The sequence below is a fragment of the Vibrio sp. RM-41-2B genome, from assembly GCF_024744415.1.
GTDB classification, from domain to species: Bacteria; Pseudomonadota; Gammaproteobacteria; order Enterobacterales; family Vibrionaceae; genus Vibrio; species Vibrio diabolicus.
Genome location: NZ_JAMQWD010000053.1, coordinates 57,672 through 100,194, shown reverse-complemented (window position 1 = coordinate 100,194; position 42,523 = coordinate 57,672). Strand labels below are relative to the sequence as shown.

Annotated in this window: 45 protein-coding genes and 1 tRNA gene (1 of these 46 running past the window's edge); 24 read left to right on the top strand and 22 right to left on the bottom strand. The window is 44.8% G+C overall.

Annotated elements, in window-relative coordinates; genetic code table 11:
- Positions 1-373: 373 nt before the first annotated feature.
- From NB463_RS22080 to NB463_RS22050, 7 genes are all read right to left on the bottom strand, one after another.
- Positions 374-1,627 (bottom strand): HD-GYP domain-containing protein, encoded by a 1,254-nt coding sequence (locus tag NB463_RS22080; RefSeq protein ID WP_053809399.1) that lies wholly within the window; start codon positions 1,625-1,627, stop codon positions 374-376.
- A gap of 128 nt (positions 1,628-1,755) precedes the next feature.
- Positions 1,756-2,754, bottom strand: a complete 999-nt coding sequence (locus NB463_RS22075) for a LacI family DNA-binding transcriptional regulator (protein WP_258432473.1) — start codon at positions 2,752-2,754, stop codon at positions 1,756-1,758.
- Between the two features lie 105 nt (positions 2,755-2,859).
- Positions 2,860-3,615, bottom strand: coding sequence for a chitin disaccharide deacetylase (gene chbG / locus NB463_RS22070; protein ID WP_006742368.1), 756 nt, complete (start codon positions 3,613-3,615; stop codon positions 2,860-2,862).
- Positions 3,616-3,633: 18 nt separating this feature from the next.
- Entirely contained in the window at positions 3,634-4,956 is a 1,323-nt protein-coding gene (locus NB463_RS22065) for a 6-phospho-beta-glucosidase (RefSeq protein WP_258432472.1), read from the bottom strand.
- Positions 4,957-4,966: 10 nt separating this feature from the next.
- Positions 4,967-5,278 (bottom strand): PTS lactose/cellobiose transporter subunit IIA, encoded by a 312-nt coding sequence (locus NB463_RS22060; RefSeq protein ID WP_031780628.1) that lies wholly within the window; start codon positions 5,276-5,278, stop codon positions 4,967-4,969.
- 51 nt (positions 5,279-5,329) lie between these two features.
- Positions 5,330-6,664 (bottom strand): PTS sugar transporter subunit IIC, encoded by a 1,335-nt coding sequence (locus NB463_RS22055; protein ID WP_005397441.1) that lies wholly within the window; start codon positions 6,662-6,664, stop codon positions 5,330-5,332.
- 88 nt (positions 6,665-6,752) lie between these two features.
- On the bottom strand, positions 6,753-7,058 hold the full coding sequence (locus tag NB463_RS22050; protein ID WP_025767645.1) for a PTS sugar transporter subunit IIB: 306 nt from the start codon (positions 7,056-7,058) through the stop codon (positions 6,753-6,755).
- Positions 7,059-7,305: 247 nt separating this feature from the next.
- Between NB463_RS22050 and NB463_RS22045 the strand changes: the two genes are divergently transcribed.
- Positions 7,306-8,589 (top strand): carbohydrate-binding protein, encoded by a 1,284-nt coding sequence (locus NB463_RS22045; protein WP_053809395.1) that lies wholly within the window; start codon positions 7,306-7,308, stop codon positions 8,587-8,589.
- 199 nt (positions 8,590-8,788) lie between these two features.
- Here NB463_RS22045 and NB463_RS22040 read toward each other — a convergent pair.
- Both NB463_RS22040 and NB463_RS22035 read right to left on the bottom strand, forming a co-directional pair.
- A tRNA-Leu gene (locus tag NB463_RS22040) sits at positions 8,789-8,873 on the bottom strand.
- A gap of 191 nt (positions 8,874-9,064) precedes the next feature.
- Entirely contained in the window at positions 9,065-9,730 is a 666-nt protein-coding gene (locus NB463_RS22035) for an SDR family NAD(P)-dependent oxidoreductase (RefSeq protein WP_258432471.1), read from the bottom strand.
- A gap of 227 nt (positions 9,731-9,957) precedes the next feature.
- Between NB463_RS22035 and NB463_RS22030 the strand changes: the two genes are divergently transcribed.
- Together NB463_RS22030 and NB463_RS22025 are read left to right on the top strand one after the other, a co-directional pair.
- Positions 9,958-11,226: a DUF2254 domain-containing protein gene (locus tag NB463_RS22030; RefSeq protein ID WP_053809378.1), complete on the top strand. Its 1,269-nt coding sequence runs from the start codon at positions 9,958-9,960 to the stop codon at positions 11,224-11,226.
- A 184-nt stretch (positions 11,227-11,410) separates the two neighbouring features.
- On the top strand, positions 11,411-11,890 hold the full coding sequence (locus NB463_RS22025; RefSeq protein ID WP_005397453.1) for an RDD family protein: 480 nt from the start codon (positions 11,411-11,413) through the stop codon (positions 11,888-11,890).
- An 87-nt stretch (positions 11,891-11,977) separates the two neighbouring features.
- Here the strand turns inward: NB463_RS22025 and lptG are convergent, their stop codons facing one another.
- Positions 11,978-13,048: an LPS export ABC transporter permease LptG gene (gene lptG / locus NB463_RS22020; RefSeq protein ID WP_005397455.1), complete on the bottom strand. Its 1,071-nt coding sequence runs from the start codon at positions 13,046-13,048 to the stop codon at positions 11,978-11,980.
- Between the two features lie 3 nt (positions 13,049-13,051).
- Positions 13,052-14,152 carry an LPS export ABC transporter permease LptF gene (lptF, locus tag NB463_RS22015; protein ID WP_006742363.1) on the bottom strand — a complete coding sequence of 367 codons (1,101 nt, stop codon included), beginning with the start codon at positions 14,150-14,152 and terminating at the stop codon, positions 13,052-13,054.
- 200 nt (positions 14,153-14,352) lie between these two features.
- On the opposite strand from lptF, the gene pepA reads away from it, so the two are divergent.
- The 5 genes from pepA (at position 14,353) to NB463_RS21990 (ending at position 21,009) form a co-directional block, all read left to right on the top strand.
- Positions 14,353-15,861 carry a leucyl aminopeptidase gene (pepA, locus tag NB463_RS22010; protein ID WP_005397459.1) on the top strand — a complete coding sequence of 503 codons (1,509 nt, stop codon included), beginning with the start codon at positions 14,353-14,355 and terminating at the stop codon, positions 15,859-15,861.
- Positions 15,862-15,976: 115 nt separating this feature from the next.
- Positions 15,977-16,426: a DNA polymerase III subunit chi gene (locus tag NB463_RS22005; RefSeq protein ID WP_046873623.1), complete on the top strand. Its 450-nt coding sequence runs from the start codon at positions 15,977-15,979 to the stop codon at positions 16,424-16,426.
- 96 nt (positions 16,427-16,522) lie between these two features.
- Entirely contained in the window at positions 16,523-19,381 is a 2,859-nt protein-coding gene (locus tag NB463_RS22000; protein ID WP_046873613.1) for a valine--tRNA ligase, read from the top strand.
- A gap of 202 nt (positions 19,382-19,583) precedes the next feature.
- The gene (locus tag NB463_RS21995; RefSeq protein WP_005397464.1) at positions 19,584-19,988 is read left to right on the top strand and encodes a DUF2061 domain-containing protein; all 405 of its coding nucleotides are present in this window, start codon (positions 19,584-19,586) and stop codon (positions 19,986-19,988) included.
- A 115-nt stretch (positions 19,989-20,103) separates the two neighbouring features.
- Positions 20,104-21,009 (top strand): bifunctional helix-turn-helix transcriptional regulator/GNAT family N-acetyltransferase, encoded by a 906-nt coding sequence (locus NB463_RS21990; protein WP_257082905.1) that lies wholly within the window; start codon positions 20,104-20,106, stop codon positions 21,007-21,009.
- Positions 21,010-21,028: 19 nt separating this feature from the next.
- On the opposite strand, the gene NB463_RS21985 is transcribed toward NB463_RS21990, so the two are convergent.
- Both NB463_RS21985 and rraB read right to left on the bottom strand, forming a co-directional pair.
- Positions 21,029-21,829 (bottom strand): glycosyl hydrolase 2 galactose-binding domain-containing protein, encoded by an 801-nt coding sequence (locus NB463_RS21985; protein ID WP_006742360.1) that lies wholly within the window; start codon positions 21,827-21,829, stop codon positions 21,029-21,031.
- A gap of 166 nt (positions 21,830-21,995) precedes the next feature.
- Complete coding sequence (rraB, locus tag NB463_RS21980) at positions 21,996-22,409, bottom strand: ribonuclease E inhibitor RraB (RefSeq protein ID WP_005381081.1); 414 nt, start codon at positions 22,407-22,409, stop codon at positions 21,996-21,998.
- Between the two features lie 582 nt (positions 22,410-22,991).
- Between rraB and arcA the strand changes: the two genes are divergently transcribed.
- The 5 genes from arcA (at position 22,992) to NB463_RS21955 (ending at position 27,581) form a co-directional block, all read left to right on the top strand.
- Complete coding sequence (gene arcA / locus NB463_RS21975) at positions 22,992-24,212, top strand: arginine deiminase (RefSeq protein WP_053809367.1); 1,221 nt, start codon at positions 22,992-22,994, stop codon at positions 24,210-24,212.
- A gap of 156 nt (positions 24,213-24,368) precedes the next feature.
- On the top strand, positions 24,369-25,373 hold the full coding sequence (locus NB463_RS21970; RefSeq protein WP_012841385.1) for an ornithine carbamoyltransferase: 1,005 nt from the start codon (positions 24,369-24,371) through the stop codon (positions 25,371-25,373).
- Between the two features lie 282 nt (positions 25,374-25,655).
- A complete protein-coding gene (gene pyrB / locus NB463_RS21965) occupies positions 25,656-26,585 on the top strand; it encodes an aspartate carbamoyltransferase (RefSeq protein ID WP_005397473.1) in 930 nt (309 codons plus the stop codon).
- A 15-nt stretch (positions 26,586-26,600) separates the two neighbouring features.
- The gene (gene pyrI / locus NB463_RS21960; RefSeq protein ID WP_005381086.1) at positions 26,601-27,062 is read left to right on the top strand and encodes an aspartate carbamoyltransferase regulatory subunit; all 462 of its coding nucleotides are present in this window, start codon (positions 26,601-26,603) and stop codon (positions 27,060-27,062) included.
- Positions 27,063-27,191: 129 nt separating this feature from the next.
- The gene (locus tag NB463_RS21955) at positions 27,192-27,581 is read left to right on the top strand and encodes a RidA family protein (protein ID WP_005381087.1); all 390 of its coding nucleotides are present in this window, start codon (positions 27,192-27,194) and stop codon (positions 27,579-27,581) included.
- A gap of 85 nt (positions 27,582-27,666) precedes the next feature.
- Here NB463_RS21955 and NB463_RS21950 read toward each other — a convergent pair whose 3' ends face one another.
- From NB463_RS21950 to mlaF, 8 genes are all read right to left on the bottom strand, one after another.
- Positions 27,667-28,392 carry a 1-acylglycerol-3-phosphate O-acyltransferase gene (locus tag NB463_RS21950; RefSeq protein ID WP_005381088.1) on the bottom strand — a complete coding sequence of 242 codons (726 nt, stop codon included), beginning with the start codon at positions 28,390-28,392 and terminating at the stop codon, positions 27,667-27,669.
- A gap of 146 nt (positions 28,393-28,538) precedes the next feature.
- Positions 28,539-29,804, bottom strand: coding sequence for a UDP-N-acetylglucosamine 1-carboxyvinyltransferase (gene murA / locus NB463_RS21945; RefSeq protein WP_005396229.1), 1,266 nt, complete (start codon positions 29,802-29,804; stop codon positions 28,539-28,541).
- A 9-nt stretch (positions 29,805-29,813) separates the two neighbouring features.
- The gene (gene ibaG, locus NB463_RS21940) at positions 29,814-30,068 is read right to left on the bottom strand and encodes a BolA family iron metabolism protein IbaG (protein ID WP_005396230.1); all 255 of its coding nucleotides are present in this window, start codon (positions 30,066-30,068) and stop codon (positions 29,814-29,816) included.
- 3 nt (positions 30,069-30,071) lie between these two features.
- Positions 30,072-30,392, bottom strand: coding sequence for an STAS domain-containing protein (locus tag NB463_RS21935; RefSeq protein WP_065646879.1), 321 nt, complete (start codon positions 30,390-30,392; stop codon positions 30,072-30,074).
- Positions 30,392-31,030 (bottom strand): phospholipid-binding protein MlaC, encoded by a 639-nt coding sequence (mlaC, locus tag NB463_RS21930; RefSeq protein ID WP_046873609.1) that lies wholly within the window; start codon positions 31,028-31,030, stop codon positions 30,392-30,394. The genes NB463_RS21935 and mlaC overlap by 1 nt, the downstream gene beginning before the upstream one ends.
- A gap of 2 nt (positions 31,031-31,032) precedes the next feature.
- Positions 31,033-31,521 (bottom strand): outer membrane lipid asymmetry maintenance protein MlaD, encoded by a 489-nt coding sequence (gene mlaD, locus NB463_RS21925; protein ID WP_012841383.1) that lies wholly within the window; start codon positions 31,519-31,521, stop codon positions 31,033-31,035.
- Positions 31,522-31,523: 2 nt separating this feature from the next.
- Positions 31,524-32,315 carry a lipid asymmetry maintenance ABC transporter permease subunit MlaE gene (gene mlaE / locus NB463_RS21920; RefSeq protein WP_005396234.1) on the bottom strand — a complete coding sequence of 264 codons (792 nt, stop codon included), beginning with the start codon at positions 32,313-32,315 and terminating at the stop codon, positions 31,524-31,526.
- Positions 32,305-33,108 (bottom strand): phospholipid ABC transporter ATP-binding protein MlaF, encoded by an 804-nt coding sequence (gene mlaF, locus NB463_RS21915; protein WP_258432470.1) that lies wholly within the window; start codon positions 33,106-33,108, stop codon positions 32,305-32,307. Before mlaF ends, mlaE begins: the two co-directional genes overlap by 11 nt.
- 374 nt (positions 33,109-33,482) lie before the next feature.
- On the opposite strand from mlaF, the gene NB463_RS21910 reads away from it, so the two are divergent.
- From NB463_RS21910 to mgtE, 11 genes are all read left to right on the top strand, one after another.
- Positions 33,483-34,448, top strand: a complete 966-nt coding sequence (locus NB463_RS21910; protein WP_005396236.1) for a calcium/sodium antiporter — start codon at positions 33,483-33,485, stop codon at positions 34,446-34,448.
- 29 nt (positions 34,449-34,477) lie between these two features.
- A complete protein-coding gene (gene kdsD, locus NB463_RS21905; protein ID WP_047009142.1) occupies positions 34,478-35,449 on the top strand; it encodes an arabinose-5-phosphate isomerase KdsD in 972 nt (323 codons plus the stop codon).
- 86 nt (positions 35,450-35,535) lie between these two features.
- Entirely contained in the window at positions 35,536-36,099 is a 564-nt protein-coding gene (gene lptC / locus NB463_RS21900) for an LPS export ABC transporter periplasmic protein LptC (RefSeq protein WP_005396238.1), read from the top strand.
- Complete coding sequence (gene lptA / locus NB463_RS21895) at positions 36,080-36,574, top strand: lipopolysaccharide transport periplasmic protein LptA (protein WP_005396239.1); 495 nt, start codon at positions 36,080-36,082, stop codon at positions 36,572-36,574. The genes lptC and lptA overlap by 20 nt, the downstream gene beginning before the upstream one ends.
- A 1-nt stretch (position 36,575) precedes the next feature.
- Positions 36,576-37,301, top strand: a complete 726-nt coding sequence (lptB, locus tag NB463_RS21890; protein ID WP_005396240.1) for an LPS export ABC transporter ATP-binding protein — start codon at positions 36,576-36,578, stop codon at positions 37,299-37,301.
- Positions 37,302-37,351: 50 nt separating this feature from the next.
- Entirely contained in the window at positions 37,352-38,821 is a 1,470-nt protein-coding gene (locus NB463_RS21885) for an RNA polymerase factor sigma-54 (RefSeq protein ID WP_005396241.1), read from the top strand.
- A 24-nt stretch (positions 38,822-38,845) separates the two neighbouring features.
- Positions 38,846-39,133: a ribosome hibernation promoting factor gene (gene hpf, locus NB463_RS21880; RefSeq protein ID WP_005381114.1), complete on the top strand. Its 288-nt coding sequence runs from the start codon at positions 38,846-38,848 to the stop codon at positions 39,131-39,133.
- 2 nt (positions 39,134-39,135) lie between these two features.
- On the top strand, positions 39,136-39,582 hold the full coding sequence (gene ptsN / locus NB463_RS21875) for a PTS IIA-like nitrogen regulatory protein PtsN (protein WP_005381116.1): 447 nt from the start codon (positions 39,136-39,138) through the stop codon (positions 39,580-39,582).
- Between the two features lie 14 nt (positions 39,583-39,596).
- The gene (gene rapZ, locus NB463_RS21870) at positions 39,597-40,460 is read left to right on the top strand and encodes an RNase adapter RapZ (protein WP_006742353.1); all 864 of its coding nucleotides are present in this window, start codon (positions 39,597-39,599) and stop codon (positions 40,458-40,460) included.
- A 2-nt stretch (positions 40,461-40,462) separates the two neighbouring features.
- Positions 40,463-40,738, top strand: a complete 276-nt coding sequence (locus NB463_RS21865) for an HPr family phosphocarrier protein (protein ID WP_005396244.1) — start codon at positions 40,463-40,465, stop codon at positions 40,736-40,738.
- Positions 40,739-40,886: 148 nt separating this feature from the next.
- Positions 40,887-42,245 (top strand): magnesium transporter, encoded by a 1,359-nt coding sequence (mgtE, locus tag NB463_RS21860; RefSeq protein WP_006742352.1) that lies wholly within the window; start codon positions 40,887-40,889, stop codon positions 42,243-42,245.
- 62 nt (positions 42,246-42,307) lie between these two features.
- Here the strand turns inward: mgtE and pmbA are convergent, their stop codons facing one another.
- Positions 42,308-42,523 carry the 3' portion of a metalloprotease PmbA gene (pmbA, locus tag NB463_RS21855; protein ID WP_005396252.1) on the bottom strand. The gene runs 1,128 nt beyond the window's last position, so 216 of the gene's 1,344 nt are visible here — the last part of the coding sequence; its start codon lies beyond the right edge, outside the window; it ends in the stop codon at positions 42,308-42,310.

The following is a 42,523-nucleotide window of genomic DNA, read 5'->3' as shown; positions in this document are numbered from 1 at the left end:
CCGAAGTTTCTAATTGGATTATCATCAACGAGTGCCCACACAGATTGATAGGTCTATATTGTTAAAGAGCTTGCTTTGCGAGAACTTTTTCTCTCAAAGCGGAGGTGCATTCTAGCGATTTGGTAGTTAGTGTCAAACACTTTTTTCAACTAATTTTTCGTAGAACCTTTTTACCTCTTCGACATTGCTGAAGCCTTGTGGCGTCTGCCGTGTCGATGGATGCGCATTATAGGGAGAAGATTTTCTTTGGCAATACTAAAAGTACATTTTTTCTAAAAAAACATGCCAAGTGGATACTTTCCATCCAACCCAAAAATTACCCCGAAATAACACTCAAGATTTCTACAGCTTACCCACAAAAACCTGTGGATAACTACTCATCACTATCGAAGAAGTAAGAAATGCGTGAACGCGGATTAAGATACTCTTTGATTTTCTCCGGCAATTTAGACGGATGAATCGCGTTAACTATCTTTATATCCTTTGATGCAAGATCAATGATTGGCGCCTGCGTCCTTGGCACTGATGGGTCGAAAACCAATACATTTGGGAATAATAGATGCGATGCATTCACTGAGATAACCAAGCCCACCATATTATTGGAAAGCTGAACCACAGTGCCTGGAGGAAACACGCCCATAAACTTAATCAGGATATTCAGGTTTTCTTCTTTATATAGGTGTTTACAGTTCTTATATAAATGAGAGAGTGCGGTATAAGGAATTTTTTGATCTGAGACTATAGGTGTATGACACAAGTTATCAAATGCGTTAGCTACAGCAATAATTTGAGCAAACTCGTTGATCTCATCTCCTTTCAGACCTTTGGGATAGCCAGACCCATCTCTTAGTTCATGGTGCTGTGCAATCACAACTCTTGCAACTTCGGGAAAACCTTCTATTTGGCTCGCAAGGTCTACTCCATATTTTGTGTGCAACTTTAAGTAGTTAGTTTCTGGTTCCGTCAGCGGTGCTTGCTTTCTTAATATTGCGGTAGGAATTTTTATTTTCCCGATATCGTGGAATAGCGCTGAGAATGAAAGCTCTTTCAACTGCGCAGCTGAGTACCCCTTAGCACGGCCAATCATCATGGCGATAACAGCAACGTTCAACGAATGGAAATAAATATCTTCAAACTCATTTTTACCGTTCATCAGGTGTAGAGTGACATTATCATCACACATTAACTTCTCGACGATATCTTCAATAAGAAGCTTCGCTTCATCAACGGCAGCTGTTGGACGATTACGAATTTTCGTCATGACCGAGCGCATACGCGCAAGAGAGCGCTCAAACTCTTTTTCGCACTGGATAACGCGTCGACGATACGCACTTAACTTTTCTATGCGGTTTTGTTTTTCTTGCCAAAGTTTTTGAGTTTCATGATCTAGCGACGCTTCATTCGTTACTCTATCAGCTTGTATCTGGTCGACTGGAAGTGGTGCCGCATCACTTTGCTCTGGATTAAAGTAAACGAACTTTACACCGAGGTGACGGATCATCTCGACTTGTTCTTGATCTTTAATCTTAAAACTATTGAGTAGAAAAGGGTGATCGTTCCACTTTAGCGGAAGACGGATATGTAATCCGGGTTGAATACGATCGACCGTAAGTTTAATGGCTGCCACTTATTCACTACTGATTTACGTTGCCTAAGAGAGTTAGAATACTAGTAAATTTTGTGAATAAATTCATCAGTAAGTATCAAAACATCAGATGGTCATTTCTAATGACTCATTTAATGAGCAAAAGCAAGCTACTTTAAGGTTCGATCTGCTTTGCGTATTTTAAGCTGAGCCTCGAACGTTGGCTTATCTATTATTTCTTGACCTTTGACTAATCCCATTAATGTTTGTACCGCTAGACGGGCCATATCACTGATAGGAAAGTGCACTGCCGACACTGTAGGATAAAGGCTTTCACAAAGGTCGACACTGTCAAAGCTAGTTAAAGAGATTTGCTCCGGTACTGAAATATTGTGCTCGTGTAAGTACTGCATTGCACCGACCGTCATTTCCTCACTGCAAGAAAAGACTGCAGTAACTTCAGGGTGTCGTTGTAAAATTGCAGCCATTGCATCATAACCACTTTGCCGACCATAATTCCCTTCTTCACACCAGCTTTCGTCAATATCGATACCTGCGTCCTTCATCGCATCAACGAACCCAAGCTTTCTTAATAAACTATTATGACGTTGGGATGGACCGGTAATACAGGCGATTTTTCTATGACCACCAGCTAAAAGATGCTCGACGGCAATACGGCTTGCATGATGATGATTAAAAGTAACGCAACGCTCTTCTATTCCTTCAACATAGCGATCTAGAAGAACGAAAGGCGTAGGCTGTTTTGCTAATTCACGTAAATCATCATCTGACAAATAACGACTATGGAGGACATAGCCATCACAACGCAGATCATTAAAACGCTGAATGGCTTCCTTTTCACCTTCTGCAGAATGATGTCCTTGAGCGGTAATCAGAAACTTTTTATGAATATCCAGCTCAGTCTGAACCTGCTCCATCATCTCGCCAAAGAAGCCCCCCGTATAGTAAGTCACCAATAAGCCAACCATATTACTGGATGAGGTTGCGAGTGAACGAGCAATCGCACTCGGGCGATAATTCAGTTGCGCCATAGCTTGCTCTACTTTTTTTCGAGTTTCTTCGCGAAACTTCCCCTCCCCATTAATGATTCGAGAAACGGTAGAGCGATTTACACCGGCGAGTTCGGCGACATCTTTAATCCTTGCCATAATGCTATTGGGTCCAACTGCAATTGTTATTAAATATCCGTTTGTGTAGAACGGCTGCCAGCAATTCGTAAGGTGCTTATAGGGGGCGAAGCTGGCAGCCTTTAATCATACACCGACCATTTGATTGGTAGAAACGAGCTCAGAGTAATCCGTGACAGCTATACCATGTTGAGCTAACTGTTCTTTTAAAATGGGAGAGGTTAGAACTTGTAACTCTAGCTCTCGCTGAAGCGCATAACCACTCTTTAAAATCAGCGCTTGATCGGCCTCTGCCGGGTGGCACATCACCTCAACCAAATCATAGTTTGTCTTTAGACTCAATAAATGCGCCATCAAACCATCTAAACTTACTTTTTGATCGTAAAACTCGTCAGTAAAGACATACCTTGTTGTCATCGATTCTTGACACAAGCCAGTGCCCCGCAGTGGCACTCGGTATTCACTCGCTACCTCTTTAATAACGGGCAAAATTTGAGGGTGAGTATGCGCGTGATGATGGCTATCTAAGTGGCTTAGCTCTAACCCAAGCGATAAAAAATGTTCCACCTGAGCTTTTGCTTCGTCATAAATGACCTGAGTTTCGAAGTCCTGCTTACCCCACAGTTCGTCGTATTTGATAAAATGCGCTCGACCGTTGGTCAAATTAGGGTGCCCAGTTAGAGGCACTCCCGCTGTAAACCTAAGATGAACGCCAATTCTCAAGTCTGGATTATGGCGAGCCAACTCTAAAGCATGTTTCTCAGCATCCATACCGACCATCATGGTGGTTGAATGAACAACACCTTGCTGATGAGCTTTTACGATGCCGTTATTTACACCTCTCGTTAAACCAAAATCATCAGCATTAAAAATGACTTTCATTGGCGTCCTTCCTTAGTACTACAACGTCGTTAGTTTAAATTGAGGTAAATACGGAGCGTTCACCGCCAGAATATCATCCAGAATTGACTTGGCACGACCAATGTCAGGCACCAATGGGTTGTTGGTTAGTGCCATGAGCGCTTTGTCATAATTACCTTCCACAGCGGCGTCTATTGTCAACTGTTCATATGCTTTGACTTGATAGAGTAATCCTTTGATATTGTTTGACAGCTCACCAACCGCAAGAGGTTTCGCGCCCCAACTACCAATCACCGCGCTACACTCAATCACAGCATCATCAGGGAGGCCGTTAATCGCTCCGTTATTTAAGACGTTAACAACATGAATACTATTACGATTGTTATAAATTGAATCAACCAAGTTTAGTGATGCATCTGAATAATAAGCCCCACCCCGCTCTTCTAACTCTTTCGGCTTATGATCGAGATTAGGATCTTGATACAGCTTGAATAGCGCATTTTCTGTTTCCATTACCTGCTCAGCACGAGTGCCCTTTTCACCCGCGCTTTGTTTCTCTTCAGCGAGCATAGCATCGGTTTGATAGAAATAACGATGGTAAGGACATGGTATCGCCCCCAGCGCTTTTAGAAATGCGGGATCCCACGGTTCTTCCCAGATGTTCTTCATGCTGAAGTTAGCACCATCACCGACTTTCTCTAATACTGTTTGAGTAATATCTTCTCCATTGAGCCATGCTTTGTGCACCCAAACGAGATGGTTTAATCCGGCAAACTCCAGTTGTAGCTCTTTTGGCTCGCACTCCATCATTTCTGCGATCATCATTTCCATCGAAACCGGCACATTACATAAACCAATGCTCTTTACTTTGGTGTACCTACTGACGGCTTCAGAGACCAAACCCGCAGGGTTGGTGAAATTGAGCATCCATGCATTGGGTGCCAACTCTTCAATATCTTTACATATATCAAGAATAACCGGGATGGTTCGCAGTGCTTTAGCAAACCCACCAGGGCCTGTTGTTTCTTGGCCGATGACGTCGTATTTAATTGGAATTCGCTCGTCATTAGCACGAGCAGCAAGGCCACCCACACGGAACTGCGTCATCACAAAGTCCGCATCTTTTATCGCAGCACGACGATCAAAGTCTGCTTTTATCTCAATCTTTGCACCTGCTTTATCAACCATTCGCTGCGCTAGACCTTTGATAATCTCAAGCTTCTCAGCTCCTGACTCAATGTCCACAAAATGAATCTTCTTAACGGGTAAATATTCTAAGCGCTTAATAACCCCTTCAACCAGTTCAGGGGTATAGCTACTACCACCGCCAATAATGGCAAGTTTGATCGCCTCTCTAGACATTTTTCTCCCCTTATTTGTTCGAGATTTTTTTGTTCAGTGCAACGATTTCTACAGCCATTTCTTGAGCCAAAATCGTGGTCATTAAGTGATCTTGAGCATGTACCATCACTAACGTCATCGGGACTTTCCCTTCCCCCTGATCTTCCTCAATCAACTGAGTCTGAATTAAGTGGGCTTTGTTAATGCACTCTCTTGCTTGAGAGAGCTTCTCCTCAGCCGCATCAAAATCTTGTTCTCTAGATAAACGCAACGCCTCGTAGCTCAAACTTCTAGCTTCGCCAGCATTGCAGATGATCTCCATTACAACCAATTCTTGTTCCATCATTTTCTCTCCGAAGATCGGGCCGCGGCAATTACGGCCCATTAAGCACAGTTAAGCAGTAACGCCTTCGCCTGAAGGTTGCGCCTCATCTTTAGTTTCTTTCGTCGTTGGTAGTTCTTGCTCCAACATTTGCTTCTCAAACATTTTGAAGAATGGGAAGTAGATAATTAGATCAAGAATCAATAAACCAATGACGAGCAATACTGGAGCAAAGGTCCAACCGCTACCCCACGAAGCACCTATCAGTGCTGGTGTTGTCCAAGGCGTTGTAGCGACACCCATACCCACAAAGCCGACATGCACAGCAAAGTACGCAATCGTAGCGTTGATGACTGGAGCGAAGACGAACGGGATAAACAAGGTCGGGTTCATCACAACTGGGCTACCGAAGATCACAGGTTCATTGATTTGGAAGAAGCCAGGCACCGCACTCATTCGACCAATACTCTTAAGGTGAACAGAACGGCTAAATGACATCAGCATAACAAGAGCAAGTGTTGCACCAGAGCCACCGATAAAGATGTAAAAATCCCAGAAAGGCTGAGTAAATACGTTTGGAATCGGTTCACCTGCAACAAAGGCTTCGATGTTGGCACCAATGTTGGTCAAGAAAATTGGAGAAAGCAGCCCCACAACAATTGCAGCACCATGGATACCCGCAAACCAAAGTAGTTGGCAAAGCAATAGAGCGCCAATAATGGCAGGCAATGAGTTAGACGCACTAATTAAAGGCTTAAAGACAGCCATGACCGCATCAGGAATCAGCATGTCATACTGGGTTTGCACGAAAAGGCTAAGTGGATATAAGGTAATAAATATCGCTAAGACTGGTAACAGTACTTCAAATGATCGTGCAATCGCCGGTGGCACCTGCTCTGGCATACGAATCGTAATATTGTGCTTTTTCATAAAACGGTAGAGCTCTACCGAGAAGAATGCACACATCACTGCGGTGAAGATCCCGGTTCCTCCCATGTGTGACATAGACAACGCGCCATCTTTAGCAGGGGCCGCGATGAGTAAAAAAGACATCAGCGACAATACAGCACTCGTGATCCCATCCATCTTGTAAGCCTTAGCTAAGCTATAAGCAACGCCGAGCGAAACAAAAATGGTCATGATCCCCATCGACATGTTGTAGGGCATCATTATGGTATCAAAGTGTGTGGTGGCGAAATCGAGCCAAATTCGACCAAAAGTAAAGGTCGTGTCTTCGGCAAATGGTGGGAATGCAAAAATCAAAATGAAACTACCGACAATAATAAACGGCATTGCAACTATAAAACCGTCTCTCATTGCTCGAACATGGGGCTGATTCCCCACTTTTGCTGCTATAGGGGCTATATGCTTTTCGACTGCGCCTATAATTGCGTCATAAAGCTTCATAGAATCCATCCTTATTTTAGGTAAAAGAAACCCGCATCAAATATTTATATTTGATGTACAGTTATCTTTTTTAATTTAAAACTATGGTTTAGTTAATTAATTCTAATGCTTGCTCTAGTACTTCTTCTCCCTTCATCATTCCATAATGCTGAGGAGAAATCGCATCAATGTTTTTACCATGCTCTTGCGCCGTTTTTCTTAGCTCTTCTAGCTGAAAACGTACTTGAGGCCCGAGAAGACAAACATCGTACTCTTTAATTGCATCTTCAAATGCATTCACTGACATCGCGTCAATTTTGCACTCAATTCCTTTATTTTCAGCTGCTTGCTCCATTTTTTTAACAAGCATACTGGTTGACATCCCTGCGCTACAGCATAAAAGGATCTTTTTCATAGCCTTACTCCCGTTGTGTAAATTTCAACCTGCAAAAACTGTAGCAAAAATAACCAAGACAAAAAAGCGCAACCGGTTGCATTATTCGTGAACACAATCCCAATTTAGAAAATACGACCTGTTTTTTAGTAATTATTTAGGTCTAGGATAAAAGTCAGGAAATAAATTAAGACACCACATTAGGTTTCAAATTATCAATATATTACTACTGACAACGTCGTTATTAATTTCTAAAAAGGAATAGAGAATGAAATTTAATAAATTAGCTATTGCAACGCTTGTAAGTGCCGCACTATCACAATACTCATTTGCTCAAACCGACTCTAAAGGCACCATTTATCTAACGTTTGATGATGGACCAATCAATGCATCTATTGACGTTATTCAAGTACTTAACCAAGAAGATATCAAAGCGACGTTTTACTTTAATGCTTGGCACTTAGACGGAATTGGTGATGAGAATGAAGACCGTTCGCTAGAAGCCTTAAAGCTCGCATTAGACACTGGTCATATTGTCGCGAACCATAGTTACGATCATATGGTTCATAACTGCGTTGATGAGTTTGGACCTAATAGCGCAGCAGAATGTAATGCTACCGGCGACCACCAGCTTAACTCGTACCAAGATCCTGTTTACGATGCCTCAATGTTTACAGAAAACTTATCTGTTTTAGAAAAGTATCTGCCTAACATTACAAGCTACCCGAATTATAAGGCAACAGAGTTTGCTAGACTGCCCTACACCAACGGCTGGCGCGTGACTAAAGACTTCAAAGCCGATGGATTATGTGCAACGTCTGATGACTTTAAACCTTGGGAACCAGGCTACGTTTGTAATATCAACGACCCATCAAACAGTGTGAAAGCCTCAATTGCGGTACAAAACATTCTGGCTAATAAAGGCTATCAAACACATGGTTGGGATGTGGATTGGGCACCTGAAAACTGGGGGATAGCAATGCCAGCCAACAGTCTAACAGAGGCAGAACCTTTCCTAGGTTACGTAGATGCAGCATTGAACAACTGTGCTCCTACCACCATCAACCCTATCAATTCAAAAGCACAAGAGTTTCCATGTGGTACACCACTCCACGCAGACAAGGTCATTATTCTAACGCATGAGTTTTTGTTTGAAGACGGTAAGCGAGGAATGGGCGCAACCAAGAATTTACCTAAATTAACGGAATTTATCCGACTAGCAAAACAAGCTGGCTATGTATTCGATACGATGGATAACTACACACCAAACTGGCAAGTTGGTCATAGCTACAACGCTGGCGACTACGTCCTACATTTAGGCACCGTTTACCAAGCAGTGACCAGCCATAACGCACAGCAGGACTGGGCACCTTCCCCAACCTCTAGCCTTTGGACCAATGCTGATCCGGCAACAAATTGGGAAGTGAATGTTTCATATAAAGAGGGAGATGTTGTGACGTACTCTGGCAAACGTTATCTCGTCAACGTCCCACACGTCTCTCAAGCCGATTGGACACCTGACTCACAGAACACCTTGTTCACAGCTCTATAAGCTGTTCCCTACTATTATCATGTAGTAGCTTGCGCGAGGTAATACCTCGCGCTTTTTTATTTTTAGAAAAGTAAAAATGGAAAGCAGTAAAGAGTGGACTGACTGGGCCTGGCATTCCTGACGCCACGCTGGATTTGAATTCACAAACCCTAGATACAACAAAGCCCCGACTTACGTCGAGGCTTTATCATATGAATTATGGTACCGGTGGGCGGACTTGAACCGCCACGCCCGAAGGCAACGGATTTTGAATCCGTCGTGTATACCAATTTCACCACACCGGCATCTTTGGGCTATTGCCCTTTGATGGTTGGCATTATACGGAAGCTTTTGATCTGCGCAAGCAGAAATACCTTAAATAACTATCGTTTGCTGATAATTTCGCCACAAAGTGTGACAAAGCTGTACTCATAAGAAACGTACACTCCATTTCCTACTACTGATCCAGATGAAAATGAGTATACGTAACTCTTTTTTAAACTCTATTCACTGTAATATCAGAAACATAACCATTCCCAATGCTCGACAAAGCCGTATGGACCATCTCGGCAGCATCTTCCGCTTGCATGAAGTGACTCGTGTCCATCGTGTTGCCGCTTGTTTTCCAGAATTCCGTATCCATTCCACCAGGATAAACCGCGATAATTTTCATTGGCTTTCCTTTTAACTCCAAACGAACCGACTCGATTAATCCTTTGACAGCCCACTTCACAGCACAATACGTAGACTCTTGCGCTTTAGGCTGTTGCGCAGCAGTAGACATAACCATGACCACTTTTATCGGTTGATCTTTGTAACGCTTTACTAACTCTCTTAACACATAAATCGCAGAATTCAGGTTATTATCAATCAGTTTTTGAATCTCTTCCGGCTCCTGCTCTTCCAGTTCGCCAAAATAACCACTTCCTGCACTATGAATGACCATTTCAGGCGGCTGCTTCATCCCATCAAATAGGCGTTTCACATCTTGATGTAATGAGAGGTTGCAAGCTTGATAGCCGACGCTATGAGAGAGTTGTTTAGCTAGTGCGGATAGTTTTTCTGTGTTTCTTCCTATGATATACGTCTCTTTGTCTTCCGCATCATAACGCTTTGTCAGCTCAGCCCCTAAACCGCTACTTGCACCTGTAATTACAATCATGGCTACCTCTTTTCTATCACATACTTTTAATGCATCTATCAATTAAGGTAACAGAATCTTGGTAATTCACACCTCAAGAACACCATTCTTTGAAGCAAGCGGCTTTCTTACTCTCATGATGCATGAAATCCCAAGTAAAACGAGGAAGATTTAACCTATGCTTAAGCAAGAATAACTTTCTGAATTTTCTATCTACTTTCAAGTAAGAACTGAATAGGAGCATACGAATGACTGGGTCAAAATGGCAATGGTTACTGAAGCAAATGACGCGCAAACTGTGGGTTCGCACGTCACTTTATGCCTTACTTGCTGTCGCCACCGCCCTAATATCCATTGTTTTAAACCAGTTCATTACTCTGCCTCCTGCAATCAACGTCAGTAAGGATTTGCTTAACAACATATTAAATATCCTCGCGACTTCCATGCTTGCGGTGACCACATTCTCGCTCAATATAATGGTCTCAGCGTACAGTGCCGCTAGTGCAGGGGTAACGCCACGGGCCACCAAACTGTTGATGGAAGACAGCACAACGCAAAATGCTTTGGCAACCTTTCTTGGCTCTTTTTTATTTAGCTTGGTAGGCATTATCGCGCTAGGCATTGGTGCCTATCATCAACAAGCACAAATTTATCTGTTCATCGTGACCATCGCCGTAATCGTGATGATCATACTCACTCTGCTACGTTGGATTCAGCACCTTTCCGTACTAGGGAGGGTCAGTGAAACCACGTCATACGTGGAGCAAGCCTTGTTAGATGCGATAAGAAAACGGGGCAAAGAGCGTTGGCTAGGTGCTCACCCGTGGAGCCACCCAGAACATAAACCCAGAGGAAGTACACCTATTTTCAGCCAAGAAATTGGCTACTTACAGCATGTTGATATGCATCATCTCGATAGTATTGCCGAAGCAAACCAATGCACTATCTATCTTGAACGACAACCAGGAAGCTTTGTATATGTGAGTCAACCATTGGCTTGGGTTTGTGGAGCGTTGCCAGACGAAAACGAAATAACTGCGGCCTTCACGATTCGAACGGAGCGTTCCTATGATCAAGATCCTCGTTTTGGATTAGTCGTCATGGCGGAGATCGCCTCACGAGCTCTCTCCCCCGCCGTGAATGATAACGGTACCGCGATTGATGTTCTTGGGCGTTCTGTACGAGCCCTTTCATTGTGGGGAGAGTTACTCAGCGAACCTCCCACCAAGACTCGATACCCTAGACTATTTGTGCCCGCATTGCGCTGCCAGGATTTGTTTGATGATGTCTTTTTGCCAATCGCGCACGATGGTGCAGCGCAACTCCAAATACAGATTCGCCTACAAAAAGCCTTGCTGGCTCTTTCTAGTATGCACCCCAAGTTGTTTTTATCACCTGCAACCAAGCTATCAGAAAAAGCTTTAGAGCTCTCCTTGAGCCAGCATTATACCGAAGATGAGAAACACCAACTCTCTCATCTGTCTAATCTAGTTACAGACCAAAAAGCTAATGGTTAGACAAGTAAAGTTCAGTTGAAATAGATTACTGAAAGGCCTTGTACATCATGATATGTGTTCATAACACACTGCAGAAAAGTCACTTCGTTTATGCATAATTAAAGACTCTGTGCGTTAGGTCTCTTTTCTCTTGGTGAGGGAATCTATATTCTGACGCACAATTTTTAAGGTAAGTGATGGAATAATGACAACGTCTACAACTCTTCCACCTGCAGGTCTCTTTCGTCGACTTGCAGCGTTGATTTACGACACATTGATTATTATCGCAATTGAAATGATGGCCGCAGGTATTGTTATGGCCGTTGTATTTGCACTAAATGCAGCAGGGCTGTTGAGCTATGGCGAGTACGCAGATGCCGCTGATATGCTCGGAAAGCACCCTGTATTAAGCCCTCTATTTACACTGTATCTTGCGGTTGTATGGATATACTTCTTTGTCTTCTTCTGGACGCGAGCAGGGCAAACACTTGGGATGCGCGCTTGGAAACTTCGAGTTCGCAATGCCAAAGACGGTGCGCCGATTACAGTCACTCAAGCCCTGATTCGCATTGCAACATCTGGCTTTGGTTTGGCAAACCTGACTGTACCGATTGATCCCAAGAAACGTGGGTTCCACGACATTTGGGCAAAAACAGAGGTTGTTGTGTTGCCTAAGGCAAACTAACTTATCCGGGAATACAAAAAAGGAAGGCATAATGCCTTCCTTTTACACTTTATCCGATGATACATGGTTTATTCGGTGATACTTCAGCTACAGCTTTCTTCTCAGCAGCGCAATCGCAATGGCTAAGAACACCAGGCTCGGAGCCAATGCACCAAACACTGGGGATATGCCATATACCAAGCTTAATGGGCCAAAGAACTCACTGGATATATAAAAAGTAAACCCGGCAACCACGCCCGACAATACCCTTGCCCCCATGGTCACACTTCTGAGTGGACCGAAAACAAACGATAGCGCCATCAACATCATCACGGCAATTGAAAGCGGCTGTGTCAACTTACGCCAAAACGCCAATTCATAGCGAGATGCATCTTGCTCAGATGCTTTCAGATAGGTCACGTAATCATACAAACCGCTCAGTGATAACTCTTCAGGCTTTACCGTCACCACAGCTAGCTTATCTGGAGCCAATGACGTATGCCATTCCATCTGTTCGATGTCTTGCTTCGAAATCACGTTTTCATTTTTCATATCCGTGATTTGTACGTCTCGCATCAACCAATTGTTATCTTGTTGATAGTCGACCTCTTCAGCAAAGATAACCTTTTGTAGATTCTTATCATCATCAAAACGCCACATATTTAAAGCATAAAGCTTGTCGTCTTCGACTTTACCTATAAAGATAAAGTCGTTTGCGTCACGAGCCCAAACTCCAGAACGAACTGAGACAATACTACCTCCAGATATCGCAAAGGATCGTAGGTCACGAGCCATCTTTTGTGCTTCTGGAGCGCCCCATTGCCCTAACGTCATAACGATAAGCATAAGTGGCACCGCCGTTTTGAGCACGGATAACCCGATATCCAACTTTGAGAAACCAGCAGCTTGCATCACCACCAGCTCAGAGCTTGACGCCAACATACCCAAACCAATAAGGGCACCGAGTAATGCTGCCATTGGGAAGAACATTTCGATATCACGCGGCACACTGAGCAACACAAAGTACAACGCATGAGTGAGGTCATACACGCCTCGCCCTACTTTACGTAACTGTTCTACGTACTTGATGATGCCCGATAAGCCAACAAACGTCGCTAAAACCAAGGCAGTGGTAGAGATGATGGTTCTACCGATGTAAAGGTCTAAGATTTTGAACACAGCTTACGCGAGCCTCTTCTTACGGAATTTGTCTTTTATTCGTCGAGCAGCAACGCTGTCCATCATATTGGCCATGATTGCGACAATCAGTAACATCGCATTAATTGGCCACATGCCGATTGCCGCCGGAATGTCACCATCTTCTAATGCAGATTTTGTTGCACTAATCGCCAGGAAATACGCTAGATAAATAAGAATCGCGGGCCCCATTTTGGCAAATCGTCCCTGACGCGGATTCACCGCCGACAAAGGAATAACCAGCATCGTTAAGAGTGGAATACACACAAATAACGAAATTCGCCATTGCAGCTCCGCTTGCGCTTCTGGGTCTGGGTGTCCAATCAAATCAACCGTTGGGTACGCTTCCCAATCTCGCCCTTTCTTTTTGACCTCACGCTGGCCGATAACGCCTTCGTATTCATCGAATTTTGTGATCATATATTCAACGCGAGTCGGCACACCTTCATAACGCGTGCCTTCTTTCATGGTGATGACCTGACGGCCGTCCGACAGTTCTTTTACTTCACCAGAGGACGAGAACATCACACTCGGCAATACTGAATCTCTCGGGCGCATCTGCGCGACAAAAACGTTGCTCAATGTATTGTCTTTAATGTCATCAATGAACACAACCGATGAACCATCTGGCGTGCCTTGGAATTGCCCTTTCTTTAGCAAGTCAACGCTGTTTTCTGCCGCCACTTGTTCATAAAGTTGCTCTACACGGTCTTGAGACCACGGCGATAACCACAATGCATTAAAAGCCGCCACAGCAGAAGTAATCAGCGCTAAGTACAAGGCCGCTTGTACCAAGAATTTGTTACCAATACCTGTCGCGTTCATCACGACAATTTCGCTCTCTGCATACAGACGACCAAATGTGATCAATATGCCGATATACAGACTTAAAGGCAGCATTAATAGACCCATTGCTGGCATATTCAAACCAACAATCGAGAAAATCAATCCAGCAGGAATATCCCCATCAGAAGCATCAGCAAGAACACTTATGAATTTCTGGCTTACAAACACCAAAAAAAGTACGAAAAAAATCGCAAATTGGCTCTTGAGTGTTTCGCGGATCAAATATCTAACAATAATCACGCTGAAATTACCTATACAAAACTTGTTTTTTTGGTCGAATCACTATAGTTTCCCGTTGAACCATTTATTTTTTTAAAAATTATAAACTAGATGTTAGTCGCTTAATCAGCTCTGCATGTAAGCCTGGAGCTAAAATTCAACAAGTAAGCGATCATTATCTAACATTTAGAGCAATTTGTCTTCAGGATGTAGGAGTACGCATGGAGTTCAGTGTAAAAAGTGGCAGTCCAGAGAAACAACGTAGCGCATGTATCGTTGTTGGTGTGTTTGAACCACGTCGCCTTTCTCCAGTAGCCGAACAACTTGATAAAATCAGTGACGGTTACATCAGTTCACTACTTCGCCGTGGTGATCTAGAGGGTAAACCTGGTCAGATGCTGCTACTGCATCAAGTACCAGGTGTTTTGTCAGAGCGCGTTTTGCTTGTCGGTTGCGGCAAAGAGCGTGAACTTGGCGAGCGCCAGTACAAGGAAATCATTCAAAAGACGATCAGCACACTTAACGAGACAGGCTCAATGGAAGCGGTATGTTTCCTAACTGAACTGCATGTTAAGGGTCGCGATACATACTGGAAAGTACGCCAGGCTGTAGAAGCGACTAAAGATGGTCTATACACATTTAATCAATTCAAGAGCGTTAAACCTGAAACTCGCCGCCCACTGCGCAAGCTTGTTTTCAATGTCCCAACGCGTCGTGAATTAAACTTGGGTGAAAAAGCAATCACTCATGGTCTAGCTATCGCATCTGGTGTCAAAGCCTCAAAAGACCTTGGCAACATGCCACCAAACGTAGCTAACCCAGCTTACCTCGCTTCTCAAGCTCGTCGTCTAGCGGACGATTACGAAACCGTAACCACCAAAATCATTGGTGAGCAAGAGATGGAAAAACTGGGAATGACCTCTTACCTAGCAGTCGGTCGTGGTTCTAAAAACGAATCTATGATGTCTATCATCGAGTACAAAGGTAACCCTGACTCAGATGCAAAACCGATTGTGCTAGTAGGTAAAGGTCTAACCTTCGATTCAGGCGGTATCTCTCTAAAACCGGGCGAAGGTATGGATGAGATGAAGTACGACATGTGTGGTGCGGCATCGGTATTCGGTACAATGAAAGCGCTAGCGAAGCTAAACCTACCAATTAACGTTATTGGTGTTCTAGCAGGCTGTGAAAACATGCCAGGCAGCAACGCTTACCGTCCAGGTGATATCCTAACGACAATGTCTGGTCAAACTGTAGAAGTTCTGAACACGGATGCGGAAGGTCGTCTTGTTCTTTGTGACGCACTGACTTACGTAGAGCGTTTCGAACCAGACTGCGTGGTTGACGTTGCAACCCTAACTGGTGCTTGTGTTATCGCACTAGGTCACCACATCAGTGGCGTTATCTCTAACCACAACCCACTGTCTCACGAACTAGTGAATGCTTCCGAGCAAGCAAGTGACCGTGCATGGCGTCTACCAATGGCAGATGAGTACCACGAGCAGTTGAAGAGCCCGTTTGCGGATATGGCAAACATTGGTGGCCGTCCTGCTGGTACTATCACTGCAGGTTGCTTCCTGTCTAAGTTTGCTAAAAAGTACAACTGGGCTCACGTCGATATCGCAGGTACTGCGTGGAAATCAGGCGCAGCGAAAGGCTCAACGGGCCGTCCTGTCTCAATGCTTGTCCAATTCCTTTTGAACCGCAGCGGCCAAGAGACAGAAGAGTAATTTCTGAACAACATCTAAAAGGGCCGCAAGGCCCTTTTTTATTATCCTAATTTTCTAAAATGAAAATGGGATTTAAGATGGTCTTAGGAAGAGACCCAAGGCAAGTGAGAGAATGATGCAAACTGCAACCTTCTACATCATTAACGAAGAGAGCCCGCAAGCAACGGTGGCTGGCTTTGAAGAGTACATTGTGTTTTTGGCGCAGCACTTTGCCCGCCAAGGCGCTAAAGTGTATTTAAACTGCCAAGACAAACCACACGCCGAGCAGCTCGCTGAAGCCTTTTGGCAAGTTGATGCAGACAAGTTCATGGCACATAACCTCGTAGGCGAAGGACCGAAATACGCCACCAATATTGAGATCGGCCATAACGGTGTAAAGCCGTCTTGGAATCGTCAATTGGTAATTAATTTGGCGGAAAATGAGACAACCTTTGCGAACAAGTTTGCTCAAGTGGTAGACTTCGTGCCCTGCGAAGAAAAAGCTAAACAACTCGCAAGAGAAAGATATAAAATTTACCGTCAAGCAGGTTACCAGCTGCAAACGATCGAAATTCAATATCCTTAACGGTCAATCCTTATAGTTAAGGCGATCTTGTTAAGATCCCTCACTTATAAAGATTGACTAAGATTCAACCATCAACGTATCCATTAAAAGAGCGCTATGGAAAAGACATACAACCCAACTTCAATCGAACAAGCTCTGTATCAGACTTGGGAAGAGAAAGGCTACTTTAAGCCACACGGTGACACTACTAAAGAATCATACAGCATCATGATCCCGCCACCGAACGTCACTGGTAGCCTACACATGGGCCACGCGTTCCAAGATACGATCATGGATACGCTTATCCGTTGTGAACGTATGAAGGGTAAAAACACCCTTTGGCAAGTAGGTACTGACCACGCTGGTATCGCAACTCAGATGGTTGTTGAGCGTAAGATCGCTGCAGAAGAAGGCAAAACAAAACACGATTACGGTCGTGAAGCTTTCATCGACAAAATCTGGGAATGGAAAGGCGAATCTGGTGGCACTATCACTAAACAGCTTCGTCGTCTTGGCGCATCAGTAGACTGGGACCGTGAGCGCTTTACGATGGACGATGGTCTATCTAACGCCGTTCAAGAAGTTTTCGTACGTCTATACGAAGACGATCTAATCTACCGCGGTAAGCGTCTAGTTAACTGGGATCCAAAGCTACACACAGCGATCTCAGATCTAGAAGTAGAGAACAAAGACACTAAAGGCCACATGTGGCACTTCCGCTACCCACTAGCAGATGGTGCTAAAACAGCGGATGGCAAAGACTACATCGTTGTTGCAACGACTCGTCCAGAGACCATGCTAGGCGATACGGGTGTTGCAGTTAACCCAGAAGATCCACGTTACAAAGATCTTATCGGTAAAGAAATCATCCTTCCTATCGTTGATCGTCGCATCCCAATCGTGGGCGATGAGCACGCCGATATGGAAAAAGGTACTGGCTGTGTGAAAATCACACCTGCGCACGACTTCAACGACTACGAAGTTGGTAAGCGCCACCAGCTACCAATGATCAACATTCTGACTTTCGACGCGAACATCCGCGACGCAGCAGAAGTATTCAACACTAACGGCGAAGCAAGCGACGCTTACAGCACTGAGCTACCAGCTAAATACCACGGTATGGAGCGTTTTGCCGCTCGTAAAGCTATCGTTGCTGAATTCGACGAGCTAGGTCTACTTGAAGAAGTGAAAGATCACGATCTACAAGTTCCTTACGGCGACCGTGGTGGCGTGGTTATCGAACCAATGCTAACTGACCAATGGTACGTACGTACTGCGCCTCTAGCGAAAACAGCGGTTGAAGCAGTAGAAAACGGCGACATCCAATTCGTTCCTAAGCAATACGAAAACATGTACTTCTCTTGGATGCGTGACGTTCAAGACTGGTGTATCTCTCGTCAGCTATGGTGGGGGCACCGCATCCCAGCTTGGTACGACAACCAAGGTAATGTTTACGTAGGTCGCACTGAAGAAGAAGTTCGCAAGAACAACAACCTAGAGTCAGTCATTGAACTGCACCAAGACGAAGACGTATTGGATACATGGTTCTCTTCTGCACTATGGACGTTCGGTACTCAAGGTTGGCCAGAGCAAACTGACGATCTGAAAGTATTCCACCCTTCAGACGTTCTAGTTACTGGTTTCGACATCATCTTCTTCTGGGTTGCGCGCATGATCATGATGACCATGCACTTCGTGAAAGACGAAAATGGTAAACCACAAGTACCATTTAAGACAGTTTACGTTACCGGCCTAATCCGTGACGAAAACGGCGACAAGATGTCGAAGTCGAAAGGTAACGTACTTGACCCAATCGACATGATCGATGGTATCGACCTAGAGTCTCTAGTAGAGAAGCGTTGTGGCAACATGATGCAGCCTCAGCTAGCGAAGAAGATCGAGAAGAACACGCGTAAGACGTTTGAAAACGGTATCGAAGCATACGGTACAGACGCACTGCGTTTCACCCTTGCAGCAATGGCATCAACAGGTCGCGATATCAACTGGGATATGAAGCGTCTTGAAGGTTACCGTAACTTCTGTAACAAACTATGGAACGCAAGCCGTTACGTAATGATGAACACAGAAGAGCAAGATTGTGGTTTTGGTGAAGGTGAGATCGAGTACTCACTAGCAGACAAGTGGATCGAGTCTCAGTTTGAACTCGCAGCGAAAGCGTTCAACAACCATATCGACAACTTCCGTCTAGATATGGCTGCGAACACGCTTTACGAATTCATCTGGAACCAATTCTGTGACTGGTACCTAGAGCTAACTAAACCCGTTCTATGGAAGGGTACTGAAGCACAACAGCGTGGTACTCGCCGTACGCTAATCACGGTACTTGAGAAGACGCTACGTCTAGCTCACCCAGTGATTCCTTACATCACTGAAACTATCTGGCAAAGCATCAAGCCACTAGTTGACGGTGTTGAGGGCGAGACAATCATGCTACAAACGCTGCCTCAATTCGACGAAGCGAACTTCCACCAAGAAGCGCTAGACGACATCGAATGGGTGAAAGCGTTCATCACTAGCATCCGCAACCTACGTGCAGAGTACGACATCAACCCTGGCAAGCCTCTAGACGTTATGCTGAAAGCAGCGAATGAGAAAGACGCCTCTCGTCTAGAAGCAAGCAAACAAGTATTGATGTCTCTAGCGAAGCTAGAAGCAGTACGCGTGCTTGAAGCCGGCGAAGAGACCCCTGCGTGTGCAACGGCACTGGTTGGCAAGTCTGAGCTGATGATCCCAATGGCGGGTTTGATCGACAAAGATGCAGAGCTTGCTCGTCTAGATGGCGAAATCAAGAAGACGCACGGCGAAATCAAGCGTATCGAAGGCAAACTGGGCAACGAAGGCTTTGTAGCGAAAGCACCTGAAGCGGTTGTTGCTAAAGAGCGTGAGAAGCTTGAAGGCTACAAAGAGACACTAGCTAAGCTAGAAGAGCAGAAGACAACGATCGCTGCACTTTAAACCTCAGTGAAAGAGAAGAACTAACACTTCTCACTTTGAATCCAAAGGTTGGCCATCATGGTCAACCTTTTTTGTATATCTTTCACCAAAAACCATCATCAATAGCTTTCCCCTATCGCAACAATACTCATCATCCATTAGTATTAATGAGAATTATTATCGATAATAAACTCATCGAAACAAACACGATTGAGTAATTATCATGAAAAAGACACTAACTTTCGCAGCACTGCATTTTACTATCGCATTTAGTGTCGCTTACGTACTCACAGGCGACATTTTAATTGGTAGTTTAATTGCCATGATTGAGCCTTCAGTGAACACCGTAGCCTTCTACTTTCATGAAAAGGCATGGGCAAAAGTCCCAGCACTTAAAGCTCGTCAGTGGATGACCAAATTAAAAACCGCAAGCTTTGCGACCGTGCACTTCAGCGTCGCTTTTACCGTGGTTTACTTACTAACAGGTGATGCATTTGTCGGCGGCGTAATGGCGATGCTAGAGCCGAGTTTGAATACGGTGGCTTACTACTTCCACGAGAAAGTATGGATGCGTAAATCATCAGCAAAAACTCCAGCACCGCAGTTTTGTTTACATCACCACGCTTAAACATGGAGGCTCACTACGTCTCCTAACGAGCCAAATGACATTTATCATTGACAAAGTTGCGTACCGCAATTAATTTAATTGCGGTGCGCAACTTTATTTTTAGAGGTAAGTGATAATGAACGCTCGTCAACTCCGACACTACTCCCGTCAAGCCGTCCGATTGCTTGGTATGCTCGATAAACAATGCGGCGATGTCGCTCTTACCCCGGTACAAGCGCACGCATTAGGTGAAATCCAATTGCAGCCATTGACCATAAACCAACTGGCGCAGCAGCTTAGTGTCGACAAGTCCAATGCAAGCCGCACCATTACTGGTTTGATTAAATTAGGTTTGGTTGAGAGCATCGAAAACCCGAAAGATAAACGAAGCCAACTCGTAGTGCTCACAATTCAAGGACAGCAGGCGTTATCGCAACTAGACCAACAGCAAAACAGCTTTTTTGAGCAGTTGCTTACACAACTTGATGACTGTGAGCAAGAACAACTCAAACTTGGTCTAGAGACTTACCTAAAAGGGCTGATAAAAGTATGTCAGGCAGAGGAATACGTTCTTCGACCTCTTACAAAAGCAGACAACCCGCAAGTGGCAGACGTAATTCGTAAAGTCTCTGCTGAATACGGCTTAACCGCAGACAAAGGTTATGGTGTGGCCGATCCAACGCTTGATGATATGTATTCGGTTTACAATCAATGCGGCGCCTCCTATTGGGTCATTGAACATCGCGGAGAGATCGTTGGTGGCGGTGGCTTTGCCCCTTTAGCTGGTGAGCCAAATGTGTGTGAGCTGCAAAAGATGTACTTCTTACCTCAAACACGAGGACACGGTTTAGCCAAACGCATCGTCGCATTGAGCTTACAACTGGCGAAACAGTTTGGGTATCAGCAGTGCTATTTAGAAACGACCGAATGTCTAAGAGAGGCGGTAGGCTTGTATGAAAAGCTAGGCTTTGAGCATCTCGATGCCCCGCTTGGACAAACAGGGCATGATGCATGTGAAGTCGTAATGCTTAAGGTACTGTAATAAAAAATATTATCAGACGTTAAAGCACAACATGGGTAACGCAAAGCTCCTGGCTCAATGCAACAGTGAAGTTTTGGCGTTGCCCATCCAATTCAACAGACAACTGATAGAGATCATTTGGATCAGGGTCATTAAGATCAGCATACTTTGGCGCTTCAATCTGAAAGAGTGCACTGGCGTGATCTGCACGAACGTCAATTGGGATATGGTAAGTCATGCCATTAAACTTTACCGCTGCTGACACTAGTCCTGGCGCAAATGTCTGGTAATACAAATCGACCTTAAATTCACACCCGCCACCATGGTGCCAAATCTGCTCGGTTGCCACGCGATCTAAACGCACGTTGCGAATAAACTGCAAGTACGGTTCTTGCCACACGCCCAGTCGCTCATCACTTTTCTTATATTGATGTTCAGAAAGCGGGCACAGCTCTGGCTTATCCTCATCGAATAAAAGATCTTCTTCTTCCTCTAGGAACAATATCTCAAAGCGATTACGCCCCATTTGCATGTATGGGCGAATGTCTTTTTTATACACACTTTGCGAGCCATCACAATCAAACACAGCCACGCCGTTCAAACGTACCTCCGCATGGTAATCAACACCACCCATTACCATTTCCACTGCAGGAAATGCCATCATCGCCTCATCCACTTCAATGTCATGCATCAGGTGCCATTCTTGTTGACGGATCGCTTCCTCCGTCAATTCATCAGGCAGGACTAGACTTAAAGGGGCGGGAAAAGTGATGTCATCCTGTGGAATCGAGAGGTCCGTCAGTGGAGAGACTTGCCATAAACCGGCGAGTGAGAGTTGCATATACACCTTGCGCTAGATCAATTTTCACGCATTATAGGGAGAAATCCCCTATAAACTCAATGTGAATTATTTATCACCTCCACATTCATCTGTTGTTGGATGCCATTTTCAAGGTATAAAAAAACCAGCGTTTAACGCTGGTTTCTCTAAAAGAGGTGAGCTTTGATTACTCGTCGTCTTCATCTTCTTCAGGGTAAAGCGCATCTTCGCCTTCGTAGTACGTACCCCAACCGTCATAGATGATGTCGTATTTTTCTGCCAAGTGAATCAGTTTTTCAACTTGCGCATCAATGGCTTCTGCGTCTAATGCTGATTCCATGGTTGCGTCACAGCAAAGCAACTTGTTGCCATCTTCATCTTCAGTTTCTTCCGCTTCAAGCACTTCAAAACCCATCTTGAATGCTTCAACTACCGCTTTTTCTAGCGTGTCAAAATCTTCTGCAAACAGGTGGTGCTCGATTTCGTATAGCGAATCTGGATCGCTGCCATCTTCTAGCAATGCTGCAATGATATCGCGAGTCTCTTCCTTTTGAATCTCAATTAATTCTTCTACTGATAGATATTCATCTTCGTGAGACATGTTTTGGCTCCAGATTAGTTACTTGATAGAAACACTATACCCGATACTGAGTATGCTGATCCGGTGAAATATGGCATGGATTGCGATGAAAAGCCACAAACAAACATCATACCACCGCGATTCTTATAGGTTATTTGAATATAAATATTAAACCGTCCACGCAAAGAAACAAAAAATTAACAAAAAATGGCATTTTTTAATATTCAGAACATCCTAACTGACACTTAATGCGGTTATTTTCTCTTTCTGTGCGTGTTTATGGCGCTTTCTTGAATACACTCACGTGTAAAACGAAGAAGCATAACGAATAAATTTACTTCAACAATGCATAATTGAGAATAAAAATGCACGTTTTATGCACTATGCATGTATTCTTTCTCAATGGGAAAATTAGAATAAAAACGCACGCTCTCCACATTTCACAAAATAGAATTTAAACCCAAACCAAAACTTCATTAGCAAAACAAACAAAACTAAAATCTAAAAAACAATAAAAATCAGAATATAGGCAAAGCGTAGTGATTTGCATCTTTCTAGGAAGCTTGTCATAACTAACGGCTGGAAAATTTGTAAGGATACAAAATGAGCAAGCTGTACGTTGGATCAGAAGTTGGTCAACTTCGACGAGTTCTATTAAATCGCCCAGAGCGCGCCCTAACCCACTTAACTCCATCAAACTGTCATGAATTACTGTTTGATGATGTTCTTGCTGTAGAAGCGGCAGGTGAAGAGCACGATGCGTTCGCACGCACGCTACGCGATCAAGATGTAGAAGTGCTTCTCCTCCACGATTTACTGGTCGAAACCCTCGCCGTTCCAGAAGCAAAACAGTGGCTGCTAGATACTCAGATTTCTGACTTTCGTTACGGGCCAACCTTTGCGCGAGACCTACGCCAATATTTTTCAGAAATGGATGATGAACACCTTGCCAGCATCTTTTTAGGTGGCTTAGCTTACTCAGAGCTGCCGATCACCTCATCTTCTATGCTGCCAAAAATGAAGCGTCCGCTGGATTTTGTTATTGAGCCGCTACCTAACCACCTATTTACGCGTGATACCTCATGCTGGGTTTATGGTGGTGTATCGCTCAACCCAATGATGATGCCTGCACGCCAACGTGAAACAAACCACTTACGTGCGATTTATCGTTGGCACCCAATTTTTGCTGGCCAAGACTTTATTAAATACTTCGGTGACGATGATCTGCATTATGATAATGCGAATGTCGAAGGCGGTGATGTGTTGGTTATTGGTAAAGGTGCAGTTCTGATCGGTATGTCTGAGCGTACGACTGCGCAAGGTGTAGAGAACCTTGCAGCAAGCCTATTTAAAGCAGGCCAAGCTACCGAGGTGATTGCAATTGATCTGCCTAAACACCGTTCATGTATGCATTTAGACACCGTGATGACCCATATGGATGTAGATACTTTCTCTGTCTACCCTGAGATCATGCGCAAAGATCTCGACACATGGCGCTTAACACCAAAAGGCAACGGTGAAATGCATGTTCAAGCCTCACATAACTATCTGCATGCGATTGAGTCCGCTCTTGGCTTAGATCAGCTGAAAATCATCACCACTGGTGGCGACAGCTATGAAGCGGAACGCGAACAATGGAATGACGCCAATAACGTTCTAACTGTAAAACCGGGCGTAGTGATTGGTTACGAACGCAACGTATACACCAACGAAAAATACGATAAAGCTGGCATCAAAGTACTGACAGTACCTGGTAACGAGCTTGGTCGTGGTCGTGGTGGCGCTCGCTGTATGAGCTGTCCGATAGAGCGAGACGATATATAACCAATTCGTCCTTTTACATTAAATGAATAAAAACTAAGGTTGATGTGAATACATCAACCTTTTTTAGTTTTACGCAAAAATAATTATTCACAAATAAATCATTTATATGTTTTAATGCATTCTATTAATTCAATCACACGTACTAAGGGACGAGCTATGGCTTTCAATTTACGTAACCGCAACTTTTTGAAGCTATTGGATTTCTCAACCAAAGAAATCCAGTTCTTGCTCGAACTGTCTGCAGAGCTAAAAAAAGCAAAATATGCAGGAACAGAGCAGAAGACACTTCAAGGTAAAAACATTGCACTCATCTTTGAGAAATCTTCGACTCGTACCCGATGTGCGTTTGAAGTCGCAGCTTTTGATCAAGGCGCTCAAGTCTCTTACATCGGCCCTTCTGGTTCTCAGATTGGCCATAAAGAATCAATGAAAGACACCGCGCGCGTACTTGGCCGCATGTATGATGGCATCGAATACCGCGGTTTTGGCCAATCCATTGTTGAAGAGCTTGGCACTTATGCTGGTGTTCCAGTGTGGAATGGTTTGACTGATGAGTTCCACCCAACCCAAATCCTTGCTGACTTCCTGACCATGCAAGAGCACGGACGCGGTAAGCAGCTGCATGAAATGACCTTCGCTTACCTAGGCGATGCACGCAACAATATGGGCAACTCGCTCATGGTGGGTGCCGCTAAAATGGGCATGGATATTCGCCTTGTCGCGCCAAAAGCGTTCTGGCCTGAAGAAGATCTGGTGGCAACTTGCCAAACTATCGCGCAGCAAACTGGTGCAAAAATCACATTAACTGAAAGCGTCGAGGAAGGTGTGAAAGGTTGTGACTTCCTATACACCGACGTTTGGGTGTCTATGGGTGAGTCTGCCGAGGCATGGGATGAACGTGTAGCGTTAATGACACCATATCAAATCAATATGGACGTGATTAAGCAAACGGGTAATCCACATGTGAAATTCATGCACTGCCTTCCTGCTTTCCACAATGATGAAACCACCGTCGGCAAAGAAGTCGCTGAAAAATACGGAATGAAAGGCCTTGAAGTAACAGAAGAGGTATTTGAATCGGAATACTCCATCGTATTCGACGAAGCTGAAAACCGTATGCACACCATCAAAGCCGTGATGGTTGCGACGCTAGGAAGCTAAACCAGCGCGCAAAAACAGCTGCCAAAAACCATGATGTAATCGCTTGCGTTCACGAAAGTTAAGCGTATAATGCTCGGCAATTTGTCTGAGGATTAAGAAATGACCAAGCTAATTGCCAACATGAAAACGCGATTTGCTCTCGCTAAGCGACTACGCTTACGTGGTGTTATTTTCGTTAATTCTATTGAATTTTAAAACCTCCCCATTTGGGGAGGTTTTTTTATGTCCAAAATTCCTTTCGGCAATTTGGATATAGTCATCAATGTTATAGGGAAGAAGATCATGGCGAACTCGCTTTACCAGAAGCACATCATCTCTATTCCAGAGCTTTCACGTGAAGAGCTGGAACTTATCGTAGAAACAGCAGGCAGCCTTAAAAAAGCACCTCGACCAGAACTGATTAAAAACAAAGTCGTTGCCAGTTGTTTCTTTGAACCATCAACACGTACACGTTTATCGTTTGAAACAGCGATTCAACGCATTGGTGGTGACGTGATTGGCTTTGATAATGATGGTAATACCTCTCTGGCGAAAAAAGGCGAAACACTCGCAGATTCAGTACAGGTCATCTCTTCTTACGTCGATGCCTTTGTGATGCGCCATCCACAAGAAGGCGCCGCTCGCTTGGCCTCTGAATTCTCAAATGGCGTGCCAGTGATCAACGCTGGTGACGGTGCAAACCAACACCCAACTCAAACGCTACTCGACCTATACACCATCGCAGAAACACAAGGGCGTCTAGACAACCTGAACGTCGCATTCGTAGGTGACCTAAAATATGGCCGCACAGTGCACTCACTGACTCAAGCCTTAGCGAAGTTTAATAACATCCGCTTCTTCTTTGTTGCACCAGAAGCATTGGCAATGCCAGATTACATCTGCGAAGAGCTAGACGAAGCTGGCATTCAATATAGCCTGCACACGGACATGGAGAGTGTGATTCCTGAGCTGGATATTCTGTACATGACACGCGTACAGAAAGAACGTTTTGACGAATCGGAATACGCACATATTAAGTCGGCTTACATCCTAACGGCGGCACTACTAGAAGGGGCGCGCGAGAACCTAAAAGTACTCCACCCCCTCCCTCGCGTGGATGAAATCACAACCGATGTTGATAAAACGCCTCATGCTTACTTCTTCCAGCAAGCTCAAAATGGCGTATACGCTCGCCAAGCACTGTTGGCGCTTGTTCTAAACGAAACACTGTAATCGAGGAGAAAACCCATGGCTAAAGAAACTCAATTGCAGGTAGAAGCAATCAAAAATGGCACGGTCATCGACCACATCCCTGCGCAAATCGGCATCAAAGTACTAAGACTGTTCGATATGCACAATTCATCACAGCGCGTTACTATTGGTCTGAACTTGCCATCATCAGCACTCGGTCATAAAGATCTACTCAAAATCGAAAATGTGTTTATTAATGAAGAGCAAGCGAGCAAGTTGGCGCTGTATGCTCCTCACGCGACCGTGAACCAAATCGAAAACTATGAAGTGGTGAAAAAGCTCGCGTTAGAGCTTCCTGAGCGCATCAATGATGTATTTGAATGCCCGAATTCAAACTGTATTTCTCATAATGAACCAGTAGAAAGCAGCTTTAGCGTGTTCGAGAAGAAACAAGAAATCCGCCTAAAGTGTAAATACTGCGAGAAAGTGTTCTCACGCGAGATCGTAACCGAGCGATAAACACACCGCACGACTAGGCTGTGATACGTTTAAAATACCCTGCAATGTCGGGGTATTTTGCTCTTTACCTACCGAGGGTTTAGAGGCAAACTGAGAATCTTTATTCCCTACAACTGATGGAAAAATCAAATGACGAAAGTACTTCACACTGAATCTGCACCAGCAGCAATCGGTCCTTACGTTCAAGGCGTAGATCTAGGTAACATGGTTCTTACTTCAGGCCAAATCCCAGTAAACCCAGCGACAGGTGAAGTGTCTGCTGATATCGCAGAGCAAGCTCGTCAGTCTCTAGAAAACGTAAAGGCTGTGGTTGAATCTTCAGGCCTTAAAGTGTCAGATATCGTGAAGCTAACGGTTTTTGTTAAAGACCTAAACGACTTTGGCACGGTGAACGAAGTTTACGGCAAGTTCTTTGATGAGCACGGCGTAGCAAACTACCCTGCACGTTCTTGTGTAGAAGTCGCTCGCCTACCGAAAGATGTTGGTATCGAGATTGAAGCAATTGCAGTTCGCAAATAATTGCACTTGCTGACAAACATAAAAAAACGGGTAGCTCAGGCTACCCGTTTTTTATTGTCTTTTCGTGATGATATCGCAGTAAAACTTAAGCAGCATTACGCTGTTTGACTTCTTCATCTAACGATTCAAGCTTCTCTTTCATCTGTTCACGACAGATATTCGCTAGCTCGCGAATGCCCTCTTTACCATAGCCTTCAGTGCTGATTGGAGGTAGCATTTCAACAATCACATGACCATTGTTCCAACGGTTCAGCTTAATTTTATTCGTCGAGCTACATACGATAGGAATGATTGGCACGCCTGCTCCAATTGCTGCATGAAAAGCACCTGTTTTGAATGGCAGCAGACCACGCCCACGAGAACGCGTTCCCTCCGGGAACATCCACACCGAAACATCACTTTCTTTCATGCTGCTCACGACCTGATCGATAGTACCTTTTGCTTTCGAGCGATTCGCTCTGTCAATCAGAATGTTACCCGTAAGCCAGTAAAGCTGACCAAACAGTGGCATCCAAGCCAAGCTCTTTTTACCTACTGTCACAACTTTCGGAGTCACAGCAGCAGAAACAGTAAACATGTCCCAGTTGTTTTGGTGGTTAGCTATGTAAACATGTTGGCCGCGTGAATACGCATCTTCAGGGATACGCAGCTCTAACTTAATCCCAAATACACGAGACATCTTGGCAAACAAGCGGCCAAAAGTGAAAACGTGCTTAGGGTTTCGGGGGCTTAATAGGCAGTAACCACAACCACCAATAAACATAACAATCGCAAAGATAGCGACAGCAAATACACGTAACAGTGCAATCATTCTTGTTCTCCAGGAACCGGCTTTTGCCAGATACAGCTATTAATTTCTCTCTTTCCATAAAGGATAACTATGGTCATGAGAGTGATATAAAAAAGCCGAAACTCAGGTTTCGGCTCTCTTGATATCCAAGTTACCTGCGGTGCAGTTTAACTTGCCTCGCTCACTCGCTCAATATTTGCGCCAAGTGCAGCCAGTTTATTTTCGATTTTGTCGTAACCGCGGTCGATATGGTAAATACGATCAACGATGGTTTCGCCTTTAGCAATACAGCCCGCAATTACCAAACTAGCCGAAGCTCGTAGGTCGGTTGCCATCACTTGCGCACCACTTAATGACTCAACATCACCACAGATAACGGTGTTGCCTTCAATCTCGGCTTTCGCGCCCATACGCATCAATTCTGGTACGTGCATAAAGCGGTTTTCAAAGATAGTCTCAGTGATCACGCCGCCGCCTTTAGCCATCATGTTTAGTAGCGTAAATTGCGCTTGCATATCGGTCGGGAAGCCTGGATGCGGCGCTGTACGTACACTCACTGCTTTCAGCTCGCGATCAGTCATATCAACTGAAATCCAATCGTCACCCGTTTCGACAAGCGCGCCAGCTTCTTCTAGCTTGGCTAAAACCGCTTCAAGCAAATGAGCGTTAGTGTTACGACATACTACTTTACCGCCAGATACCGCAGCAGCGACAAGGAATGTTCCCGTCTCAATACGGTCGGCAACCACGTTGTGTTTACAACCACCTAGGCGCTCAACACCTTCAATCGTGATCGTATCTGTGCCTGCACCAGAAATTTTTGCTCCAAGCTTATTTAGGAAATCCGCTGTGTCTACAATTTCAGGTTCACGCGCCGCGTTGTCTAGCGTTGTAGTGCCTTCAGCAAGTGCTGCAGCACACATGATGGTGATCGTCGCGCCTACGCTGACTTTATCCATCACGATGTGCGCACCTTTTAGACGACCATCAACCTCAGCTTTAACGTAACCATCTTCAAGCGTAATCGTTGCGCCAAGCTGCTCTAGGCCAGAAATATGCAGATCAACAGGACGAGCACCGATAGCACAACCGCCAGGTAGAGAAACCTGACCTTGACCAAATCGCGCTACGAGCGGGCCCAAAGCCCAAATAGAAGCACGCATGGTTTTCACCAAATCATACGGTGCGCAGTATTCAGTAATGCTACTTGGATCGACGTGAACAGAACCATTACGGCTTACTTTCGCGCCTAAACGCTTAAGCAGTTCCATGGTTGTATCGATATCACGAAGGTGTGGCACGTTTGCCACTTCTACAGGCTCTTCCGCCAAGATAGACGCAAATAAAATCGGCAGTGCTGCGTTTTTTGCACCGGAAATGGTCACTTCACCAACGAGTGGTTTATCTGACCCAATAACTCGAAACTTTTCCATCAATAAACCTTAAAGCGACATCAGTTTCTTATCACGAGCCCACTCTTCTGGTGTGAACGCTTTAATTGATAATGCGTGAATGTCGTTACGCTGGATGTATTCCATCAGAGGACCATAAATTAACTGCTGCTTCTTAACGCGGCTCATTCCATCGAAACAAGCATCAACAGCAACCACCTCATAGTGGCTACCTTCACCTTTTACATGCACTTCTTGAAGGTTTAGTGCTTCTTCTAATAACTGTTGTACTTTTGCGCTATCCACAATTTACCCCTGATAATTCTGTATGTGTTTGGCCACTAAAGATTCAACATTGCTCAGTTGAAACAAAGTGCGCAGTTGCGCCGGCACGAAACTGAGCATTATATGACAGTTTTGCTTTTTTGCATGCTCTAATAAGTGGATTAACATCACCATTCCTGCAGAGTCGACGCGCTCTATCTCTTTTAACGAGCATTCCAGCTCAGCTTGAGCTGGTTGCCATTGCTGAGCATACGCCCACAATGAGGGCACTGTATCTCTATCAAGTGCCCCTGTTAGCTTAAGAATGTTTTGATCTAAATGCCACTGAGCGGGAGTCTGGGCCATTATTTCTTCGCCTCAAAGCGAATCGGTTCCGCAGCTAATTTCTCTAGATCTTTCGCGACAGATAGAATGCCTTCTTGACGAATTTTGCTATTCCATTCTGACTGTTTGCTAGAGAGTAAACTGATGCCTTCCGCAATCATATCGAACGCTTCCCACTCACCAGATTTGTTGTCTTTACGCAATTTGAACTCAAGCTTGATGTTTGGACGCGGCGTATCGATGATATCAACTTTAATGCTGGTGATACGCTTAGAGTCATCAATGCTAGGCTCAGGACCAAATTCAATTTGTTGGTCACTGTATTGCGTTAGCACCTGTGCATATGAAGCAATTAAATACGCGCGAAATGCATCGATAAACTCAAGTACGTCTTCACGTTTCGCTCCTTTTAGGTTTGGACCTAGGAGCTTTAACCCAGCATAGCGGTAGTTGACGTAAGGCATTAGCTCTTCTTCAACAATCACCTTAAGTAAATCTGGGTCTTGTTTGATTTTCGGCTGCTCGGCTTTTAATCTTTCGAAAGTGACTTCAGCCACTTGCTTCATCATCTTATAAGGTTCAGTTTTATCCACTTCTGCTGCACTTGTACCAAACGCGCTAAACACAGCACAAACTGAAAGTAATAATCTCGCTAACATAGTTATTCCTTACTTGAATCGTCTGAACCACCTACGCTGTAAAGCACTTGACCAATTAAGTCTTCAAGCACGAGCGCTGATTTGGTGTCTTCGATGGTATCGCCATCGACCAGCATGACTTCATCGTCAAAAACAAAGCCTGGTACTAAACCAATGTATTGCTCACCAATCAAGCCAGACGTCAAAATTTGTACGCTCGACGTTTCTGGGAATTGATTGTATTTGCTATTGATCGATAGAGTTACAACAGGTAATAAGTTATCTGGGTTAAGCGAAATATTGCTTACCCGGCCAATCACAACCCCACCCACTTTTACTGGCGAGCGAACTTTTAAACTACCAATATTATCGAACTCAGCTTTGAGGGTGTAAGTATCACCAGAGCCAATGCTTTTTACGTCAGCAACTTGAAAAATCATCACAAGAATCGCGCAAATTCCCGCTAATACAAAGCTGCCAACCCATAATTCAGTTTTACGTGTTTGTTGCATGATTAATTCCCAAACATCAATGCGGTCAGTACAAAGTCTAGTCCTAGTACTGCTAAAGAAGAATGCACAACAGTGCGCGTAGTTGCTCGGCTGATCCCTTCCGAAGTTGGAATAGCATCATACCCGTTAAATAGAGCGACCCAAGTAACCGTAATTGCAAACGCAAAGCACTTGATCATACTGTTACCAATATCCTGTCCTAGTTCAACTGAGGACTGCATCGCTGACCAAAAACTGCCATGGTCAACACCTTTCCAGTCAACACCAACAAGCTGGGCGCCCCAAATACCCACCGCCATGAAAATCATAGCCAGTAATGGCATTGAAATAGCACCAGCCCAAAAACGTGGCGCGATCACTCTTTTCAAAGGATCTACCGCCATCATTTCAAGGCTAGAGAGTTGCTCCGTCGCTTTCATCAAACCTATCTCTGCAGTTAACGCAGAGCCTGCACGACCAGCAAACAGAAGTGCAGTGACAACTGGCCCTAATTCACGTAGCAATGAGAGCGCCACCATTTGCCCCAAACTGCCCTCTGCGCCGTAATCCACCAGCACAACATAGCCTTGTAGGCTCAAGACCATACCAATGAACAACCCAGATACGACGATAATCGCCAGAGACTGGACGCCTACGGAATAAAGTTGTTTAACGAGCAGAGGAAAGCTTTTGAGCGGTTGTGGCTTAGTAAACAGTGCCCCAATCAGCATGAAAGTCGCACGACCAAATGCTCCGCAGATGGAGAGCGTTCGTCTACCTAGTGAGGCGACAAAATGCATAAAGTTATCGACCATCAAATAAGTCCTTTTCGATACTTTGAGAAGGGAAGCGAAACGGTACAGGACCATCTGCATCACCTTGTAAGAACTGCTGAACGCGAGGGTCAGGATTCTTATTAAGCTCTTCTGGTGTGCCAAAAGCGATAATTTTGCCATCGGCCATCAGATAAACCCAATCGGCAATACTCATCACTTCAGGCACGTCGTGAGAAACGACTATAGAAGTTAAACCTAACGCTTGATTTAGATTACTAATGAGCTCAACCAAGACACCCATGGTGATTGGGTCTTGTCCGACAAATGGTTCATCATACATGATTAAATCAGGATCCAGGGCGATCGCACGCGCCAACGCAGCGCGTCTAGCCATGCCACCCGATAGCTCGCTCGGCATCAATTGTGCTGCGCCGCGTAGACCGACGGCTTCAAGCTTAAGCAACACCATGGTACGAATCAGCTCTTCAGATAAATTCGTATGCTCTCGCAATGGGAAGGCGACGTTATCAAAGACATTCAAATCAGTGAATAAAGCTCCTGATTGAAACAACATGCTCATTTTCTTGCGAGCATGGTAGAGTTTTTTACGCGAGAGAGAGGGAATATTGTCGCCATCAAACCAGATCTCTCCTTGCTCGGGATACAACTGACCACCAATTAAACGCAGCAGTGTTGTTTTACCAATTCCCGATGGTCCCATAATGGCCGTCACTTTGCCCTCAGGAACATGCAGATCAATACCATCAAAGATCTTGCGCTCTCCCCGTGAAAAAGTGAGGTTGTTCACGGTGACTAAATCGTTGTTCGACATATCATCTCTTCTACTGTCGGAGCGTTGCAACTCACGGCATCATCAACCTGACACACAACGGAGTTGAATTTCACGTTTAATAAAGTAACGTCGGTACATTTATTAGGCTGCAATCATAAGCACATTGGCTTTGAATTTAAAGCACTGTTCAATTAAATAAAGTCGAGTATATACCTGCAATTTTTTATGGATTACGATCAAATCAGCGCAAAGTGTTTAAATCCTAGACAAGAATTGCTGATTTAAATGAACGACATTTGCATACATTTTCGTTACTAACCTTTAATTTATTCGTCGTTTATCTTCCATTTTAGGCCGCAAAAGGTCAAAATTAGCGGTTATTCATTTTACTTATTTAATACTTAGGAATTCTCATGCTCGAAGCCGTAGCGTTGCTTATAGTCGGTCTTGTTTTGCTCGTATGGAGTGCAGATAAACTTGTTTTTGGTTCTGCAGCGATAGCCCGCAACGTCGGTATTTCACCTCTTGTCATCGGCATGACAATCCTTGCGATGGGCTCTTCTGCGCCAGAGATGATGGTTTCTGCAACGGCAGCCTGGGACGGAAAAACCGATACTGCAGTGGGTAACGTTTTAGGCTCAAACATCGCGAACATCGCGTTAATCCTAGGTATTACAGCACTCATCAAGCCTCTGTCGATTAGCTCCGCGGTCATCCGCCGGGAACTGCCATTAATGATTGCTGTAACAGTACTCGCCGGTATTCTGCTTTGGAATAGCCATCTCGGTTTTTATGAAGGTGTCTTATTGTTTGTACTCTTTGGGGCATTTTTATTTGCTATGTTGCAGATCAGCCGCAAAGAACAAAAATCAGGTGATGTTTTTCTTGATGACCAAGAGTCAGAGATCCCAGAAGGCGTCAGCAACCCTAAAGCGATCATGTGGGTGGTTATTGGCCTGATACTGCTTCCTTTGGCAGCAAGCATGCTAGTGGATAACGCGGTGATTATTGCAAAGTATTTTGGCATGAGCGATCTTGTCATCGGTCTGACTATCATTGCCATCGGTACTAGTCTACCTGAGCTCGCAGCATCGCTTGCTGGTGTTTTAAAAGGTGAAGACGACATGGCCGTCGGTAACATTATTGGCTCGAATGTGTTTAATATTCTGGCCGTAATGGGCATTCCTGGCATCATTAATCCATCGGTACTGAGTGAGTACGCGATGGGACGTGACTTCTGGGTCATGTTAGGCGTTTCACTGTTACTTGTCGCGATGTGTTTGGGTAAATCACGCAGTATTAACCGTATTGAAGGTGCAATCTTGTTTGCATGCTTCCTAGGTTATCAAGTGTACTTATTCGCAAACATGGCCGCTTAATTACCACGATAAATAAGTAGAGAACTGATATGTCCAATCAATTTGATTTTCGCGCTGCTGCTAAACAAGTTCTTGATATCGAAGTTGCTGCTCTGCAAGAGCTGGATACCTACTTTGATGATCAATTTGAGAAAGCGTGCGAACTGATCCTTTCCAACAGCGGCAAAGTAGCCGTTATGGGTATTGGCAAGTCAGGCCACATTGGTAACAAGATTGCTGCGACTCTGGCAAGCACGGGGACTTCTGCGTTTTTCGTTCACCCTGGCGAAGCTGCACATGGCGACTTGGGCATGATCAGCCCTGGAGATATTGTGCTCGCAATTTCTAACTCTGGTGAGTCAAACGAAATTCTGTCTCTATTTCCGGTATTAAAACGCCTGAACATCAAGATAATTAGCATGACAGGCAAGCCAGAATCCAATATGGCAAAACTGTCTGACTTGCACCTACAAATTACGGTACCTCAAGAAGCTTGCCCACTAGGGTTGGCACCGACCAGCAGTACCACGGCCACATTAGTAATGGGAGACGCATTAGCCGTAGCCCTACTTCAAGCGCGTGGTTTTTCTGCCGAAGATTTTGCCCTATCTCATCCAGGTGGCGCGTTAGGGAGAAAACTGCTGCTTAAGTTGTCTGATATTATGCACTTTGGAGAAGCGTTACCTAAAGTTTCTCCAAACGCATTGATTCGCGATGCCCTGCTTGAAATTTCAGAAAAAGGGCTAGGCATGACCGCTATCGTCGATGAACACGATGCTATGCTTGGTATATTCACCGATGGTGATTTACGTCGCACCTTAGACAAACGCATTGATATTCATACGACCGCGATTGGCGAAGTCATGACGACAAATCCAACCACAGCGCACCCTGATATGCTAGCGGTTGAAGGTTTGAACTTGATGCAGAATAAAAATATTAACGCTCTGATTTTATGTAAAGACGAAAAAATTGTGGGTGCACTGAACATGCACGATTTACTAAAAGCTGGCGTGATGTAATATCAGCACAAACATTTAAATCATTTATTACACAAATAAAGGCAATGGTCAGGGAAGTACTGAGCTAAACGATAGGCCTTCATTATATGAGTTTTACTCGCCTTATTTATTTGCTCTTGATCTTCGTTGTCGCATGGTGCGGTTATTACCTACTGACCCCAAAAGGCAACGACGCAATTCAAGTAGCACCAGATTCTGAACTGCCCATGTTCAGTGGTACTGGACTGGAAAACATCACCTATGGTGAAGATGGTGTCCGCAGTTACATCATCCGCTCCACGAACTTAGACCATTATGCTAAGAGTGGAGATACCATTTTTAATAACCCGACTTTGATGGTTTACCGTGAAGGTAGCGTCATTGAATGGAAGGTGACGGCCACAAGAGCCGTGTTAGATGAAGACCAAGTCTTAACGTTATATGACAAAGTCTTAATGCAAAATCTTCTGCCGGGTGCGAGTTTTGATACCATGGCAACAGACAAGTTAGTCATTAATCTAACCAATCGTGATTTTAAAGCTGATCAACAGGTCATGTTGGTTGGGCCACAATTTGAAACTACTGGAGGCGCAATGCAAGGCAACTTAAAGCAGCATACCGCAACTCTGACAGACGAAGTTCAAGGTCGATATGAAACCGTTACACCTTAGCCTACTGGCACTGGTATTGGCGGCGCCTCAAGCGCTGGCACTTAAGTCGGATACTCAACAACCGGTTTACATTAACTCTGACACCCAACAAGTGGATATGAAGAGTAACCAGGTTATTTTTAAAGGCGATGTATCTCTTAAGCAAGGTAGCATCAATATCGATGCTGATAGAATCGTGGTAACGCGCGATCCTAAAACCGAAGCCATCAAACAGATTCAAGCATTTGGTAAACCTGCGAAGTTTTCTCAGCTGATGGACGATGGTAAGACACTGAGTGGTCAAGCTGTGGAGCTGGATTACCGTATTTCTACAGACGAACTGACCATGAAAGGTCAAGCGCAACTGGCACAAGACAACAACACCATCAAAGGTTCTTCGATTCGTTACCAAATTGGTAAACAAAAGCTAGTCGCTGATAGCTCTAAGGAAGAGCGCGTTACGACCATTTTGCAACCCAATCAGATAGAGAACTAATATGGCAGTACTGAGTGCGAAAAACTTGGCGAAAAGCTACAAAAAGCGCAAAGTCGTAACCGATGTTAGCTTGGAAGTTGAATCTGGTCAGATTGTTGGGCTGCTAGGCCCAAACGGCGCAGGTAAAACCACCTCGTTTTATATGATTGTCGGCTTGGTGCCACGAGATGAAGGCACCATCACCATTGATGATAAAGACATCAGTATTCTGCCGATGCACAGTCGTTCGCGTCTCGGGATTGGCTACCTTCCGCAAGAAGCGTCGATTTTCCGTAAGCTGTCGGTAGAAGATAACATCATGGCTGTACTCGAAACTCGTCAAGAAATGACACGTGAAGAGCGCCAAGATAAGCTGGAAGATTTGTTAGAAGAATTCCACATTCAGCACATCAGAACCAGTGCGGGTATGGCACTATCAGGGGGTGAGCGACGCAGAGTGGAAATCGCTCGCGCTTTAGCAGCCAACCCTCAATTCATTTTGTTGGATGAACCTTTCGCAGGTGTTGACCCAATCTCGGTTAATGACATCAAGAAAATCATCGAGCATCTACGCGATCGCGGCCTCGGAGTGTTAATCACTGACCATAACGTGCGTGAAACACTGGACGTATGCGAAAAAGCCTATATCGTAAGCCAAGGGCACCTAATTGCATCGGGAACTCCGGCAGAAGTTCTCAATAATGAACAGGTGAAACAAGTTTATCTCGGCGAACAATTCCGTCTATGATTATATTAGGAACGGTAAGATTCTGAGCATTACAAGGTAAGTAACACTGAATGAAACCTTCATTACAACTCAAGCTAGGTCAACAGTTAGCCATGACGCCACAGTTGCAACAAGCGATTCGCTTACTGCAACTGTCGACACTCGATCTTCAACAGGAAATCCAAGAAGCATTGGATTCAAACCCATTATTGGAAGTTGAAGAAGGCCAAGATGAGCCTCTAGCAAACGGTGAAGATAAATCAGCGGTCGAGGCTGCTGATAGCAACAGTGCTAACGAACCAGCAGACATTGACGTTCCAGACAGTTCAGACGTAATTGAGAAGTCAGAGATCAGCTCTGAACTTGAAATCGATACCACTTGGGATGACGTCTACAGCGCGAATACCGGTAGCACTGGCTTAGCTCTTGACGATGATATGCCCGTCTACCAAGGCGAAACCACGGAATCATTGCATGACTACCTAATGTGGCAGCTTGACCTGACACCATTCAGTGAAACCGATCGTACGATTGCATTAGCGATTATTGACGCTGTTGACGACTACGGTTACCTAACCCTATCTCCCGAAGAAATTCATGAGAGCTTCGATAACGAAGAGATTGAGTTAGACGAAGTAGAAGCCGTTCGTAAACGTATTCAGCAGTTCGATCCACTCGGTGTGGCATCACGCAACTTACAAGAGTGCCTACTGCTACAGCTAGCGACTTTCCCAGAAGACACACCGTGGCTTGCTGAAGCCAAAATGATTCTTGCGGATCATATTGATCACCTAGGGAACCGTGATTACAAGCTCGTCATCAAAGAGACTAAGCTGAAAGAAGCCGATCTCCGTGAAGTCCTCAAACTTATCCAGCAGTTAGATCCTCGTCCCGGTAGCCGTATCACACCGGATGATACCGAGTACGTAATTCCAGATGTGTCCGTTTTTAAAGACAACGGCAAATGGACCGTTTCTATCAACCCAGATAGCGTTCCAAAATTAAAAGTAAATCAACAATATGCTCAATTAGGCAAAGGCAATAGCGCGGATAGCCAGTACATCCGCAGCAATTTGCAAGAGGCAAAATGGTTAATTAAGAGCTTAGAGAGTAGAAACGAGACGCTACTCAAAGTTGCAAGATGTATTGTTGAACATCAACAAGATTTCTTCGAGTATGGTGAGGAAGCCATGAAGCCAATGGTACTAAATGATGTAGCCTTGGCAGTGGACATGCATGAATCCACGATTTCTCGTGTAACAACACAAAAATTTATGCATACACCACGTGGCATTTTTGAATTGAAGTACTTCTTCTCTAGCCATGTTAGTACTGACAACGGCGGAGAATGTTCGTCAACAGCAATTCGCGCACTCATTAAAAAACTGGTCGCAGCAGAGAATACTGCTAAGCCATTGAGTGATAGCAAGATTGCTGCTCTTCTGGCTGACCAAGGGATTCAGGTCGCAAGACGTACGATAGCCAAATATCGAGAATCCTTGGGAATTGCCCCTTCAAGTCAGCGTAAACGCCTATTATAAGGCACTAACTGAAAAGGAAAGTCTATGCAAATCAATATTCAAGGCCATCACGTTGATCTTACCGATTCAATGCAAGACTATGTAAATTCTAAGTTTCAGAAGCTCGAAAGGTTCTTCGACCATATCAATCAAGTACATGTTGTACTAAAAGTTGAAAAAATCACTCAAATCGCGGAAGCTACGCTTCATATAAATCAAGGCGAAATCCACGCATCAGCTGATGACGAAAATATGTATGCCGCGATCGATTCGCTGGTAGATAAATTGGTTCGCCAACTCAATAAGCACAAAGAAAAACTAAACAGTCATTAATCATGCAACTGAGCGAAATACTGTCATTGGACTGCACCAAGAGTGCGGTCCACTGCACGAGTAAAAAACGCGCCCTTGAAATGATCAGCCGCATCGTGGCTGATCAAACGGGCCAAGATTCTACCGAACTGTTCGAGTGCATGCTCAACAGAGAGAAAATGGGCAGTACTGGTATCGGAAACGGTATTGCGATCCCACACGCTAGAATGCAATCGAGCGACAAGGCTATTGCTGTCTTGCTGCAATGTGATGAAGCAATTGAATTCGATGCGATTGATAATCGACCTGTCGACCTTCTTTTTGCGCTCCTTGTACCAGAAGAACAGTGCAAAGAGCACCTCAAGACTCTATCCTCTATGGCAGAACGTCTGAGCGATAAGCAAGTATTGAAACTACTGCGCAATGCTCAGAGTGATGAAGAACTTTACGACATCATGATTCACCAATAAGCAGGACGGACATCATGCGACTAATCGTGGTTAGCGGGCACTCTGGTGCCGGTAAGAGTATTGCGCTGCGCGTACTGGAAGACTTAGGTTATTACTGTGTTGATAACCTCCCAGTGAATTTGCTGGACGCATTTGTTCACTCTGTTGCTGACAGCAAGCAGAATGTTGCGGTAAGCATTGATATTCGCAATATCCCTAAAAAGCTAAAAGAACTGACTGGTACACTGGAGCAGTTGAAAACAGAGCTTGATGTGACCGTGCTTTTCTTGGACGCCAATAAGGAAACGCTACTCAAACGCTACAGCGAAACACGCCGAATCCACCCTTTATCTTTAGGTGGCACCTCTCTCTCCCTTGACCAAGCCATCGAGCGTGAGAAAGAAATTTTAACACCACTTAAAGCGCATGCCGATCTTGTACTGAACAGCAGCGGACAATCTTTGCATGAGTTGAGTGAAACCGTGCGTATGCGTGTTGAAGGCAGAGATCGCAAAGGGCTTGTTATGGTATTTGAGTCTTTTGGCTTCAAATATGGCCTGCCTTCCGATGCCGATTACGTATTCGACGTTCGCTTCTTGCCCAACCCACATTGGGAACCAGCGTTGCGCCCACTTACGGGTTTGGATGCCCCTATCGCCGCATTTTTGGAGCAGCATCAATCGGTGTTAAGTTTGAAATACCAAATTGAAAACTTTATAGAGAATTGGTTACCTCTGCTCGAGAAAAACAATCGCAGCTATTTGACCGTTGCAATAGGTTGTACCGGTGGTAAACACCGTTCGGTGTACTTAACTCAGCAAATCGGTGAGTACTTCGCCAATAAAGGACACCAAGTGCAAATTCGCCATACCTCACTAGAGAAAAACACTAAGGAGTAGCTGTGGAGTTAAGTCGTAAAGTATTGATTCAAAATCGCCTTGGCTTACATGCTCGCGCAGCCGTCAAACTGGTCGAACTGGCCCAGAGCTTTGAAGCGGTCATCACTATCGATAATGAAGAAGACAAAACCGCCACAGCAGACAGCGTAATGGGTTTATTAATGCTTGAGTCTGCTCAAGGACAGTACGTCACAATCCACGCTGCGGGTGAGCAAGCAGAAGAAGCACTGGATGCCGTTTGCCACTTAATCGAAGATAAATTTGATGAAGGCGAGTAATTTACTCGCTTTTTTATTACCTCTCACTCCCCTTCCCCTGACTGCGCCAATAAATAAATTTGCTTAGTATCATAAGTTGTTATTAAAAGGCGCCTAGAATTAAGTTATTATTCAACGCATTGTAAATATCAGGAATTGGGAGGAATGAATGGCAGAGCAAATTGAATTCGACCAAGCTCACCAAGCCCTCCAAGAAGTCACAGAAGCGCTAGAAAATGGCCGCTTCGTCCATGTTCGTCGTCAGTTACAGGACATGGAACCTGAGGATATCGCTCACCTTTTAGAAGCCTCTCCACGAAAAAGCCGTGAAGTTCTCTGGCAACTCACCGACCCTGAAGACTACGGTGAAATCCTCGACGAACTGAACGAAGACGTCAAAGATAGTCTCGTATCCAAAATGGCACCAGAAGCGCTTGCAGAAGCGACAGAAGGCATGGATACCGATGACGTGGCTTATGTACTGCGTAGCTTGCCAGACAACCTGTCACGCGAAGTCCTGTCGCAAATGGACTCCTCTGACCGTCTGCGTGTCGAAACCGCCCTGTCCTACCCAGAAGACACTGCAGGTGGACTGATGAACACCGACGTTATCACGATTCGTGGTGACGTAGATGTGGACGTGGTTTTACGTTATCTGCGTATGAAAGGTGAACTACCAGAAGCAACGGATGCACTTTATGTCATTGATGAAGAAAGCAAACTGATTGGTGAACTACCCATTACTCTGCTGATCACGACCCAGCCTGATGTCAAAATTGTCGACATCATGGAAGATGCTGACGAAGCGATCACTGTCGATACCAGTGATTCAGATGTTGCTAGTCTGTTCGAACGTCGTAACTGGGTCTCTGCTCCTGTCGTAGACGAGAATCAGCATCTCGTTGGCCGTATCACTATCGATGACGTAGTTGACGTTATCCGTGAAGATGCCGAACACTCGATGATGAGTATGGCAGGTATGGACGATGACGAAGATACCTTCGCACCCGTTGTAAAATCAGCTCGCAAACGTAGTATCTGGCTTGGGGCCAACGTGTTGGCCGCACTAGCTGCCGCTTCTGTTTCTAACATGTTTGAAGCCACGCTAGACCAGATGGCGGCCATTGCCGTATTGATGACGATTGTTCCTTCCATGGGTGGTGTCGCTGGTAACCAAACCGTCGCACTAGTGATTCGTGGTCTTGCTCTTGGTCATATCGGTGACTCGAACAAACGAGAACTGTTGATGAAAGAAGCCTCGATCGGTTTACTCAACGGCATCATGTGGGCGCTGATTATTGGCGGCATTGTTGTCGCTTGGAAAGGTAACTGGATGCTAGGAGGAATCATTTCCGCCGCGATGCTGACTAACTTATTGGTCGCTGGGGTTGCCGGAGTAACGATTCCAATCCTCTTAAAGAAAATGAACATCGACCCAGCTTTAGCTGGTGGTATGGCGTTAACGACCGTAACGGATGTAATTGGTTTATCAGTATTCTTAGGGCTTGCCACAATACTGATTACCTAACTGCAAAAACTAAAAAGCCTGATGAGCACATCAGGCTTTTTTTAATTCTGAATTAGGAGAACTTACTCACCCGCAACTTTCATCGCATCCAGTAAGATTGAACCCGTTTGAATTTGCGAGCGCGTTTCAACGTCGCTACCTACGGCAACAATCTTATTGAACATGTCTTTTAGATTACCAGCGATGGTAATCTCCGATACTGGGTATTGGATTTCACCGTTCTCAACCCAGAAGCCTGCAGCACCGCGAGAGTAATCACCTGTTACCACGTTCACGCC

What these genes read in the sequence shown, in the direction of transcription:
- mlaC (WP_046873609.1), bottom strand. Translation starts at nt 31,030, where the DNA reads ATGTTAGCGAGATTATTACTTTCAGTTTGTGCTGTGTTTAGCGCGTTT.
- NB463_RS21985 (WP_006742360.1), bottom strand. Translation starts at nt 21,829, where the DNA reads ATGCAACTCTCACTCGCCGGTTTATGGCAAGTCTCTCCACTGACGGAC.
- ptsN (WP_005381116.1), top strand. Translation starts at nt 39,136, where the DNA reads ATGCAACTGAGCGAAATACTGTCATTGGACTGCACCAAGAGTGCGGTC.
- NB463_RS22045 (WP_053809395.1), top strand. Translation starts at nt 7,306, where the DNA reads ATGAAATTTAATAAATTAGCTATTGCAACGCTTGTAAGTGCCGCACTA.
- NB463_RS22065 (WP_258432472.1), bottom strand. Translation starts at nt 4,956, where the DNA reads ATGTCTAGAGAGGCGATCAAACTTGCCATTATTGGCGGTGGTAGTAGC.
- lptC (WP_005396238.1), top strand. Translation starts at nt 35,536, where the DNA reads ATGAGTTTTACTCGCCTTATTTATTTGCTCTTGATCTTCGTTGTCGCA.
- rapZ (WP_006742353.1), top strand. Translation starts at nt 39,597, where the DNA reads ATGCGACTAATCGTGGTTAGCGGGCACTCTGGTGCCGGTAAGAGTATT.
- NB463_RS21995 (WP_005397464.1), top strand. Translation starts at nt 19,584, where the DNA reads ATGAAAAAGACACTAACTTTCGCAGCACTGCATTTTACTATCGCATTT.
- kdsD (WP_047009142.1), top strand. Translation starts at nt 34,478, where the DNA reads ATGTCCAATCAATTTGATTTTCGCGCTGCTGCTAAACAAGTTCTTGAT.
- NB463_RS22055 (WP_005397441.1), bottom strand. Translation starts at nt 6,664, where the DNA reads ATGAAGCTTTATGACGCAATTATAGGCGCAGTCGAAAAGCATATAGCC.
- arcA (WP_053809367.1), top strand. Translation starts at nt 22,992, where the DNA reads ATGAGCAAGCTGTACGTTGGATCAGAAGTTGGTCAACTTCGACGAGTT.
- NB463_RS21910 (WP_005396236.1), top strand. Translation starts at nt 33,483, where the DNA reads ATGCTCGAAGCCGTAGCGTTGCTTATAGTCGGTCTTGTTTTGCTCGTA.
- lptA (WP_005396239.1), top strand. Translation starts at nt 36,080, where the DNA reads ATGAAACCGTTACACCTTAGCCTACTGGCACTGGTATTGGCGGCGCCT.
- mlaE (WP_005396234.1), bottom strand. Translation starts at nt 32,315, where the DNA reads ATGGTCGATAACTTTATGCATTTTGTCGCCTCACTAGGTAGACGAACG.
- NB463_RS22035 (WP_258432471.1), bottom strand. Translation starts at nt 9,730, where the DNA reads ATGATTGTAATTACAGGTGCAAGTAGCGGTTTAGGGGCTGAGCTGACA.
- NB463_RS22060 (WP_031780628.1), bottom strand. Translation starts at nt 5,278, where the DNA reads ATGGAACAAGAATTGGTTGTAATGGAGATCATCTGCAATGCTGGCGAA.
- NB463_RS22030 (WP_053809378.1), top strand. Translation starts at nt 9,958, where the DNA reads ATGACTGGGTCAAAATGGCAATGGTTACTGAAGCAAATGACGCGCAAA.
- chbG (WP_006742368.1), bottom strand. Translation starts at nt 3,615, where the DNA reads ATGAAAGTCATTTTTAATGCTGATGATTTTGGTTTAACGAGAGGTGTA.
- NB463_RS22000 (WP_046873613.1), top strand. Translation starts at nt 16,523, where the DNA reads ATGGAAAAGACATACAACCCAACTTCAATCGAACAAGCTCTGTATCAG.
- mlaF (WP_258432470.1), bottom strand. Translation starts at nt 33,108, where the DNA reads ATGTCGAACAACGATTTAGTCACCGTGAACAACCTCACTTTTTCACGG.
- lptB (WP_005396240.1), top strand. Translation starts at nt 36,576, where the DNA reads ATGGCAGTACTGAGTGCGAAAAACTTGGCGAAAAGCTACAAAAAGCGC.
- mgtE (WP_006742352.1), top strand. Translation starts at nt 40,887, where the DNA reads ATGGCAGAGCAAATTGAATTCGACCAAGCTCACCAAGCCCTCCAAGAA.
- NB463_RS22025 (WP_005397453.1), top strand. Translation starts at nt 11,411, where the DNA reads ATGACAACGTCTACAACTCTTCCACCTGCAGGTCTCTTTCGTCGACTT.
- NB463_RS21955 (WP_005381087.1), top strand. Translation starts at nt 27,192, where the DNA reads ATGACGAAAGTACTTCACACTGAATCTGCACCAGCAGCAATCGGTCCT.
- hpf (WP_005381114.1), top strand. Translation starts at nt 38,846, where the DNA reads ATGCAAATCAATATTCAAGGCCATCACGTTGATCTTACCGATTCAATG.
- pyrI (WP_005381086.1), top strand. Translation starts at nt 26,601, where the DNA reads ATGGCTAAAGAAACTCAATTGCAGGTAGAAGCAATCAAAAATGGCACG.
- NB463_RS21885 (WP_005396241.1), top strand. Translation starts at nt 37,352, where the DNA reads ATGAAACCTTCATTACAACTCAAGCTAGGTCAACAGTTAGCCATGACG.
- mlaD (WP_012841383.1), bottom strand. Translation starts at nt 31,521, where the DNA reads ATGCAACAAACACGTAAAACTGAATTATGGGTTGGCAGCTTTGTATTA.
- murA (WP_005396229.1), bottom strand. Translation starts at nt 29,804, where the DNA reads ATGGAAAAGTTTCGAGTTATTGGGTCAGATAAACCACTCGTTGGTGAA.
- pepA (WP_005397459.1), top strand. Translation starts at nt 14,353, where the DNA reads ATGGAGTTCAGTGTAAAAAGTGGCAGTCCAGAGAAACAACGTAGCGCA.
- NB463_RS21950 (WP_005381088.1), bottom strand. Translation starts at nt 28,392, where the DNA reads ATGATTGCACTGTTACGTGTATTTGCTGTCGCTATCTTTGCGATTGTT.
- NB463_RS21935 (WP_065646879.1), bottom strand. Translation starts at nt 30,392, where the DNA reads ATGGCCCAGACTCCCGCTCAGTGGCATTTAGATCAAAACATTCTTAAG.
- rraB (WP_005381081.1), bottom strand. Translation starts at nt 22,409, where the DNA reads ATGTCTCACGAAGATGAATATCTATCAGTAGAAGAATTAATTGAGATT.
- NB463_RS21990 (WP_257082905.1), top strand. Translation starts at nt 20,104, where the DNA reads ATGAACGCTCGTCAACTCCGACACTACTCCCGTCAAGCCGTCCGATTG.
- NB463_RS21970 (WP_012841385.1), top strand. Translation starts at nt 24,369, where the DNA reads ATGGCTTTCAATTTACGTAACCGCAACTTTTTGAAGCTATTGGATTTC.
- NB463_RS22005 (WP_046873623.1), top strand. Translation starts at nt 15,977, where the DNA reads ATGCAAACTGCAACCTTCTACATCATTAACGAAGAGAGCCCGCAAGCA.
- NB463_RS22050 (WP_025767645.1), bottom strand. Translation starts at nt 7,058, where the DNA reads ATGAAAAAGATCCTTTTATGCTGTAGCGCAGGGATGTCAACCAGTATG.
- pyrB (WP_005397473.1), top strand. Translation starts at nt 25,656, where the DNA reads ATGGCGAACTCGCTTTACCAGAAGCACATCATCTCTATTCCAGAGCTT.
- NB463_RS22075 (WP_258432473.1), bottom strand. Translation starts at nt 2,754, where the DNA reads ATGGCAAGGATTAAAGATGTCGCCGAACTCGCCGGTGTAAATCGCTCT.